The sequence below is a fragment of the Streptomyces sp. NPDC029152 genome (genome assembly GCF_055564355.1).
The window spans coordinates 389,404-447,074 of record NZ_JBVHWR010000004.1 but is presented as its reverse complement, the minus strand read 5'-3'; the positions used below and the strand labels follow the sequence as shown (position 1 = coordinate 447,074).

Sequence of the window (57,671 nt, the reverse complement as noted above, 5' to 3'; positions counted from 1 at the left end):
GGGCTGCTGGAGGCCGAGGACGCGGTGGCGATGGGCGTGGCACCCGTCTCGGACGACATGCCGGCCGGGCTGCGGGCCGCCGTGGTGGAGGGCAGCGGACAGGCGTTCATGAACGGCGTCCACGCGGCCGTGATCGTCACCGGCGTGCTCTGCGTCCTCGGCGCGGCCGTCGCCGCCGTCGGCATCCGGCGCACCGCCGCGTGGCCGGCGGACCACTGAACCCCGCGCGGCGGCGCCCCTTCGGCCGGGGCACCGCCGCCGGCGTGTCTCAGAGGTCCCCGGCCGCCGATCGGGGGAGCACCGTGACGCGGCGGAAGTTGCACCCCGAGGGCGGGTCCGCGGCGGACGGCGTCTGATGGGCCTTCAGGGCGATGCTCACCAGGCTCAGCAGCAGGTCGACGTCCGTGTCGCAGTCCAGGTGCACGGTCACCCAGCGGGAGCCGGGGACGAGGTGTATGGCGCTGGAGCCGCCGAGGTCGTACCGGAAACGCTGGATGGCCCGATGGGTCAGGTGGAGGTCCACGTCCCGGTCGGAGTGGAAGTGGACGATCTCGTCACGGACGGAGCGCAGTGCCCGTCCGGTTCCGCAACTGGCCGGACCCCTGGTGAGGTCGGGCCAGGCGTGCAGCCGCTCGAAGGCGCGCTGGGCCAGAGTCATGCCCCCATCGTCGCCGGATCACCGCGCCGCAACCAGGGGTTGAGCGAATCGTCACCGGCATGTGAGGTCGGTGGGCGCGACGGGAGCCCGGGGGGGCGGGCGCCGCGCGGCGCCCGCCCCCCGGCCGTACTACGGCGCCACGCAGCCGATCGTTCCCACCGGGAAGTCGTTGCCCGTGGAGGTGGCGGTGAAGCCGAAGGTCACGCTGCCGTCCGGCGGGACGACGCGGTTGTGGTCCACGTTGCGGACCGTGACCGTGCCGTCGCCACCGCTCGAGACGGAGCCGTTCCACACGCCGCCCAGCGTGGTTCCCGACCCGGGCCGCCACCGCACGGCCCAGCCGTTCAGCGGCTGCGTCCCGTGGTTCATCACCTCGACGGAGCCCTGGAAGCCGCCGTTCCAGGAGTTCACCACGGAGTAGACGGCCATGCAGTCACCGGAGTGCGTGGGCGGCGGCGTGGTCGGGGTCGACGTGGTCGGGGTCGGGGCCGGGGTGGTCGGCGTGGGGGTCGGCGTGCCGCCCGAGCCGCGGATGCCGGTCACCTCGCCGTTGCCGCCGTCGAAGACGACGTCGGAGCAGGAGAAGAAGTTCTCCTGACTGTCCGAACGCACCCACTGGATGAAGATCAGCGCATCACCCGAACGGCCCGAGGGCAGCGCCAGGTCCCAGTAGTAGTGGCCTCCCGAGGCGCCGGGCGAGCCCTGCTGGGGCGGGTCGGTCACCGTCTGGATCAGCTGGAGGTCGTCCCAGCCCAGCTCGGACGTGGGCGACCACCCCGGCTTGGTCAGATAGACCCGGAAGGCGCCCGGGTGGGCCGCCCAGTTGCTGTACCGCACCTTCATCGTCGCGCCCGACGTCAGGTGCGTCCGGGGCCAGTCCGCGCGGGCGGCGTTGTAGGCGGAGAAGTCGTACGGGGAACGGTCGCCGGCGCTGCACAGCGTGCCGTCCGGCACGTAACCGGCGCCGCGCCCGCCCGCGCGGGAGTCGAGCACGGCGAACCAGTTGTACAGCGCCGTCGCCCCGCTTTGGGCGAGCGCGTCCCGGCACGCCGGGTTGGTCGGGTCCAGGGCGCCGGTGCCGGTGACGGCGTCCAGTTGGCACAGGTACGTGCGCGAGCCGGGCATCATCGCCACGCCGTGCGCCTCGGCCCGCTCCTGCCCGAGGAGGACGGTCACGCCGAGCGCGCCGAGCAGGGTGGCCAGTACCGCCGCCAGGGACAGATATCTGCTGCGTCGAACCATGGGGGGGGCTCCTGTTTCGCTCGGTGGATGCTGCTGATGATCCGCACATGGCAACCAGGAGGTGTGTGCCGTGTGCTGGAGCCCCCGCCCGGCCGGGGGAGGAATTCGACCGGACGGGCGGGGGAGTGGGGGGATGAGGGAAGCGGAGGAACGGGGCCGCGCGGCCGGCGGCCGCGGTGTGCTGCGTTACGCGGTCGCGCAGGCGGTGCCGTTGAGGCGGAAGGAGTCCGGCGCGGAGAACGAGCCGCCGTAGGTCCCCTGGAAGCCGAACGTCAGGCTGCCGCCCGGCGCGATCCGGGCGTTGTGGGCCAGGCCGCTCGCCGTGACCGCACCCGCGGACGGGGTCACGGAGGCGTTCCAGGAGTTCGTGACGCGTTGCCCGGAGGGCAGCGCGAAGGCGAGCCGCCAGCCGTCGACGGGGGAGGCGGCGGTGTTGGTGACGGTGACGTTCGCGGTGAAGCCGCCCGGCCAGACGCTCGTGGCGTACGCGACCTCGCACGCCGCCGGGCCGCCCGGGTCGCCGGGCCCGCCGGGGGTGCCGTCCGTGTCGACGGCCGACGAGAAGGAGGTCACTGCCAGGCCGGCGCCGCCCTGCCAGGGCTCGAAGCCCGCCTGGACGCTCGTCAGGTACCAGTCGCCCGCGGCGAGTCCGCGCGAGATCGCCTGCCGGGCGAAGTCCATGACGTCGAAGCTCCAGCTGTCGATCGCCGAAGGGGCGACGAAGGACAGTACGTCGTTGGAGCCGTTGTTGCCCGACCACACCTCCCAGGAGCGGCCCGCCACGGTGGCCGTGCCCACCCGGGAGCCCACCGGCTGGACCGGACCCGTGTGGTGGAACCAGACCATGATCTCGGTCCGGTTCACGCCGTCGGTCCGGGGCGTCGGGTCGAGCCAGATGTCGTAGGCGGCGTCGTAGACCGCGTTGGCGGCATAGCCGAAGGACACGCTGGTGGGCGCCTCGGCGATGTCGCTCAGCCGGGCCGGAAGGCGCGTGCCCGGCGCGCAGACGGTGTAGTGGCAGCCGTCGAAGACGGACGGGTACGACTTCGGGGCGCCGTTGGTGGGTACGGAGCCGTCGGCCCGGTCGACCCGGAACCCCGAGTCGGTGACGGTGATGCACTGCTCCGCGCTGGTGCCCCAGCGGTTGTTCTGGACGACGTAGCGGCCCTGGATCGTCGCCGTGCCGAACGCCTCGCAGATCGCGGTGTCCGCCTGGGCCGGCGTCGCCGCGGTGACGAGTGACGCCACCAGGGCGAAAGGCGCGAGCAACGCGCCCAGGAGGCCCCGTAAGGGGCGGGTGTGGTGCCGTGACGGTCGCATGTGGGGGCCTCTCTCGGGGAGGGCGTGGGGGAAAGGGAGAGCCGGGGTGGGAGCGCCCCCGTCTCCCCACGGATGGGAGCGCTCCCACCTACCGGTGTGCTGAGGACTGTAGAAGTCACTCATGTCCCTGACAAGACTCTGTGCGTCGACGGTGTCGAACGAATCTCGAAGCACCAGGTCAGGAGGTTTCCCACCGACCCGGGTCCACTCCCCACGCGGCGGCGCACAGGGCGCGGTCGAGCTCCTCCGCGCAGACGGCGGCGGCGAGCCAGGCGCGGGCGAAGCGGCCGGTGTCCGCCGGGAGGAGCCGGCCGAAGGGGTCCCGGGCGCGGTCCGCGGCGGCGGCGTGCAGCTCGTCGAGGAGTTCGCCCGCGGTGACCAGGCCGTTCCGGCGCAGTCGCGGGCCGTCCGCGTCCCGGCCGCCGGGGAACGCCAGCACGCGGCGCCCGCCGGAGACGGCCTGGTGGACCCGGCGGCGCAGCAGGTGCACCGGGGCCTCGTCGGTGTCGGGCGCGGGCACGGCGGCCGGCGTCACGGGCGCGGGCAGATCCGCGCGGCGGAGCCGGTCCAGGCCCAGGTCGACCCGGATGCCGGGGTCGGTGGGGTGGCTGACGGCCAGGAGCAGCGCGCGGGGGAACGGGGCCGGCGTGAGACGGGCGACGACCCGCAGGCGGCACCCCCGGGCGGACGCCAGGAGGCGGAGGTTGTCGCGGTGGGGCAGCGCGGGGTCGTCGTGGGCGGCGGCGAGACGCAGCGTCAGTCCGGCGCAGTCGGCGATCAGGCACTCGCCCGCCGCCTCGCGCACCGTGCCGGTGAGCGTGACGTCCAGGAACAGCAGGTCCTGGTCGGTCGTCAGCGCACGGGAGACCTGCTCGGCCACCGGGACCGCCCACAGGCGGTCGAGCGGCTCGGCGTGCCACGCGGCACCGGACGCGCGGACCGCCCGGACGCCCGCCCCCGCACCCAGGCGTCCCGTCGGGGAGACGGTCGCGCCGGACACGACGAGTCCGGCGCGCGAGAGTTCACGGTGGGTCAGGGTCGTGTCGCCGATGCGTACGCCGCGGTCGGCGGCGCCCGTGGCCCGGCCGGCGCCGCCCGGCGCGACGTCCGGGACGGTGTGGAGCCTGCCCGAGGCGTCGGCGGTCCAGGTGACGGCGCCCGCGTATCCGGTTGCCGTGAGCACGGGCTCGGAGAACAGCCCGTACAGCCGCAGCGAACCCTTCGGAACGTACGGCTGCCGGACGCTGCCGCGCAACGCGGAGAGTTCCCGCCCGCAGGCGGCGGGGAGGCGGTGGGCCAGCCGCAGGACGTCGCGGAGCGCGGCGGCGAGGTCGGCGAGGCGGTAGGCGGCGTCGGCGCTCCGGGCGGCCCGCAACGCCGTGACGACGGAGACCGCGCGGCCCGCCGCCCGGGGGAGCCCCGCGAGCCGCGCGGTGTGTGCCGCGTGCAGCAACTCGGCCTGGACCACGGCCCCGGCGCCGTCCGTACCGGCCTCCAGCACCGCGGCGGCGGCGCTCCACAGGTCCGCCGCGGCGGCGCGCTGCTCGGGGGTGGCCGTGTCGGAGGCCGGGGCGGGTGCTGTCGGCGGGGGATTCGTGTCCGAGGGGGCCGCGGGGCCGTCGTCCGGCCGTCGTGCCGGGTCCGTGCCCGTGGTCCGGGACGGGCCGTCGGCCGCAGGCCGGGCCGGGACCGTGACCGGTGGGTCTGCCGGGCCGGCGGCCGGTGGACGCGCCGGGTCCGGGTCCGTGGCCGGAGGGGCCGCCGGGTCGGTGGCCGCCGGCCGCGTCGGGTCCGAGTCTGTTGGGCCTGCCGGGCCGGCGGCCGGCGGCGGGGCCGGGTCGGCGACGGGTGCGGCCGAGGCCGCGGCGGCGCGGTGCAGGCAGCCGGGCGCGAGCAGGCAACCGCAGCGGATCGCCTCCGCGCTGGTCACCACGCCACCGGGGGCGTGCAGTTCGAGGTCGGTGTCGTCGTCCACGGCGATGCGCACCACGTCGCCCTCGCGGACCGCCGGCCGTCCCGCCACCTTGGTGACGCCCGCGTCCAGCCGCTTGCGGAGCCGGGGCGTCAGCGCCGCGACGAGTTCGGCGGTCACCGCCGGTTCGACCGGCGGGAGCTGCGGGTTCATGCGATCTTCTCCCCTACCCAGCGGGCGAGTTCGAGCGGACTGAGCGCGGCGACCGGCATGCCCGCCGCGACGAGTTGCCCCGCGACGCCGGTGGAGTACCGGGGCCGCCCCGCGTCGTCGAGGCTCGCGCACCCCAGGACGTGGCAGCCCGCCCCGGCCAGGGCACGGACCTCGGCGAGCAGGCCGCCCACGGGATAGCCCTCCTCGAAGTCGCTGACGACCACGACGAGGGTGCGCGAGGGCACGGTGACGAGCTCGCGGGCGTGCCGCAGGCCCGCGGCGATGTGGGTGCCGCCGCCCACGCTGACCTCGAGCAGCAGGGACAGCGGGTCGTCGACGTGGTCCGTGAGGTCGACGACCTTCGTGGAGAACGCCAGGAAGTGCGTGGACAGGGTGGGCACCCCCGCCAGCACCGAGGCCGTGAGCGCGGACCAGACGGTGGACGCCTCCATGGACCCCGACACGTCCGTCACCAGGATCAGCCGCCAGTCGGCGGCGCGCCGGGCGCGGGTGCGGAAGACGGGGTGCTCGGGGACGACCCGGACGGTGCCGTCCGGGCCGCGGCGCGCGGAGGCCAGGTTGGCCCGCAGCGTACGGGCCAGGTCCAGGCCGCCGCCCGGCCGGCGGCTCGGGCGGGGCAGGACCGTGCCGTGCAGCGCGGGACGCAGCCGGGTGGCCAGCTGCCGGGTCAGCGCGTCGACCAGACTCCGCACGAGGGGCCGGAGCGCGGCCAGACGTGACTCGGGCAGGCCGCCCGCGTGCCGGAGCACGGTCCGCAGCAGGTCGACCGAGGGCCGGGCGCTGTCCGGGTGGAGCTCGGCCAGTACGTCCGGCCGGCCCGAGGCGGCCGCGGCCGCCAGCACCTCCTCGCGGATGCCCGGACCGAACAGCGCCGCCAGGTCCTGGGACCACTCCCGCACGCCGGGGTAGGGGGCCTCCCGGCCGCCGCCACGGCCGGGGCCGGTCAGGTCGCCCCGGCTGCCCTCGCCCCGTCCGCTGCCGTACAGCTCGTCCAGTGCCGTGGCCAGTGCGGCCGCCGACGGGGGCAGCCGGTCGGTCCGGCGGCCCAGCACGAGCCGCCAGCGGTCGGCGGGGGCCGGCCGGCGTTCCCCGGCGGCGACGGACGGCGCGTCCCCGTGCGCGGCGGCGGGCCCGGGTGTTCCGGCCTCGCCGGCCGGCGGCGGGGGCAGCAGACCGAGGGCGCCGAGGGTGGCGCGGGCCGCGAGGTCCGCGCCGGTCCACCGGGCGAGGGCGACGGGATCCACGGTGCCGGTGTCGGCCAGGTGACCGACCGCCAGCCGCTCCTCGACGGTCGACAGGAGCCGGTCGCGGGCGGCCGGGCTGAGGGCGTCGAAACCGCCGCGCAGAGCGGGCAGGCGGTCGAGGAAGTCCCGGTCGGGCAGCTCGGACACCCGGTTCAGGAGCGGCTCCAGCGCCGGGGCGGCCGATTCCAGCAACGGGCCGGCGGCCGTCAGCAGCCCGGTCAGCCGCGCGGTGAGCGCCGCCCGGGACGCGGGGTCGTTCGCCGTGTCGACCCACGCGGCGACCCGCTCGCCGAGCACCTGCGCGTCCTCGTGCCCGAGGAGCACCCGGACGGCTCCCGCGGCACCGCGCATCAGGGGCGAGCCGTCCTCGGCCAGCCGGGCCAGGGCGTCGGTCAGCCGGACGCCGCCGAGGAGGTCCGCCCGGTGGGCGAGCTCCAGCAGGGCGTGCGCGTCCGCCGGGTCCTCCGTGCCGGCCAGGCCGTCCACCTGGCGCACCGCCGCGGCGGTGAGCAGCTCGGCCACGGCGGCGGCCCGGGCGGTACGGTCCTCGTCGGCGCCGAGTCCGGCGAAGTGCCCCGCCCGCAACCGGTCCAGCAGGCCCAGACCGGTCAGCAGCTCGGACAGTGCCGCGGCGCCGGGCAGCACCTCGGCGGCCTCCGCCAGCCGCGCGTCCGCCGGCTCCGGCAGACCGCACTCCGCCGCCTGCCGCAGTCCCTCCAGCGTCTGTGCGGGCGTGGGCCCTCCCTCGTCCCGCTCGGCCCGCCACCGCTCCCGCAGCACCCCTTCGGCGGCCTGGGCGGGCGTGACACCGCGGACGCCGGCCGCGGACAGCATGGCCTCGGTGGCCGGTGTCCAGCGCACCTCCCACCGGGTGGTCAGCGCCTCGGCGCCCCCCGCGCCGACGACCTCCCGCGGCTCCGCGTACGGCACCCCGCACACCGTCAGCCGGCGCAGCAGCAGGTCGCGCCGGCGGTCGAGGCCGGAGCGCTGGGGGTCGAGGCGCAGATCCCGGGCCTTCGAGCCGCCGGGCCCGTCGGCCGCGGGGCCCGGCAGTCCGAGGGCGGACAGCTCCGCCTCCACGGCCGGGGCGAGGCCGCTGCGCGGTGCGCCCGGGGCGGGGCGGCCGCCGCGCGTCCCGACGAGCACCTGTTCCATCGCCCGGGCGACGGCCCGTCCCCTGCCGTACGGCTCACCCTGCGCGAGCACCGTCTGCACCGCCTCGACCAGTTCCCCCCGGCCCGCCGCCGGCAGCCCCCGCAGCCGTGCGAGGTCCGAGGCGAACCGGGTGATCTCCCGTGCGTCGGCGGGTCCCGACGGATGACCGAGGGCGCGCAGCCGCGCGCACACCCGCACGGCCGTCCCGGTCAGTGCCTCCTCCAGCGCGACCGGATCGCCCGCCGCGTCCAGGACCAGGTGCTGCCACTCCGGGTCCCGGATGCCGGCCGGATAGCCCGACCGCTCGTCCAGGAGCGCGTAGGTGTACGGGACGAGCGAGGTCGTCCACACCGGCCGTCCGGCACCGGCACCGGCACCGGCACCGGCCCCGGTCGCGCGTGCGGTCCCCGCGTCCGCACCGGCCCCCTCGTCCCCTTTCCCGGCTTCCCCTGCGGGGAACGCCAGCGCCGGGGCGTGGAAGGCGCCGACGACCACGGCGGCCCGCTCCCCGTGCGCGGTGGCGGCGGCCAGCCGGTCCCGCATCCACTGCTCGCGGCGCAGGTCCACCTCGGGCACCCCGCCCGAGGCGGCCGCCTCCTCGCGCAGCGCCCATCCGGTCAGCAGCGCGGCCCGCCGCAGTGCCTCGGGCGCCGAGCCGGGGGCCGACGCCTCGACGAGACGGTCCCAGAGGTCCTCGCCGGGGCGGCCGGTCAGCCGGGCCCGCAGCGCGCGGGTGAGATCGCGCCCGCCGGCGTCCGGCGCGGAGCCCCGGCCGCCGCTCCACGCCCGGTCGGCCAGCGGCAGGTCGCACGCGACGACCGGGATCCCGTGCCGGACCGCCCAGCGCACGGCGACGAGTTCGGGGGAGAAGTCGGCGAAGGGATAGAACGCCGGCCCCCCGCCCCCCTCGGTGGGCGCCGCGGCCAGCGCGACCGGCGCCCGCGTCTCCTCGTGGCCGAGCCAGGGCAGCCACTCCTGCATCTCGGCGGGGAGCTCGACCAGCAGGACGTCCGGAGCCGCCCCGTCTAGCAGCGCGGGCACGGCCGCGGCCAGGGACGGCGCGTGATGCCGTACGCCGATGAGGTAGGGCGCCGCCGGATCGGTGAGGGCGTCGGCCGCCTCGCCGGGCGGGAGGGACGGTACGGGGGAGGAGGACGGGGAGAGGGACACGGCCGTCAGGCCTCCAGGACCGTGCGCAGGTCCCACAGGGTGCGCCAGGTGGCCGAACCCTGCTCCGCCCGGCGCCGCACCGGACCGTCCCAGTAGCCCCGCAGCCGGGCCGCGTCGGCGGGATCGTCCTTGCGCACGACACCGAGCAGATGCCCGGGCAGCAGCCCCAGCACGTCGCGGTCGCCGGGGAAGTAGGCCGCGGCCAGCCCGAGCGCACCCGCCACGGACACGGCTTCCGCGGTGCTCATCACGGTGGACGGCCGCTCGACCTCCCAGCCCTCGGCCGACCGCCCCTCGCGCAGGTCGCGGAACGCGGTGACCAGAGCCTCCAGCACGGCGTCGTCGACCCGGAAGGGCGCCCCCGCCCGCTCGACCGAGGTCCGCGCCTGGCTGCGCACCAGCGCCGTCTCCGCGTCGAGATCGGGGATGGGGCCGACCGTCTCGAAGTTGAAGCGGCGCTTGAGCGCGGCGGACATCTCGGAGACGCCCTTGTCGCGCAGGTTGGCGGTGGCGATGAGGTTGAACCCCGGTGCCGCGTGGGCCAGGGCGTCGTCGGTGCTCGCGAGCTCGGGCACGGCGATGCGCCGCTCGGAGAGCAGGGAGACCAGGGAGTCCTGCACCTCCGGCAGACAGCGGGTGACCTCCTCCACCCGGGCGATGCCGCCGCGGGCCATCGCGGTCAGGACGGGCGAGGGCACGAGCGCCCGCCGGCTGGGTCCCTGGGCCAGCAGCAGCGAGTAGTTCCAGCCGTACTTCAGCTGGTCCTCGGTCGTGCCGGCCGTGCCCTGCACGACCAGGCCGCTGGTGCCGCACACGGCGGCGGACAACAGCTCGGACAGCATGGACTTGGCGGTGCCCGGCTCGCCCACGAGCAGCAGGCCGCGCTCCCCGGCGAGGGTGACGACACACCGCTCGACCAGCGCCCGGTCGCCGACGAACTTGCCCTCCACCGTCAGCCGGCGCGGCACCCCCTCGGGCACCTCGGCGTCGTCGGGCAGGCGCAGCGCCCGGCCGTCGCTGCCCATGACGAAGGTGACGACGGCCCGCGGCGTGAGCCGCCAGGCGGGCGGGCGCGGTCCCGCGTCGTACGCGGCGAGGAAGGCCAGTTCGGTGGCGTACCGGTCCTCGGGCGGCACGATCTGGCGGGCGGTGTCGGGGGGCGGGGCGGTGGTCATCGACGGGTCTTCCAGGGGGCTCGGGGCGGTGGTCATCGGCGGCGGCCCTTCCGTGCGGGCCGGGTGACGAGTTCCTCGTAGGCGGGCGCGTCGCCGGAGCGGACGCGGTCCCAGGCCCGGGCGAACAGCTCGGGCACCGGCAGCGCCGGCACGGCCCGCAGTCCTTCGCGCACCGGGTACAGACCCTCCTTCCACGTCTCCACCGGCAGCGCGGGGGCCCTGAGGTCGAGCCAGCCGCAGGGCAGGAACAGCGAGCGCCCGGCACGAGACCGCTTGGCCTCCACGACCAGGTCCGTCGCGGCGAGTTCGGCGCGGGCCTTCTTCAGACGGGCGGGCTTCCAGCCGGTCCAGCGGGCCACGTTGCGGTCCGTCGGATCGGGCAGGGCGAGCAGCTGGAGGTAGAGCGCCGTGGCGTCCTCGCCCAGGCCGAGCGCCGCGGCGGCCTCGGCGACCACCTCGGGCGCGCCGACCAGCGGGTCCTGGGCGTAGCCGACGGGCCCTCCGGGGTCCCGGCCGGCGGCGAGGGCCCGGGCCGGCTCGTCGTCGAGGAGGGTCCGCAGCGCCCGCAGGCCCGTCCCGCGGGCGGGGCCCACGAGTCCTTCGAGCAGTCCGAGGACGGCGTCGTCCGGGCCGGTGAGGCCGGCCGGGCGGATCAGGACCGTCTCCGCGTCGCCGTGCCAGGGGCGCAGCGCGAGCGCCTCCCCGACCCAGGTCGTGCCGTCCTCGTCGGCGCCGCCGGCGGCGGGCAGCCCGTACGCCTTGCGCAGCTCGCCGGCGGTGTACCCGCCCTTCTCGGTCCATCCGACGTTCAGGTCGAGCAGCAGCGCGGGATCGGTCATGCGGCGCCGCAGCGCGGCCAGGCCGTCCGGCAGGGCGGCGCGCAGGTGATGGCCGTGGGGCAGGGCGTAGGCGAGGGAGGTGAGGGCGGCGACGGCGCCGGTCAGGTGGTGGCTTCCGGGCAGCGCGGCGGGGTCCTCCGCGACCAGCCGGCCCTCCTTGTCCGGCCGCTGCACGGTCGTGCGGCTGATCCACGCGGTGCGCGACGGGTTGAGCACGGCCTCGGCGTATCCGGTCGGCAGCCCGTCGAGGCAGGCGGCCATGTCCTCGGGCACGCGGACCAGGGAACCGAGGCGCTCGGCCCACACCCGGCCCGCCGCCCGGACGTCGGGTCCGGACGTCCACAGCTCGGCGGGGTCCTCGGGCAGCAGGGCGCCGATGAGCGCCACCCGGTCCTCCTGCGTGAGCGAGCTCAGCATGCCTCTGCCCGCGTCGAACCGACGCGGCTTCAGGCCGGTCACGGCCAGCGCGTCGGCGCCGGCGTTCGCCGGGTGTCCCGCCAGCAGCACCGCGGCCTGGAGGGGGCCCACGGCCCCGCCCGTCGCCTCGGCGAGCGCGGCGGGCGCCCCGGCCTGCCAGGGGGCGGCGTCCTTCTCCCGGACCAGCCGGGCGACGGCGGTGAGCTCGTCGGCCGTGAGTGCCGGGGAGTACCGGGTCTCCCGCTCCAGGGCGAAGTGGGCGACGGCCCCGAACCGGCCCGTCGGATCGTGGTCGAGGGCGAGCCAGTGGACACGGCCGCGGGCGTAGTCGGTGCTCTGGCAGCCGAGGACGACGACGGTACGGCCGTCGCGGCGCATCACCTGCCCGACGCGCTGCCGGTTGTCGCGGGGCTCGCTCAGCACGACCTCGCGCAGGGCGTTCCCGAAGGTGGTGAGGGGGCCCTCGGCGAGCGCTTCGAACAGCAGCAGCAGGGCTTCGCGTTCGGCGGCGGGCAGGGTCGGCGCGGCGGCGCGGTAGGCGAGCGGGCGCAGCGCGGCCAGCAGCGGCGGCCAGACCAGGCCGATGCCGGGGACCGTGTGCTCCTCGCTGCGCCACCCGTCGCCGAGGGCGGCGAGGCGGGCGTGGTCGGGCAGCTTCCTGCCGTCGGCGGGCCTCCCCGACAGCACGTGGTTCACCGCGCGGATCTGACGGAGCGTGTGCCACTGGTCCCTGCCGCCGTAGCCTCCCCACAGCCCGGTCAGGCCGGAGGTGGCCTCGCGCAGGATCTCGTCGGTGCCGTGCTCGGGGCGGTGGTCGGCGAACATGCCCTCGAGCAGCCGGCGGTCCGGCTTCGGCTTCTCCACGGGCGGCGCCGTGAACGCGGTGGCCTGGTCGGCGACCTGGAGCGCCGTCCGCACCAGGCCCGCCACGCCGGCCAGCATCCGCTCGTCGGTGAGGTCGGGCAGCGACCGGGACACGGCGCGGCGCACGACGTCGTCGGCGCTCGGCACGACGGGCCTGCCGTCGGCTCCGACCGCCGTACCGGAGCCTCCCGGGCCACCGGTGCCCCGGGCGCCGGCCGTGCCGCCGGCCGACCCGGCGGGGCCGTTCGCCGCCCCGCCGGCGCGGGCGGCCGCGGCCACCCGCGCCTCGCGTTCGGCCAGCGCCCGTGCCGCCGCCCGCAGCACCTCGGCCGCACGCTCGTCGGTGAGGGACCGCAGGACGGCCGACGCGGCCTCGTCCCGGGGACGCAGCGCGTGCCAGAAGGCCACCGGCGGCACGAACGGCGTGCCCGCGGCGAACGTGCCGCCCCGTTCGTTCGGCGTGACGTGGCCGAGCTCGCCGCCGGCGGTGGGGTCGTCCGGCGCGAACAGGAAGATCCGCCGGTGCGTCCGGGCCACGACCGGTCCGGCGCCCCCGGGCAGCCGCAGCGCGCCGAGCGGCACGGCGCGCGCCCCGCGCCGCGACGTGTGCAGCGTGACGGTGCGCCCGTCGGGCGTACCGGTGGTGGTGCGCAGTTCCTCGCCCTCGTCCTCGGCCCGCACCCAACGGCCGACGACGGTCCCGTCGGTGCCGAACGGGGTTCCCTCCAGGCCGGGTTGCAGGGGCAGCGTCTCGCACTCGTCCTGCAGTAGCGTCGCGCCGTCCCGGATGCCGGAGCGCAGGAAGGCGGGCAGGGAGGCGCGTCCGTGGGTGCCCGTCTCCGGGTCGTACTCCAGCCACACCCGCTGCCGTCCCTGCCGGCCCTGGCGCCACAGCAGGGTGCCGTCGCCGATGACGGGCCGGCCGGCGGGCAGGACGGTGTCACCGGCGTGCAGGGTGCGGCCGCCGGTGGCCCGGCCGCCGCCGGGCAGCGGGACCGACGGGGCGCCGGTGCTGTCGCCGTGCCACCTGTGGACCACCTGCTCACCGGTGAGCGTGATCACCTCGGCCGGCCGGGCGGACCAGTAGCCGCGCTGCTTGCCCTCGTGCCACCACATCACCAGCAGTTCGCCGTCGGTGTAGCGGAACTGCGGGCGTTCCCAGCGCCCCAGATCGACCGGTATCCGCAGTTCGTGTTCGAGCACGATGCCGTCCGGCCCCACGACGAGCACCTTGTTCCCGCGGCTCAGGATCAGACAGGGCCAGGCCTCGTTCACGGTCAGCGCGTTGTCGCGGTCCTTGCGTATCTCGGCGTCGAGCAGCCGCAGCGCCTCGTCGAGCGCGGGCCAGCCCAGCTCGTCCAGGATGCCGGCCCGCAGGGTGCGCCCGAGCAGGGGAGCCGTCGCGTGCCCCGCGACCCGGGCGACGGCCTCGGGAGCGACGCGCGGAGCCACGGCACGGAAGGGGCTCAGCCGGTTCAGCGCGGCGCGGGCCCCGGGCAGGCCCGTCGCACCGGTGAGTTCACCGACCGCGCCGTCCAGCCACTCGCGCAGCACGTCGCCGAGGACGGGGTGCGCGGCGAGGTGTTCCAGCGCCCGGGACCCGTTCCGGTCGCCGCCCACCGAGCCGACGGCGTGCAGCAGCAGGGGACGCAGCCGCGGGTCCGCCGCGGCGGCGGCCAGGTCCCGTCGTCCGGGCCGGTCGGAGAGCGCCCAGTCGTTCAGCCGCATATGGACCTCGGTGCCGGGGTCCGGGAGGGCCAGGGGGATGTCCTCGGCGGCGCACAGGTCGAGCAGGTCGACGTCGACGCCCGTGTGCCGGCGCCCGGTGAACAGGTCGACGGGCCGTTCGCCGGCGCGCAGTCGTGACGCCATCCGGGCGACGAGGTCCAAGGTGGCCGGGGAGCGTTCGGCGACCGTGCCGCCGTGCTTGCGGTGGGCGGCCCAGCGGCTCAGCCAGTCGGCCGCGTCCACGCTCCCGGCCGCGTCGGCGCCGTCCGCCCCGTCACCACCGGCCTCGCCGGTGAGCAGCCGGTCGGCGCCGCACTCGCTCAGCAGCTCCAGCCAGAACTCGTCGGCCTCGGTCGTGCGGTCCAGCCCGGCCGGCATGATCTCCAGCAGCCGGGCCCGCACCGTCGGCCGCTGTCCGGCGAGGGCGGCCAGGGTGGCCCGGTAGGCGGTCCAGAAGGAGGCGGGCGCCCGTACGGCGGCGGGCGAGGCGATCAGGTCGGCGACGAGGGCGCACTCGGCCTCGGCCCGGGGCAGACCCGCGGCCTTGACGAGGGTGCGCGCGTCCTGCGGCAGCGACGCGTACGGCGGCATGCCCGCCGCGCAGCGCTCGACGGTCAACTGCCGGAACTGGTCCCACGCGTGAGCGCCGTCGAGCCGCGCGGCGAGGTCCTTCACGTGCTGCTTGAGCGCCTTGACCGTCAGGGCCCCGGCGAAGGCGAACTCCAGGAAGACGGCCCGCTGCCGCTCCTCGTCGACGGCGAGCGCGTGCACCCGCTCGGCGTCGCGGGCCTTGCCGAAGAAGGCGGCGGCGTAGGTGGTGTTGTCGTGCCGGAGGAAGACGCGGGCGGCCTGCTCGTAGAAGGTGGGCAGGAAGTGCGGCACGGCCCGGCCGAGCCGTTCGCCGAGTTCCTCGAAGCCCTCCTTGGCGGTGCCGGGACGGGACTTGGCCTGTCGGGCGAGCCGCTCGACGTCCTTGACGAGGGCCAGGGCGTGGTGCCCGTTCGCCGGGTCGTTGACCAGGGCCCAGGCCGGGAAACCGAGGGTCTCCCGCCGCACCTGCCCGACCTCGGGCGTCTCCGTCTCCCTGGCCAGCCCGAGGAAGTCCAGCGCGAGGTCCTCGGCGTCGCCGAGGGTGCCCGGCACGAGCCGGACGACGCTGCGGTCGTCGAGGGCGGGGTGCGTGTAGGTGCGGACGGTGAGGGTGTCGGCGTCCTCGCGGCCGGTGCTCCCCGACGGCAGGATCGCGCCGGCCTCCAGCAGGGCGGCGGCGGTGGCGTCGTCGTACACGGCGCCGGCGGTGTTCGTCCCGTGCGTGCTGTTCATGCCGCCCGCTCCTCGTCCTCGACGTCGCGCCCGGCGTACAGCGCCGCGGCCATGCGCATGCCCTCCGACCAGGCCACGGGCCCGATCCGGCCGAGCTTCAGCACCTGCCCGGCGGTGTCGGTCCACACCAGGGGGCCGGTCTCCGTCTCCTCGTAGCCCTCGTAGTCGCCGACCCAGACCCGGGCCTCGACACCGAGCCCCTCCTCGCGCACGGAGCAGACGGCGTACCCGCCGCGCACGCGGTAGCCGAGCTGGGTGACCCGGCCGTGCAGGAAGCGCAGTTCCCTGAACGCGCCGCCCGCGTACTCCTCGACGGAAGCGGCCTCGGCGTCGAGTCCGGCGGGCCGGTGCCACACCTCGCGGAAGAGCTGCTGGGCCCGCTGTTCGACGCCGAGTTCGACGGCGAACTCCCGCAGCTCCTCCAGGTCCTCCAGGAGCACCGGGTGCGGGAGGCGGACGAGGGCGGGGGCGATGCGCACGGTGTCGCCGTCGAGGTCGACGAGGCCGAGCCCGCGCTCGGGGTCGGCGTCCCGCAGGAACCCGGCGACCTCGCCGCCCGCCCCGGTGACCACGAGGTCGCGCAGGGCGGACCGCCAGGCGGGGTCGGGCCAGACCCGGGTGAGGACGTCGAGGGGGACGGGCAGCGACCGCACCATCCACCGCTCCACGTCGGTCAGGCACTGGCGTTCGTGCCGCTCCAGCCACTCGGCGAGCTGTCGCAGCCCGACCACGGCCGGGTCGTCCGAGAGCTTGGCGGGCACCGACTTCAGCCGTCGCCCGGCCGCGTTGCGGCACACCACCTTCCCGTCGTCCAGGGCGACCTCGTAGTCCCCGGCCGTCACCCACCCCATACGTGCCTCCCCGCACCGCTGTGATCAAGTGCTGGGAACTCTAGGACAGGCCACTGACAACGCCGTTCGCAGGTCAGTTCTCCAGGCGGACCGGCATCAGCAGCGAGAACGTGTCCTCGTCGTCGGTCCGGCGGACCGCGAGGGGCGCGGTGGGGGCGCCGAACTCCAGGACCAGCCGGTCCCGGGCGCCGGCGTCGAGCGCGTGCAGCAGGAACGCACGGTTCACGGCCACGCGGTCCGGGGCGTCGTCGCCGTCCTCGCAGACGGCCACCGCGCCGTCGTCCGCGACGCGCAGCACGCTGACGTCGTACGGAACGCCGTCCTGTTCGTCCGGCCGGACGGGGCCGGCCTCCAGGGCCCGCCGGAGGGCAGGCACGTCGACGACGGCCCGCCGTCCGGACGGCAGCCGGACCAGGCGGCGGTAGTCGGGGAAGTCGTGCGCGAGGCACTGGCCGGCCGCCTGCCGGTCTCCGCTGTCGAGCGTCACGCGGTCACCGTCCACCGTGAGCCGGACGGGTCCCCCGCCGGTCAGCAGCGCCCGCATCGCGTCGGCGAGCGGGGCGGGCACGACGGCCTGCACGCGGGGCCCGTCGTGCCCGGCGGCACCCAGGCGCGCCACGGCGAGCCGGTACCGGTCGGTGGCCACCACGCGCAGCGCACCGTCCTCCAGGTCGAACAGGATCCCGCCGAGCACCGGCAGTCCGGGGTCGGTGCCGGCCGCGAAACGGACCGCGTCCAGCGCGGCGGCCAGTTCGGGCGCGGGGACGGAAAGCCGGACGGTGCCGGTACGGAGCGACGTCATGGGGTTCTCCCTGTGGTCGAGTAGGGCGCTGAGCGTGGAGAACTCGTCGCGGGCCTCGGACAGCCCCTGTTCGAGACGGCGAAGGTGCGCCCGGAGGAGGGTCCGCACGAGGTCCGGGTCCGCGCCGGACCAGCCGGCCAGCACCAGCCGGATGTCCGCCAGCGGCATCCCGGTCCGCCGCAGCCGGGCCAGCACCCGGGCCTCCTCCACCTGTTCCGGCGCGTACCAGCGGTAGCCGCTGACCGGGTCCACCCGGGCGGGGACCAGCACACCGGCACGGTCGTAGAACCGCAGGGCGCTCACGCCCAGGCCGCTGTCGCGGGCCGTCTCCCCGATGCTGCGCATCTCGCTCTCCACGCCGACGACTCTGGGCCCTCGACCAGGTCGAGGGTCAATCCCGCCCCTCCGCCCCGTGCCCGGCCGGCGTCGGCCGGGCACGAACGGCAGGCGCGCGGCGAGTCCGCCGAGCGCGGTCTCCTCCGCGCCGGCCGGTGCCGACGAGCAGCGCGTCCGCGTCGGTGAACGACGCCGGGAACGCGGTGCCGGCGATCTTCTCCAGCGACGCGCGGGAGTGGGCCGGGGCCTGCGCCGGCGGTCCCGCCGCGCCCGGGAGGTGCGCGATCAGGTCGAGGTGGTGCGGGGTCCACTCCAGGACGTACGCGGTGAGGACCTCGCCCCGGGTGCTCACCCGGGGCGCCGGTGCCGGCGAGTCCGGCGGCGCGGCCCGCGGCGGAACCGACGTCGTCGAGGTGGAACGCGAGCAGCCCCGGGTCCTCGTACGCGGCGGCCGGCCGGACGATCAGCGCGTCGAGGGGGTCCTCACCGGTCGGCGGCCGGTCCCCGGCCTTCCAGGAGGACACCGCGTCGACGGCCGGTTCCGTCCCGGCGGGGGTGACGGGGTGATCAGGACGTCCTGCGCGTCGATGACCAGATGGCGCACGAGGTCCCGGACGAGCCGGCCGGCGCAGCCGGAGGGCTTCGCGAAATCCTCGTCCGGCAGCCCGGCGACAGCGGCGCGCAGCGCCGTCCAGGAGCGGGAGAGGAGATCCACGCCGGCAACGCGGTGCGGCGCCCGGGGGCGGACACGTCGCGCCCGGAACGCCTACAGGAACCGCCGGACGGGCAGCACGGCGGCTTCCCTCACCCGCTGCCAGGCGTGCCGCCGCCGCCAGCGGGCCCGGTCGATCGCGACGCTGCGCTCGACGTCCGCGTCGTAGTCCCGGTCGAGACCGGCGGTGAACTCCTCGTCGAGGACGGCGAGCATGACCTCTTCGTCGTGGTCCATGGACCGCCGGTTGAAGTTGGTGGAACCGATGAGCGAGGCCACGCCGTCCACCGTGACGATCTTGGCGTGCATCATGGTCGGCTGGTACTGGCGGATCGTCACACCCGCGTCCAGCAGCCGCGCGTAGTGGTACTGGCCGGCCAGTTGGCAGGCGCGCTGGTCGGTGTGCGGGCCGGGCAGGAGGATCTCCACCGTCACCCCGCGCCGTGCGGTCGCGCACAGCAGGTCGATGAAGTAGGTGTCGGGGGCGAAGTAGGCGGTGGCCAGGCGGAAGCGGTGTTCGGCGGAGGTGAGCATGACCCGGATCAGGGTCTGCATGTCCTGCCAGCCGAAGCTGGCCGAACCGCGCACCACCTGGACGACGGAGGAACCGGGCTGGGTGTGCTCGGTGAAGCGGTCCCGGTCGTCGTAGAGGTCGTCGTGGCACTCCGCCCAGTTCTGGGCGAACGCCGCGGCTATGCCGTCCACGGCCGGACCGCGCACCTTGACGTGCGTGTCGCGCCACTCGTCCGGGTTGCGGGCGTCGCCGCACCACTCCTGTGCGATGCCGACACCGCCGGTGAACGCCGTGTGCTCGTCGACCACCAGTGCCTTGCGGTGGCAGCGGTGGTTCTGCTTGAACGGCGACAGCCACAGCGGCTTGCGGAACCAGGCCACCTGCACACCGGCGGCGTCCATGGCGTCGAGCAGTTCCGGCTCTATCTCCTTGGCGCCGAACCCGTCCAGCAGCAGCCGCACCCGGACCCCGGCCCGGGCCCGTTCCGCGAGGGCGGTGGCGAAGTCGTGGGCGATGCTGCCCCGCCAGTACACGAACGTCATCATGTCGACCGTGTGCCGCGCCGACCGGATCGCCTCCAGCATGGCCGGGAAGATCTCGTCGCCGTTGCGCAGGGCGGTGAGTTCGTTCCCCTCGGTGGCGGCCACGCCGATGAGCCGCTCCAGACGGCGCCGCAGACGCTGGACACCGGCCGGTGCGGCGTCGTCCGGCCGTTCCGCCGCGGTCGTGCGCGCGGGCGCTGAAGCCTGCTCTGGCATCGGTCCTCCACCTGCCTGTTCCGCGGCCGTCCTCGTGCTGCCGGGGCCCCGGAAGCTTAATCCGCCCCTCGGACCGCTGGCCACCGGCCTCACGGAGGGCGGCCTCGGCTAGCCTGCGAGCTCGGGTTGCCGCGGGCGCCGGGGGCGTCCGGCCGAGACGGAGGGGACGACATGGACTCTGCGGAGCTTCCACGGGTGCGGTGCGAGGTGCGGGTCCGGGCGGCCGTGGGGCGCGTCTGGGACCTGGTGACCGACATCCACCTGCCGGCCCGGCTCAGCCCGGAGCTCCAGCGGGTGGCCTGGCTCGACGGCGCGCCGCGTCCCGCGGTCGGCGCGCGCTTCGAGGGACACAACAGCCACCGTCTGCTGGGGCGGTGGCGCACCGTCTCCCAGGTGGTGAGGCTGGAGGAGCACAGGGTGTTCGCCTGGGCCGTCCTGGACGAGGACGGCCGCTTCGGGGAACCGGCACGCGACCCCGCCGAGGCGCTGGCCTCCTGGTGCTACGAACTCGACGCCGACGGCGACGGCACCCGGCTGAGCCAGACAGCCGTCCTCGGGCCGGGACGCAACGGCGTCACTCTCGCCGTCGAGCGCCGGCCGGACCGGAAGGAGGAGATCGTCGCCCTCCGCCTGCAGGAGCTCCGCTCCGGGATCGAGGGCACGCTGCGCGGCATCAAGGAACTGGCGGAGCGGGCCGGCTGACAGGAGCGCGCGGCAGCCGGCCCCGGCCTCCCCGAACGCTCAGGTCCGCGTCCGGCCGCCCTGCGCCACCCGGTCCGTCATGTCGGTCACCTGGCCGGCCGGCGGGGCCTCGGCGTCGACCTCCGTGCCGAAGTCGGAGAACTCCATCAGCGTGCTGACCTTCACCCGCTGGGGCGCGGCACCGCCCTCCGGCCGGGCGGAGGCGGGCGCCTGGAGCGTCATGTCGATCTGCTGACGGCGGATGCGGCCCTCGTCGTCGAGCCAGATCCGCATGGGCAGCGTCGGGCCGATCTGCTTGCCGAGCCGGGCGCCGCCGGGAAGCTTCGCGACGTCGATCGAGACCTTGTAGTGGGTGGTGTCGACGCCGTCGATCTTCTCGGTGCCGACCTCGGAGACGTCCTCGTCGGTGATCGCCCTGGCGTAGGCGGCGGACTGGGCGGGGTCGCCGATCTGCTGCGGGTCCACGCCCTGCCGACCGGCCACCCGCTTCAGGTCGATCCTGGTCCAGGGCTTGCCGCCGGCTTCCTGGCCGGGGACCTTCTGGTAGAGGACCTGGTCGACCACGCGCTGCTCGACGCTCCGGCCCCCGGCGGTGATGGTCATGGTGCTGTCGCCCTCGGCCAGGTCGAGGGCGCCCCGGCCGTCGGCGGTGACCGACCTGCCGTTCGCGTCGGCCTTCACCTTGACCGTCAGCTTCGCCGTCTCGGCCTCGGCCGTCCTGTCGTAGGCGTCGCGGACGGCCGTGGTGCCCTGCTCCCGGGCTCCGGCGGAGCTGCTCGCGCTCGCCGCGGCGGTGGTGGTCCCGCGGGCCTCCGCCTCGCTGTCGCCCCCGCAGCCCGTCAAGGCGACGCTCCCCATGACGACGGCCGCCGCGACCGCGCCCGCCTTCATCCCCCTGCTGCCCATGCGTGTTCCTCTCTCCTCGCGGTGGCCGACCGTGCCGGAAGTGCCGTCGGCTGCCGCCGCGAGTGCCCGGCGCGATCACGAACACGCCCGGGGGGCAGAGGTTGGCTCGTTTTCGAGATCTCCGCACAATCGGTGCAGAAAAACCGCTTCAGGGGGTAATCGAGCCACGGAAAGGGTTGCCGAGCAGCATTGTTGCCGTTTGACAACAGTGGTCGTAAGGCAACAGAGTGGCCGTGTCGGACCGCGGGGAAGGATCAGGAATGCTCCGGTGGACGGAGACCGCTCCGTGTGCTGGTCACGATCGCCCGGGGGTGGCGGTGACCCCGGTGCCGCGAACGGCGGTTCAGGCGGTCCGGCTGCCGGAGTCCGAGACGCCGTCCTCGTGCGTCTGCGCGGCCGCGGCGGCGCAGAACGCCTCCAGTCCCTCCAGCAGGGCGACCCGCTTGCCGGCGGGCATGTCCGCGAGCACCTTCCGCAACTCCCTCTCCCTGCGGGCGCGCAGGTCGGCGAGGAACGCGCGGCCCCGGCCGCTGAGGTGCAGCCGCACCTCGCGCCGGTCCTCCGGGCTCGCCACCCGTTCGACGAATCCCGCCGCGTGCAGCCGGTCGCACAGCCTGCTGGTGGACGGCGGCGTGGAGGCGAGGGACTCGGCGAGGGTGCGCAGGTTGATGCCGTCGTGGTGCTCGAGGATATGCAGCACGCGCAGCTGGGACGCGGAAGTGGGCGCCGTGGAAGCCCGGCCCCACACGACTTCCAGCAGCTCGGCGGCCGTGGTGGTCACACGAGCGACCTCGTCGGACTCCGGGCGGCGGCGGAAGGCAGTCACGATCACACTCTCGCAGGCACTGGGGTGCCTGCCAGCGTACTAGGCGCACGCGCTGGTCACGGATGACTCGGAGCGGCCGACGTGGCTCCGCGAGCGGAGCGCGTCCGGCGCCCGGCGAAAGATTGGTGTATCTACCGTCATGGACAGATTTGTGGCCGCTGAACGCGCTCTGCGCACAGCGGCTCCCCACGAGTTGCTCGACGCCATCCGTGCCGTACTGATCGACCAGTACGGCGCGGAGGACGTCGAGCTCTTCATGGCCGACTACGGCCTGACCGTGCTGCAGCCGGTCTCCGTGCTGCCGCACATCCTGGAGCCGGTGCCGGTGCACAACAGCCCGGCGGGCCGGGCCTTCGGCTCGCAGGAGCCGTACTGCGAGGAGACCCGGGACGGGCGGGCACGCCTGCACCTGCCGGTCAGCGTGCGCGGCGACCGGCTGGGCGTGCTGTCCCTCACTCTGCCCGAGGCCGGCGCCGCGCGGCGGTGGGAGTCCGAACTCGCCGAGATCGCCGAGGTGCTGGGGCACGAGGTGACGGTGGCGGAACGCGACACGGACCTGTACCTGCAGGCGCGCCGCAAGGACCGGCTGACCCTGGCCGCAGAGATGCAGTGGCAGCTGCTGCCCGGACGCTCCTGCTCCCGCCCCGAGTACGAGCTGGCGGCCCAGCTGGAGCCCGCCTACGCCATCTTCGGCGACAACTTCGACTGGTCCGCCACCGCCGACCACCTGATGCTGTACGTGACCAACGGCATGGGCGAGGGCATAGAGGCGTCCCTGCTGACGAACCTGGCCATCAACGCCCTGCGCAACGCCCGGCGCGCCGGCATCTCCATCGCCGATCAGGCGGCCCTGGCCGACCAGGCCGTCTACGCCCACTACCGGGGGCGCTGCTACCTGTCGGTCCTCATGTTCGACTTCGACCTGGCCGCCGGCCGGGCGAGCGTCGTGGACGCGGGCTCCCCGCGGCTGCTGCGGCTGCGGGGCGGCACCGTGGAGCGCGTCTCCTTCGACGCCCAGCTGCCGCTGGGCATGTTCGAGGAGACCGACTACGTGGCGCAGGACTTCGACGTCGAGCCCGGTGACCGGCTCGTCTTCGTCAGTGACGGCGTGCACGCGGTGGCGTCCCCGAAGGGGGAGGAGTACGGGGACGCGGCCCTCGCCCGGGCCATCCACTCGACCCGTCTGCTGCCCGCCGCGGAGGTGCCGCGCGCGATCCTGCGGGAGCTGACCGGCCACCGCGGCGAGGCCGTACCGGACGACGACGCGCTGGTCGTGTGCCTGGACTGGCACGGACGGCCGCCGGCCGGCTGACGGCCGGGGCGCCGGGACGTGACGATCGCGTGGAGGTTGACACACCCCGGCACGCCGATATTTGCCATGAGGCAATAATTGCCGCATGGCCCGCCGTACGGCCGGCCGTGGGACCCAGCAGGGAGACGATGCAGATGGTGGAGCACGACAAGGCCCTCGACGTGGCGCGGGACGTGGCCGGTTTCCTCGAACGGCGCCGGGAACAGATTGCCCAGCGATGGGCCGACGCCGCGCTGTTCCGCGCGGTGTTCACCGTCTCGAGGGACGAAGCGGTCGAGGCGTGCAAGGCCGTGGTGGACGCCCTGGCCGACGTGGCCCGCTCCGGGCGCCTGGAGGATGCCGAAGCGCCCGGGTTCGGGGCCGTGCGGGACCAGCTCGGCCGGATGTCCGCCTCCCGCAGCCGGGCCGGAGCCGGCCGGTCGCAGATCGCCGACGAGGTCGCCGGCCTGCGCGAGCCGGTCGGCGCGCTGCTGCGGGCCGAGTACGAGGACCCGTCGAGCGAGCGGGCGCACGCGGGCGTGCTGGCGCTGACGGTCCTGATGGGCACGCTCCGCACGGTGGTCGTGCAGACGACGGTCAGCGCGGGCGAGGAACTGATCGCCCGTCAGCGCGAGCAGCTGCTGGAGGTCGCCACCCCGGTCATCAAACTGTGGGAGGGCATCGTCGCCGTGCCGCTGATCGGCACGCTGGACAGCGCCCGCAGCCAGGTCGTCATGGAGAACCTGCTGGAAGCGATCGTCGCCGAGCGGTCCCAGTACGCCATCCTCGACATCACCGGTGTGCCGACCGTCGACTCGCTCGTCGCCCAGCACCTGATGAAGACGGTCGCCGCGGCCGGTCTGATGGGCGCGGAGTGCATCGTCTCCGGGATCCGGCCCGCCATCGCCCAGACCATCGTCCACCTCGGCATCGACCTCGGCACCGTCGTCACGCGGGCCACCCTGGCCGACGCCCTGGCCTACGCGCTCGACCGGCAGGGCATCGTCGTCCCCTCGCGCCCGGTTTCCGGAGCGAACCCGCGGTGACCGACCTCTTCGCCGCGCCTTCGGCGTCCGTCCCGGTGCTCACCCTGGGAGACGTGCTGCTGGTCACGCTCCAGGGGGAACCGCACGACAGCGCGGCCGAACAGCTGCAGCACGACATCGCCCGGCGCATCGCCTCCGCCCCGGCGCCGGTGGGCGGCCTCGTGATCGACATCTCCGGAGTGGACATCGTCGACTCCTTCCTCGCCCGCGTCCTGGCCGAGACGGCGGCGAGCGCCGGCCTGCTGGCCACGCGCACCGTCCTGGTCGGCATGCGCCCCGCCGTGGCCGTCACCCTCGTCGAGCTGGGCCTCGTCCTCCCCGGCCTGGAGACGGCCCTGGACGTCGACAGGGCCCTGTTCCTGCTGGACCGGTCCCCTTCGCCGGTCCCGCCCGCTCACCCGGAAGAGGGTGCGTGATGCATGCCCCACCCGCCTCGACGACCCGACTGCCCATCGGCTCCGACGTGGACCTGGGCCGGGTGCGTCAGTACGTGCGCCAGGCCGCCGCGAGCCTCGGTTACGGCCTGGTGCAGCAGACGAAGCTGGTGACCGCGGTCAGCGAGCTCGCCCGCAACACCCTCGTGCACGGCGGCGGCGGACACCTGGAGGTGACACGGCTGGAGGACGGTGCCGGACGCGGACTGCGGCTGTCCTTCGTCGACGCCGGCCCCGGCATCCGCGACGTCGAGCAGGCCATGACCGAGGGCTACACCTCCGGCGGCGGCCTGGGACTGGGGCTGAGCGGGGCCAGGCGACTGGTCCAGGAGTTCACCCTCGACAGCCGCCCCGGCCGGGGCACCACCGTCACCATCACCGACTGGGTCACCGGCTTCCCCCCGGCCCGCACGGAGACGCCGTGAGCGGGTCCCGGACACCCCGGTGAGGGCCGTCACGGCCTCTTCGCGCCGGGGACCGCTCAGGGCCCGGAGGCGTCCGCGTCCGGAGTGCCGCGGTCGCGTGCGGCCAGGAAGCCGAGCATGCCGTGGTGCAGCGACTCACGGGCGCGCGGGTCCATGGCCGCGAGCACGGCGGCCAGCGCGTGTGCGCGGTGCGATGCGACCTCGTCCAGCATCTGCCGGCCGTGTCCGGTGAGACGCAGTTGCACCTCACGCCGCTTGCGTGGATGCAGTACCCGCTCCATGAGACCGGCCGCCTCGACCCTGTCGCACAGCCGGCTGGCGGTCGGCAGTCCCATCTCCATGCGTTCCGCCAGAGCGGTGAGGTTGAGCCCCGGTTCCTCCTCCAGGACACGCAGGGCCCGCAACTGGTGCGCGGACAGGCGCAGGCTCGTTCCCTGAGCGGCCACGGTCCACAGGTGCGTCAGGAACTCCACCGCATCGGCGATCTCCAGCGCGACAGCCATGGGATCGTCGGCCGGCCCGATCGCCGAGTCCTCCCCGAAGCCACCGAGGCGCGTCACGAGCGCATCACTTCAACAACCACCTGCCGGTACGAACACCGTCCTCACCCCCACGCGGTACCCGAAGAGTCCCCGGGCACGCGCCACGGGCCCCGTCGAGTGCGTGACGCGGCCGGACGACGGCGCCCTCCGGCTCGGCACGGTACGCGGCGGGCCGCACGAGTGACCAGGCCCACCGGTCGCCGCGCCACCTGCTCCGGTTCCAGCGGCGGGAGGTCCGCGAACAGCCGCGTGCCGGCGCCGATCCCGGCCGGACCGGCCGGGGGGCCGCGCGGGCCGCGGCGGGGTGTCGCTGCCGACGGCGCCGATCCACCTCGCCGGGGGCTGCCGGCGGACACCGCGGTCGGCGGCCGGCCCGGAAGGGGCGCTCCGCCTCGGAGTGTGACGTGAATCGCACGGAAGACTTCGAGGGGCGTAAATCGGACAGCGGTGCGGTTACCGAATATCGGACACCTGCCACTCGCCCTTTGGAACAGGTGCCCTGGGTACCGGATGAGCCTTCGAAAGTTAGGGAAACTGATCGTTTCTCTATGTGATTCCCTGGCTCTTTGCGCGCCTATTACCTCACTTCGAGCAACCACACCACGAAATACGCAGGATTTAACGTCTTGTTCATGACTCAGCTGGACACGCGTTCTCCGGCCACCGCCAAAGACGACGGGGCCCCTGCCGACGGCATGCGCAGCAAGGGACTGGGCGGCAATTCCGTGGGCCTGTTGGGCAGCGCGGTCATCGGAGTCTCCACCGTGGCACCGGTGTACTGCCTCACCTCGACGCTCGGCTCCACCGCCGGCGAGGTCGGCGTGCAGATGCCCGCCGTGTTCCTCGCCGGCTTCCTGCCGATGCTGCTCGTCGCCTTCGCCTACCGCGAGCTGAACAAGGCCATGCCCGACTGCGGCACCTCGTTCACCTGGACGGTCAAGGCGTTCGGTCCGCGCGTGGGGTGGATGTGCGGCTGGGGCCTGGTCATCGCCACGATCATCGTGCTGTCGAACCTGGCCGGCGTCGCCACCTCCTACTTCTGGCTGCTCGCCGGCGAGGTCACCGGCAGCGACTCGGTGGCGGCGCTCGACGGGAACAAGGCCGTGCACATCGTGACCTGCCTGGCGCTCATCGCCGTCGCCACCGTGATCAGCTACCGCGGCATGACGGCGACCAAGGGCCTGCAGTACACCCTGGTGGCGCTGCAACTGCTGGTCCTGGCCGTCTTCGTGATCATGGCCTTCACCAAGGCCGGAAGCGCCGACTTCCCGACCTCGGCCGACTTCTCCTGGGCGTGGCTGAACCCCTTCGCCGTCCAGTCGTTCGCCGCGTTCACGGCCGGTCTGTCACTGTCGATCTTCATGTACTGGGGCTGGGACGCGTGTCTCACCGCCAACGAGGAGACCAGCGGCAGCAGCAGCACGCCGGGCCGTGCGGCGCTCGTCGCCATGGTCGTGCTCGTCGGCTCCTACCTGGCCACGGGCGTCGCGGCGCAGATGATCGTGGGCTCCGGCGACCGGGGCCTGGGCCTCGCGAACCCCGACACCTCGGACAACGTCTTCGCCGCCCTCGCCGGCCCCGTCATGGGTTCCGTGCTGGGCGTCGCGCTGTTCGTCGCGGTCCTCGCGTCGGCCGCGGCCAGCCTCCAGACGACGTTCATCCCCGTGGCCCGCACGGTCCTCGCCATGGCGACCTACGAGGCGCTGCCCGCCTCCTACGCCGAGGTCCACCCGCGCTATCGCACCCCGGGCCGGGCCACGGTCACCGCGGGCGTCGCGACCGGCGTCTTCTACACGGTGATGACGCTGGTCAGCGAGCACGTGCTGGTCGACACGATCTACGCGCTGGGCCTGATGATCTGCTTCTACTACGCGCTGACGGCCTTCGCCTGCGCCTGGTACTTCCGTGCCGACCTCCTGAGGTCCGGACGCGATCTCGTGTTCAAGGGAGTCTTCCCCGTCCTCGGCGGAGTGCTGCTCTCGGCGGTCTTCGCCAAGACGCTCGCCGACATGTGGGACCCCGCCTACGGGAGCGGGTCGTCCGTGTTCGGCGTCGGCTCGGTGTTCGTGATCGGCGTGGGCCTGCTCGCCCTCGGCGTGGTGATCATGAGTGTGATGCGCCGGCGGAGCCCCGCGTTCTTCCGCGGCGAGGTGCTCACGAAGTCGACGCCCGCACTGGTCGCCGAGGACTGAGCCGGCTCGCGGCGGCCGGGCCCCCGGGCAGGAGACACGGCCCGGTCGACGGGTGCCGCAGCGCGTCCGGGGCCGGACCGCTCCTGGGCGAGCCGCCGGGCGGCCCTGCGGAGAACGCCGCCGCCCCGGACGAGCGGACCGCCGCCCGGCGCCGCTCCCGGGGCCGGCTCCCTCGCCCCTGCCCGACCCCTCTGCCCGGCCTGCCCGACGACGGCCGCCGGCAAGGCGCCCGACGGGGCGCGAACGGCCCTGGCCGGTCACTGCGGCTGCACCGCGTGAAGATAGGGTGATCGGGCTCCGGGGAGCCGGAGCCCGATCTTCATGGGGTGGGAAAATGCCGAAGCACCGGCTGTCCAGAAAAGGCCGCTACATCGCCCTGGCGACGACCGGCGCCGTCGTCGTGGCAGGCGCCGGGATCGTGGCGCAGACCTCGATGGCCGCTACGGCGTGGCCGGCGCAGAAGACCTACACCGGCCGGGCGTTCGACGCCTGCACGGCGCCTTCGCTCGCCGCGATGAAGGCGTGGAAGAAGGACGCCTACTACGGCGGCGTCGCCGTCTACATCGGCGGCAAGAACCGCGGCTGCGCCCAGCCCAACCTCACCAAACCCTGGGTGAAGTCGGTCGACACCCTCGGCTGGCGGATCATCCCCCTGTACGTCGGCGCCCAGCCCCCCTGCCAGAAGAGCCGGAACAAGGAGAGGTTCACCGCGGCCACCGCGGCCTCGGTCGGGGCCGCCAACGCCAAGGACGCGGTCGCCAAGGCGTCGGCGCTCGGCATGAAGGCCGGCAGCCCGATCTACCTCAACATGGAGTCGTACGACATCGCCGACAAGGCGTGCAACGACGCCACCCTCGCCTACGTGCGCTCCTTCACCAAGACCCTGCGCGCCAAGACCTACCGCGCGGGCCTCTACGGTTTCAGCAGCTCCAGCGCCAAGGCGATCGCCACGGCCACGAACCGCACGGACCTGCCGGGCAACCTCTGGTACGCCCTGTGGAACGGCCAGGAGACCACCACCAAGGACTGGCCCTGGAACCCGAAGCTGTACACCGACCACAGCCGCGGCCACCAGTACAAGGCCAACAGCAAGGAGACCCGCGGCGGTCACACCATCAACGTCGACCGCAACGCCTGGGACGCCCCGGTCGCCATCATCGGCTGACCGGCTCGCCGTGGGGCGCTGCCGCAGGTGTCCGCCGGTTCCCGGCGCCGGACCTGCCGGCCGGCCTTCTCGCATCCCGTGAGATCGGCCGGCTCGGCCTGGAGCGTCGCGGGGCGACGCCGTGACGATCGCGCAGCAGGTCGCGGGCGTGGTCCAGGACCGCGTGCCCCTCGGCGGGGCCGGCGGTGACCAGGTGGGCCGTGGCCACGTGCGTCCCCAGGACGAGGGCCCACAGGTGCGGGTCGTGGACGTCCTCGACGCCGGTGACGGCCGCCGGGTCCACATCCGCCGGGGCGTGCTGTCCGGGCACGGCCAAGACCTCGCGGCCCGGCGCGACGGCGCGCACGGCGACGAAGCCGCCGATGGCGAGGGCGACCGGTGTCCCCGGCGCTGCCGGGAACGTCGTTGTCGGAAGGATGTCCGACGACGGCTTGTCCGTCGACTGCCGGCGCAACGTCTCCCGGCGAGGCGGCCCGCCGTACCGGGTATCAGGCCGCGACGAGCTCCTGCTCGCGGGCCGGCGTCTGGACCGTGGGCTTCTTCCTGTTCGGCAACGAGAGCCGGAAAACCTTGCGCCACGCGGAGAACACCTGCTGGGGCAGCGGCCCGGTGACGTACTCCAGCTCGTACTTCTCGAACAGCGCGCGCACCTTCACCGCGACCTCGGCGTAGCGGTTGCTCGGCAGGTCCGGGAACAGGTGGTGCTCGATCTGGTGCGACAGGTTGCCGGTCATGAAGTGCATGGCCTTGCTGCCGCTGATGTTCGCCGAGCCCATCATCTGGCGCAGGTACCACTGGCCGCGCGTCTCGCCCTCGATCGACCGGCGCTCGAAGACCTGCACGCCCTCGGGGAAGTGCCCGCACATGATCACCGAGTGGGACCAGAGGTTGCGGACCAGGTTCGCGGTGAACGTGGCGCCGAGCGTCGTGAGGAACGACGGGCCCGACAGCAGCGGGTGGACCACGTAGTCCTTGAGCACCTGCTTGCGGATCTTCCGGCCCACGGCCTTGGCCCGCGCGCGGAACTCCGGGTTCTTGCGGCGGCGCTTGCTCAGGTTCTTGCCGAGCTCCAGGTCGTACGCTGCGATGCCGTACTCGAAGAAACAGGCGTTGATGAAGTTCCACAGCGGCTGGCCGAGGTGGAAGGGGTGCCACTTCTGGTCCTCGTCGACGCGCATGATGCCGTAACCGAGGTCGTTGTCCTTGCCGATCACGTTGGTGTACGTGTGGTGCAGCTCGTTGTGCGAGTGCTTCCACTGGTCGGACGGCGAGACGTGGTCCCACTCCCAGGTGGTGGAGTGGATCTTCGGGTCCCGCATCCAGTCCCACTGGCCGTGCAGGATGTTGTGGCCGATCTCCATGTTGTCCATGATCTTCGCCACGGAGAGACCGGCGGTGCCGAGCAGCCACGCGGGCGGGAAGAACGAGAACAGCAGCACGCCCCTGCTGACCAGTTCGAGCTTGCGCTGCGCCGCGATGACCTTACGAATGTAGGCGGCGTCCTTCTCGCCACGGCTGGCGATCACCTCGTCGCGGATCGCGTCCAGCTCGCGGCCGAGCTCCTCGATCTGCTCCGCGGTCAGGTGGGCGGTGGGGTCGATGGCGGTCAAGGTGTTCCTACCGTTCGATGTCGCAGGGGCCCGCCGCGGCGGACACGCAGGTCTGGATGAGGACGCCCGGCTCGGCCTCGGTGATCTCGCCGGTGCGCAGGTCGCGGACGGCGCCCGCCTTGAGCGGCGAGACGCAGCCGAAGCAGATGCCCATACGGCACCCGGAGGGCATGAGCACGCCGGCCTCCTCGCCGACGTCCAGCAACGGCGTGGCGCCGTCCGCGTCGACGGTCCTGCCGGTGGCGCTGAACGTGACCTCGCCGCCGTCACCGGCGACGACGATGCCCGGACGGAAGCGTTCGGTGTGCAGGCGCTCCGGGACGCCGTGCTCGCTCCAGTGCTTTTCGGCGGCGTCGAGCAGGCCCGCGGGCCCGCAGGCCCAGGTCTCGCGCTCTGCCCAGTCCGGCACGAGTTCGTCGAGACGTGCGATGTCGAGCACGCCGTCCGTGTCGGTGTGCACCTCGGTGAGCCGCAGCTTCTTCTCCGCGACCAGGTCGTGCAGTTCGGAGCGGAAGATCACGTCCTGCGGCCGTGGCGCGCAGTGGACCATGACGACGTCGTCGAGCTCGATGTCGCGCAGCATGCCCATCACGGGCGTGATGCCGCTGCCGGCCGTCAGGTAGAGCACCTTGGCGGGCTTGGCCCCGGGCAGCACGAAGTCACCTGTCGGCTGGTCGAGCTGGATCAGCGTGCCCGGTTTCGCCCTGCGGACCAGGTGGTTGCTGACCTTGCCGTCCGGGATCGCCTTCACGGTGATCGTGACGCGGCCGTCCTGACGGTGCGTCGGCGAGGTGAGGGAGTAGGCACGCCACAGGCGCACCCCGTCGACGTCGACCCCGATCCGCACGTACTGGCCGGCTGTGTGCCCGCGCCAGCCCCGTCCCGGCCTGATCACGACAGTCGCCGCGTCACCCGTCTCGGGGTGCACGGCCTCGATGCGTCCCCGCAGGTCAGCGCCCGCGCGCAGCGGGCTGACCAGATCGAGGTAGTCCGACGGCAGCAGCGGCGTCGTGACCATCTCCAGTAGTTTCCACGCCCTGCTGCGAAGGGCTGCACTCGTCATGACTCCAGCTTGCTGCGCCTCAGGGCGTAAAGTCCTGACCGCAGGACGTGAATCTGGTGGGCGGAATTGTTCGCAGGGAATAAAAACATGAGTCGTGTAACCCAGAGGGCCAGTGAACTGGCCCTGGATGAGACGACGGTCACCGCACTGCGGGCCGCACTGAAGACCACCGCCGACGAGGTCGTCCAGGCGATCATCGACGAGGTCCCTCCCTACGCCAACGCCCTTTCGGGCAGCATGGGCGGCACCATCCGCCGAGCCGTCCGCACCGCCCTGGGGCACTACCTGGACCTCGCGAGCGGGAACGCCACCGGCGGCGACGGCGGTGACGCCGCCTACGAGCTGGGCAGGGGCGAGGTGCGCGACGGCCGTTCGATGGACGCCCTGCTCAGCGCCTACCGCGTCGGCGCCCGCGTGGCCTGGCGATGCCTGGCAGCAGGTGCGGTACCCGCAGGTCTGCCCGCCGCCGAGGTCGCCAAGTTCGCCGAGCTGACCTTCGCCTACATCGACGAGCTCTCCGCCGCGAGCGCCGCGGGCCACGCCGACGAACTGGCCGCCCAGGGCCGGGCCCAGGAGCGCCACCTGGAACAACTGGCCCGCGACCTCCTCGCCGGCGCGAGCCCGGACGTACTGCTCGTGTCAGCTCAACGGGCCGGGTGGCAGCCTCCGGTTTCGCTGACCGCGGTCCTGCTGCCCGCCGCCCAGGCCCGGCCTGCCTACCGCGTGCTCGACCCGAGCACCCTCGTCCTCGACGATCTGCCGGACACCACCGGTGTGCTGCTCGTCCCCGATGCCGACCGATCACATCTCATGCGACAGCTGACCGACCGCACCGCCGTGGTGGGCCCGGCCCGGCCGTGGACGCGTGTGTCGGCCTCGTACGCACGAGCCGTACGCGCGCGCTCCCTCTCCTCCGACGTCCGCGACACCGAGGAGCACCTGTCCGAGCTGGTGCTGAGCGCCGACATGGACGCTTTCGTGGACCTGCGCGCCCGAGCCCTCGCACCGCTCAGGACCTTGTCCGACGCGACCGCGCGGCGGCTGGAGGAGACGTTGCGGGCGTGGCTGCTGCACCAGGGCAGGCGGGACGAGGTGGCGGCGGCGTTGTTCGTCCATCCCCAGACCGTCCGGTACCGGATGTCGCAGGTGCGGGAGCTGTTCCCGGATCTCGCATCACCGCACCGGGTCCTCGAACTGACGCTGGCGGTCGGTCTTCGGGGCAGGTGACGCGTTCCCCGACCGTCCACGGCCACATCCGGGGGCGGTCCGGGGACCGTGCCCCAGCCGTGTCCGTCCCCGGAGGTGCCCGACTGCCGCTACCGACGCGCGCGCCGAACACGTACGGGCCCGCGCGTCTGCGTCTCCACGACGGGCCGGCCGCCCTGCGTCACCTCGACCTCGCCGTCGTCCACCGGACGCCATGCCGCGCGGCGGGCCGGTTCCATCAGGGCCCGCCGGCCGTCGTCGTCACCCTCGTAGACCGCGCGCGCCGCGTCGGACGGACAGACCGACGCGGTGTCGGCACGGCGCTCCAGCAGGCTCATGATGGTCTTCTCCAGCCGTTGGCCGAGCTGCCGGTCCGTCCCCTCCATGCGATCCGGTGTGCCGCAGGGCCTGTACGGACGGCAGGACGAGTCGCCGTCCGCACCGTGGCGGCCCGGCTCGACCGAAGCGCTTCCGGATCCGCTCCGCGCGATCCACTGGAGGCTGAGCGCTCACCCGCACGCCCGCGGTCCCGTCGTGCCCGCGCCCGCGCGTGGGCGGCTCTCCGGCCGGTCAGTGGCCGCTCGGCGCGCGGCCCAGGCCCTTCGCGCCGGTGGGCCGTCGCGCCGTCGTCACGGCTTCCCTCTGCTTTCTGCGAGGCCGTCCGCCCCGTCGGCGCGCGTGCCCAGCCGGCTGACGGACCGCGGTCCGCCCGACCGGCCGGGGCGAGTTCGGCAGGGGACCGCGCCGGAGGGGTGGACGCAGGCGGCCAGGGCGGTGGCCAGCGCTTGCCAGACGTGGGCGGCGAGGCCGGCGTACCTGGACTGCGTGGCCTGTCGTGCGAGCTGTTGGAGCGCGGCGACGCCCTCCTCGACCCGGCCCGCGTGGATCGCCAGCCGGCCGTCGAGGACCGACAGCCGTACCCGGTCACGGTAGGGGAGACGCAGGTCCTCCTCGGACAGCACGGTCCGGCTGAGCAGGGCGGCGTCCTCCAACCGGCCCTGTGCGAAGGCGAGGTGAGCCTGGAGGGCGTGCAGTTCCTGGAGCTGTGCGGGCGTGCCGGTCAGATCGAGGACGGAGGCGGCCTCTGTCAGCCACTCCTCCGCGGCGGCCACCCGAGGCGGTGACATCTGCAGGGCCGCCGCGGCGGCGGCGGTCCGCAGCCGGGCCCACGCGGTCAGGTCCTCCCGTCCGTCCTTGAGCAGATCCAGGGCCTTGTTCAGCCGGGCCATGGCGGCCGCGTCGTCGCCCTTGCGGCTGCTGACCACGGCGGCCGTCCACAGGGCCTCGGCCGCCTGTACGGCAGAGGCCCGGGGCAGCAGATCGCGGTCCAACTCGTCGACGTGCCGCGAGGCGGCCTCCCACCGGCCGAGTTCCGTCTCACTGCTGATCAGCTCCAGCAGGGCGGCCAGGGTGTCGGGCACGCACAGGTGCGCGGTGCGGGCGAGGGAGAGCGCCTCCGCCGCCGCCGATTCCGCCGTGTCCAGGTCGCCGATGGCCCGTGTGCAGCGCGCATAGCGGACGAGGGAGCGGGTGTGGAGGTCAGGGGCGTCCAACGAGCGGCTCAGCGTCAGGAGTTCCAGCAGGCGTGTGCGCTCCGATCGGTGGTCGCCGGCGCGGTCGGCGGCTTGGCTGAGCAGCCACAGGGCCTGCCAGCGGGCGGCGGGGTCCTCGCCGGGGTCCTCCTCGACCGCGCGGCTGAGCGCCGCGGTGCTGTCCGTCCCGGGCGGCGCCGAGGCCACGGCGGCCAGCACTCCGCTCAGGGACCTGTCGTCCTGCGGGCCGGTCAGGGCCGAAGCGTCGACGCCGAGTCGCTGGGCGAGGTAGGCCACGGTGCGCTCGGTGGGCCGCCGGTCGCCGGACTCCAGGCGTGACAGGTGTCCCGTCGACATGCCGTCGCCGACGACGTCGGCCTGGCTCAGGCCGCGTGCGGTCCGGAGTCTTTTGAGCCGACGGCCGAACTGCGGCTGGTCGAGCATCTCCCTCCTCGGGTCAGGTGGCCCGGTCGGCGCGGTATCCGTGGTTCCGCTTGCCCGATCGGGCATGTGGGTTGTCAGCACTTTAAGGAGTGCGGCAAGGGGCGACAAGCCGTTTGACGTGGCGGGTGAGCGCATTCCGGTGGGCAGTGTCCCGGACAGGCGGGATTGTTGGCGAAGGGGGTTCGCGGGGCCCGAATGCGGCCCATTCGCAGAAGAGTTGACGCGTCGCCCAGGTCACCTGGCAAACTCTTGTCCCAAGGGTTGTCTCCCTTTAATCTCGAAGGAGGCTTCCCCCAAACGATCCCCTCTTCGTCTCGTGGAGGTTCTCGTGCTCCCCATGGCCGAACGCGCTTCTCGTCCCGGCAGGGCATACGTGTCGCCCGCCCGGCCCTCGGGCGGCCCGTCGGCGGGACCGCACCTCGGGCTCGAACAGCAGTGATGACAACGTTGCCCAGCAGACCCGGATGACGGTCGCCTCGGCACCGCTCCCTCCGCTCACCTGACCCGATCCCGGTTCCGGGGCCCGCCGCCGGCCGGGAACGACGCGGAACTCCGGCCCCGGCCACCGACGAGGTGGCGCGTGCCGTCACCGGGCGCTCGTCGACACCCAGGTACAGCGCATCGGTCCGCTCCGCGTCCGTGACACCCTTCCCAGCCCCCCACGTGCAGGAAGAAGGACGGTACGTCCGTGGCCACCACGAGTTTCCCCGACGCCTCGCCCGGCAAGAAGAAGACCGCAGCCACAGCTGTTCCCGCCCGCCGCGGCCTGATCGCCGCGCAGGACCACGTGATCCCGGCGGCCACCTGTACGGCCCACCTCTCCCCGCGGGACCTCGCGGTCACGGCCGCGGAACCCGAATTCGCCCGCCAATTCGGCCTGAGTGCCGAAGAGATCTGCGGACGCGGACTCCTCGAACTGCTCCGTTCCCCGACCCCGGGACATTTGCGGGAACAGTGTGCCGCGCTTTCCTCGGGGCGTAGCCGGAGATTCAAGCAGAAGGTGACGGGCCGGGAGGGCGACGGCCGCAGTTTCCATGCAGATATCACCGCCATCGCCGTCAGGCAGCCCTCGGGCGAGATGGTCGGCGTCGTCGTCCTTCTGCGCCGGACGGCGGAGGCGGTAGCCGGCGGGCCCGTGCTCAGCGCCCTCGACGCGCAGGTTCTGGAGGGTGTGGCGAGTGGCGATTCCACGGTGCAGTTGGCTTCCCGTCTGTATCTGAGCCGCCAGGGCGTCGAGTACCGCGTCGGACAGATGCTGCGTCGTTTTGACGCGCCCAACCGGCCCGCCCTCGTGGCGCGGGCACACGCCCTCGGGATGTTCGCCGCGGGGCAGTGGCCCCCGCGTGTCCTCCCGGAATGCGTGCGGTAGTGCGGAACGGGGCCTGTCGGGCCCCGCACGGCGGCCGTGGCGGGAACACCGCCACGGCCGCCGTCGTAACGGTCCGGCCCCCGCAGGGGCCGGACCGGCCTCACGCTGCCGAGGGCTGCCAGGCTTCCTGGAACCGGCGGCGGGCACGGAAGAGACGGGAGCGGACGGTGCCCACGGGCAGGGCGAGCACCTCGGCCATCTCCTCCTCGTTGAGTCCGTAGGCACGCAGGGTGAGGACCTGCCGGTGCGCCTGCGACAGGCGTTCCAGCACGTCGCTGATGTACACCGCGTCCATGGGATTGGTCTCCTGCTGAGCCTCCACCTCAAAGCAGCAGCTCTCCGTGCCGTAGCGCTTGGCGGTGCGGACGGCCTCCCGCACCGCCACCGAGCGCACCCAGCCGTAGAACGCCGCCGGCTCGCGCAGGGATCCCAGGCCGCGGTAGACGGCGAGCAGTGCCTCCTGCGTGGCGTCGGCGCCGTCGTCATGGGTGATGGACCGGCAGATACGCGCCACGTAGGGCGTGATGGCGGTCAGCAGGTGGTTCATCGCGTGCTCGTCGCCCGCCTGGGCTCGGGGGAGCAGCGTGAGGGGGGAGGGGAGTTCACTGACGGTCGTCATGACGGACAGAGGTTCCTTACGGCCGGGCGGGCGGGGGCGGAAGGGGCGGACGGGCGGACGTACTCAGCCGGTGGCGGCCAGGGCGTGCCCGGGCTCGGCCGCGTCCGTGAAGGCCAGGAGTCCGGCGCGCACGTCGTCGCGGAATGCCCTCATGAAGTCAGGGCTGTAGCAGGCGGTGAAGTGCGGGAACTCGATGCCGAGCCGGCCCTCGAAGGAGACGACGCAGGCCATGACGGGGCTGCGACCGGCCTGCGGGAAGTAGTGCTCGCGGCCCGGGACCAGCCGTACGTCGACGGCCCGCAGCCCGCCGGGCAGGCGCGGGCCCGGGACCACGCCCATGTTGGTGGCGATCACCGTGGCCAGTTGCAGGGCGGGGTTGCGGCGGATCTCCGGCGTGATGCGCATCTCGTGCACGTGGTCGCCTCGGGAGAGGAAGTCGCCGAGACGGGCGTGCACGGCACGGGCCACCTCCGACGGCTCGGAGCTCGTGGACACCTGAAGGGTCTGCAGGTGGGTGGTGACCGCGGGGACCGGGGCGGAGGCGGGCAGCGGCGGGGACAGCCGCGAGCGCAGGTCGACGGGGGAGAGACAGCCGAGCGTGCGGGCTCCGTCGTCCCCCGGCAGCCGCCGTCTCGCCGTCACCAGAAGGGTCGCGGAGACCAGAGCGTGCACCGAGACGCCCGAGGCGCGCGCCGTCCGGCGCAGCCGTGAGGTGAGGTCCGCGTCCAGGGTCATCCTGCGGACCTCGATGTGTCCGCCGGCGCCGGTCCCCTCGCCGGGGGCGGCGTCGTAGGGGACCAGTTCGACCGGGTGGCGCCGTATCTCCTCCAGGCGGCCGTCCAGGTACTTCGCCGTGTCGGCGTCGTCGACGGCAGGCAGCAGCCGGCTCACCGGCTCCGGCCAGCGGGGGCCCTCCGGATCGGCGCTCCCGCCGGTGTTCCCCTCGACCAACAGCCGGTAGCGGTCCCACAGGGCGTTGTGCAGCGCGATGCTGCTGTGGCCGTCGGTGATGGTGTGGTCGATCACCAGCACGAAGAGGTGGCGGTCCCCGCCCGGTGCGCTGACCAGGACGGCGCGGCTGAGGGGACCTCCGAGCGGCAGTGGCCTGTTCAGCTCCGCCGCGTAGGCCTCGGCCTCGTCGCCGGTCCGGGTGACCAGCCGGGGCCGCTCGTCGGCACCGAGGACGCGCAACAGGTGCCCCGCCCCGTCCTGTTCGATGCGGGAGCGCAGTGGCGGGTTCGCCTCGGTCGTGGCGTCGAAGGCGGCCGACAGCGCCGCGACGTCCACCGGTCCACGCAGGGTGCAGGACAGCACGGCCCTGCTTCTCTGGCCCACGTAGAGCGTCTCGACCGGACACAGCGCACGGTGCATGCCGTCAGCCTTCTTTCCGTCGTTCGTTCCGGAAGTCCACGGCCCCGGGACGGGTCTGCCACCGCGGTGGTCCGCGGCGAGGTCGGGGGCTTTTCGAGGGTGCACGGCGGAGCGCGGCGGAATCCAGCCCAGCGGCCCCCGGACTGGTAAGTCGCGTGATTTCCCTAGAAGTTGAGCAGCGGTCCACACTCCCTGGCCCGGCGGATTCCAGGGGAATCCCTGAATCGCCGGCCGGCGGGCCGGTTCGCCTTGACCCGGCCTGTGCGGGTGCCTCAACGTGCTGTGACGTGAGACCGGGGCAGACGGCGTGATCGCCCTGACCCCGGTGTGCGGCCTTTGTATCCCCCTGTGGGCCGCGCCCGGTGTGCGGCCGTACGCCGCGCGTGGGCGGCACGGGGGCGGCCGCACCCGTCCGATCCGGCCGGGCCTCGCCGTCCGGGACATCTTCGGTTTGCCACGTGAGGTTTGCGCTATGTCACTCCAGGACGACGCACGTCGACCGCTGTCCGGAGCCCAGGAGGGCCTCTGGTACGCCGGACGGCTCGCACCGGACAGCGCCGCGTACAACACCGCGGAGGCCGTGGAGATCCACGGCCCCCTCGACAGCGCCCTGTTCGAGACCGCGTTGCGGCGCGTCGTGGCCGAGGCCGACACCTTCGCCCTGCGGTTCGCCGACACCGACGAGGGCCCGCGCTGCCACCCGGCTCCGGACGCGGACGACTGGAGTCTGAACCGGGCCGACGTCAGCGGCGCCGCCGATCCGGAGGCCACCGCATGGGAGTACGTCCGCGCCGACCTCGCGACCCCGGTGGACCCGGAGAAGGGCCCCCTGTTCGCGCACACCCTGCTCACCCTCGCCGAGGACCGGCACCTGTGGCTGCTGAGGGCCCATCACCTGCTCCTGGACGGCTACAGCTACAAGCTCCTCGGGCGCCGCCTGGCCGAGACGTACAACGCGCTGGCCGAGGGCCGCGAACCGGAGCCGTGCGCCTTCGCGCCGGTGCGCCGGCTCCAGGAGGAGGAGGCGGCCTACCTCGCCTCCGAGCGCTTCGCCCGCGACCGTGACCACTGGGCGCAGCGTCTGGCCGGCCTGCCCGAACCCGCCCGGCTCACTGCCCGCACGGCGCCGCCCACCGCGCCCTTCCCGCGCCGCACCGCCGAACTGACGCCCGCCGAGACCGATGCCCTGGACACGGCGGCCGCCCGCCTCGGTGTCCGGCGCACCGACCTGCTGACCGCCGCGACCGTCGTCTACCTGCACCGGATGACCGGCGCCCACGACCTGGTGCTGGGCATGGCCACGATGAGTCGGCTGGGCAGCGCCGCCCTGCGCACCCCCGGTACCGCCTCGGACGTCCTGCCGCTGCGCGTGGCCGCCGCCCCCACGACGAGCGTCGCGGAACTCGCCCGGGCCGTCGCCGACGAACTGCAGGCCCTGCGCCGCCACCAGCGCTACCGCGGCGAGTTCCTCCGCCGCGACCTGGGCCTGCTGGGCACCGGACGCCGACTGTACGGGCCGGTGCTGAACATCGTCCCGTTCGACGAGTCCCCGGTCTTCGGCGGTCACCCCACCACCTGGCACCACCTGTCCGGCGGAGCCGTCGACGACTTGCAGATCTCGGTGCGTCCCGGACAGCGCGGCGGCGGACTGTGGCTGGCCCTCGACGCCAACCCCGCCCTGTACGGCGAGGACGAACTCGCGCTGCACCGCGACCGGTTCTGCACGCTGCTGCGCCTGCTGGGCGAGGCCGACCCGGCGACGCCGCTGGGTGACCTGGACATCCTGCTGCCGGGCGAACACCCCCGCGACACACCCGCGCACACGTATCCGGTCGGGCGGACCCTGACGCAGCTGTTCGAGGAGTGGGCCGCGGCCGGGCCCGAGCGCACGGCCGTCAGCCACGGGAACGAGCGGCTCACCTACGCCGGTCTCAACGCCGAGGCGAACCGGATCGCCCGGCTGCTGACCGAGCACGGCGCGGGCCCCGGCCGGGTCGTGGCGCTCGCCCTTGAGCGCGGCATCCGGCTGCTGCCCGCCCTGCTGGCCGTCCTGAAGACCGGCGCCGCCTACCTGCCCCTGGACCCGGGTCAGCCGGCCGGGCGGCTGCGGCTGGTCGTCGAGGACGCAGCCCCCGTCGTCCTCGTCACCGAACACGCCCACGCCCACCTCGTCCAGGACGCCGTCCCCACCCTGCTGCTGGACGACCCCCAGGTGGCCGCAGATCTCGCCCGCCGCTCCGGCACCGACCTGACCGACACCGAACGGCACGGCCCGCTCAGCCCGTCCGACACCGCGTACATCATCCACACCTCCGGCTCCACCGGCCGCCCCAAGGGCGTACCCGTGCCGCACGCCAACGTCGTACGCCTCTTCGCCGCCGCGGCCGAGCACTTCGACTTCCGGGCCGACGACGTGTGGACGCTGTTCCACTCCTACGCCTTCGACTTCTCCGTGTGGGAGATCTGGGGCGCCCTGCTGCACGGTGGCCGGATCGTCGTCGTGCCCTACGCCGTCAGCCGCTCGCCGCGCGACTTCCTCGACCTGCTGCACCGCGAGGGCGTGACCGTCCTCAACCAGACACCGTCCGCGTTCGAGCAGCTCATCGACGCCGACCTCGAACACGGCCGCGGTAGCGGGGCGTTGCGCCATGTCATCTTCGGCGGGGAGGCCCTGCGCCCGGCACGGCTGCGCCCCTGGGCCGACCGGCACGGCCTCGACCGACCGGCGCTGGTGAACATGTACGGCATCACCGAGACCACCGTGCACGTCACCCACCACCGCCTCACCGAAGCCGACCTGGACGACCCGCGCCGCGTCAGCGTCATCGGCCGGCCGCTCGCCGACCTGCGGGTGTACCTGCTGGACCCCGAGGGACGGCCGGTACCGCCCGGCGCGACAGGGGAGATGTACGTCTCCGGCGCCGGCGTCGCCCCCGGCTACCTCAACCGCCCCGAGCAGACCGCGGAACGTTTCCTCGACGACCCCTACGGCCCGCCCGGCACCCGCATGTACCGCTCGGGCGACCTGGCCCGGCGCCGCCCCGACGGCACCCTCGACTACATCGGCCGCGCCGACGCCCAGATACAGCTGCGCGGCTTCCGCGTCGAGCCCGGCGAGATCGAGGCCGTCCTCACCGCCCACCCGGGCGTCGCCCGCGCCGCCGTCGTGCCCCGCCGCACCGGCAACGGCGCCCTGCGCCTCATCGCCTACACCGTCCCCTCCGGTGACGCCCCTGCGGACCCCGCCGACCTGCGCACCCACGCGGCCACGCACCTGCCCGAGCACATGGTCCCGGCCGCCTGCGTCCCCGTGGACGCCCTGCCGCTGACCGCGAACGGCAAACTCGACGTGCAGGTTCTGCCCGATCCCGACTTCACCGCCGCCGCGTCCGGCACCCGGCCGGCGACTGCGCACCAGCGCCTGGTGTGCGCCCTGTTCGAGGACGTGCTGGACCTGCCACGCGAGTCCGTGGGCGTGGACGCCCGCTTCTTCGACCTGGGCGGCGACTCCCTGCTCGCCACCCGGCTGCTGGCCCGGCTGCGGCAGCGGACCGGTGCGGAGATCCCCATCACCGCCCTGTTCGAGGCGCCGACCCCGGCGGCGCTCGCCGAACGGCTCGCCGCGGGCACGCAGGGCGCCCCGCCCCGGCCCGTCCTCGGCGCCGCCGTTCGCCCGCAGCGGGTGCCGCTGTCCTTCGCCCAGGAACGCATGTGGTTCCTGAACCGGCTCGACGAGGGCGCGGCCACCTACCACATCCCGCTCCTGGTTCCCGTCGGATCAGGCCTGGACACCGGGGCGCTCCAGGCCGCGCTCGGGGACCTGGCCGACCGGCACGAGAGCCTGCGCACGGTGATCGCCGAACAGGACGGGACGGCCTTCCAGCGCATCCTGGCGCCCGGAGAGCTGCGCACGGTGCTGCGGCGCGTCGACTGCCCCGCCGCGGAGATCGCCGCCCACGTCCACGCCGCCTCGCGCCGTCCCTTCGACCTGACGGCGGAAAGCCCCCTGGCGGCCTGGCTGTTGGGCACCGGCAGCGACCGGGTCCTGCTGTTCGTACTGCACCACAGCGCCGCCGACGGCTGGTCGCTCGCCCCCTTCGCCGCCGACCTGTCCGTCGCCTACGCCGCCCGCCGGGCGGGCCGGGCACCGGAGTGGTCCCCGCTGACGGTGCAGTACGCCGACTACGCGCTGTGGCAGCGCGCCCTGCTCGCGCCCGGTCCGGACGGCCCCGGCCGCCTGGAGCGGCTCATCACCCACTGGCGCGGCGCGCTGGACGGTCTGCCCGAGGAGTGCACCCTGCCCGGCGACCGGCCCCGGCCCACCGCCGCGCGGGGCGCGGGCGCGCACGTCGAAGTCGCCGTCGACGCCGGCCTGCACCGTGCGCTGCTGCGTCTGGCCGACCGCGAGGGCGCCAGCCTGTTCATGGTGCTGCACGCCGCCGTCAGCGCCCTGCTCACCCGCTGCGGCGCCGGCGAGGACATCGTCCTCGGCACCCCCGTCGCCGGTCGCACCGAACCCGGCCTCGACCCCCTGATCGGCCTGATCACCAACACCCTCGTACTGCGCGCCGACACCTCCGGCGACCCCGCCTTCCTCGACCTCCTCGCCCGGCTGCGCACCGCCGACCTGGCCGCCCTGGACCACCAGGACCTGCCCTTCGACCGGCTGGTGGAGGACCTCAACCCGCCCCGCACGCCCGGCCGGCACCCCCTGTTCCAGGTGATGCTGGCCCTGCAGAACAACGCACCCGCCGTCCTCGAACTCGACGGCCGCCGCACCCGGTTGCGGCCCACCGCCACCGGCACCGCCAAGTTCGACCTGTTCGTCGACGTCCTTCAGCGCCACGATGCCGCGGGCGCCCCCGACGGCCTGACCCTGCAAGTCGAGTACGCCACCGACCTCTACGACGCCCGGACCGCCGAGGCGTTCGCCCGCGCCCTGCACGACGTCCTGCGCACGGTGGGCACCGACCCCGCCGTCCACCTCGGGCAGCTGCCCGCGCTTCCCGAGCGCACCGCCGTCCCGGCCGCGATCGACACGGCCGGGCTCGCGGACGCGGCCCGGTCCGTGCCCGGCATCCGCGAGGCCCACGTACTGCCCGGCCACGGCGACGCCCCGGCCCGCCTGTACGTGGTGCCCGGGCGGACCGACGCCGCCGAACGCGTCGAGGAGCTCCTGGCCCGCGCGGGCAACGGCACGGTCCGTGTCACGGCGGTGAACGCCCTGCCCCGAACCGAGGACGGCGGCGTCGACAGCGCGGCACTGCGGGCCCTGCCCGCCGTCGACACGACCGCGGCCAGGACCTGGCGGCAGCGGCTGGCCGAGCTGCCCGGCGTCACGGCCGTCGACGTGGCGGTGGAGAACGCCCCCGAGGAACTGGAACGCCGCCACACCGGCCTGCCCGACCGCCCCGCCCAGGCCGCCCCCACCACCCGCCCCGAGCCGGCCCGCGCCGTCCCCGCCGTCAGCGAGGGCCCCGCCCTGACCGAACCGTCCGTGCCGAGCTGGGCCGAGGCCCTGCGCCGCGCCGCCGCACGCGAGAAGGGCGACATCGTCCACGTCCACGACGACGGCGGCGAGCACCGGCGCACCTACGCATCCCTGATCCCCGAAGCGTCCCGCGTCCTGGCCGGGCTGCGCCGGGCCGGCCTGCGCCCGGGCGACCGGGTCATCCTCCAGTGCGACGTCACCGAGGACTTCCTCGCCGTGCTGTGGGGCTGCGTCCTCGGCGGCTTCGTCGCCGTCCCGCTGACCGTCCCCGCCTCCTACGAGACCCCCTCCGCGGCGCTGACCAAGCTGGAGGGCATCTGGCGGATGCTCGGCCGGCCCTGGATCGTCTGCTCCGCCGGGCGCGAGGCCGGGCTGCGTGCGGTCGCAGCCCGGCAGGACGGGCCCGGGCCGCGCATCACCACGGCCGACGCCCTGCGCGCCGCGCCCGAGGACCACGACTGGTACCCCGCCCGGCCCGACGACCTGATGCTGATGCTGATGACGTCCGGCAGCACCGGCCTGCCCAAGGCGGTACGGCTCACCCACCGCAACGTGCTGACCCGCTCGGCCGCCACCGAGCAGCTCAACGGCCTCGGCGCCGACGACGTCTCCCTGAACTGGATCCCGCTCGACCACGTCACCGGCGTCGTCATGTTCCACCTGCGCGACGTGTACCTGGGCTGCCGCCAGATCCACGCCCCCACCCCCTGGATCCTGCAGGACCCGCTGCGCTGGATGGACCTCGCCGACCGGCACGGGGTCACCGTCACCTGGGCGCCCAACTTCGCCTTCGGGCTCCTGGCCGAACAGTCCCACCGCTTCACCGGCCGTGACTGGGACCTGTCGCCGATGCGGCTGGTGATGAACGCAGGCGAGGTCGTCGTCGCGTCCGCGGCCCGAGGCTTCCTGCGCGCGCTGAGGCCCTTCGGCCTGCCGCAGGACGTGATGCACCCCGGCTGGGGCATGTCCGAGACCTGCTCGGTGGTCACCGACGCCGTCCTGCCCGCCGAACCGGTCCCGGGCGAGGGCACGTTCGTGAGCTGCGGCCGCCCCTACCCGGGCTTCGCCATGCGGGTCGTCGACGAACAGGGCACCGTCCTGCCCGAGGGCGAGGCGGGCCGCTTCCAGGTCCGCGGCACCTCGGTGACCGGCGGCTACCACGACAATCCGGCCGCGAACGCGGAGGCGTTCACCGACGACGGCTGGTTCGACACCGGCGACCTGGCGTTCCTGCGTGACGGCGAGCTCTACATCACCGGCCGCGCCAAGGACGTCATCATCGTCAACGGCGTCAACCACTACAGCCACGAGATCGAAGCCTGCGTAGAGGAACTCCCTTACGCGGAAAGGAGTTTCACCGCCGCGGTCGCGGTACGCACCGACCCCGCCTCGCCCACCGACGAACTCGCCCTGTTCCTGCACCTCACCCCCGAGGCCGGCGCCGACCCGGCCCGCGCCCTGCGTGAGATCGCCGGCAAGGTCACCCGGGAGATCGGCGTCAGCCCGGCCTTCCTCGTCCCGGTGGCGCGGGACGCCGTCCCCAAGACGGAGATCGGCAAGATCCAGCGCACCAAGCTGCGCAAGAGCTTCGAGGCGGGCGACTTCGACGACGAGGTGCGCCGCACCCAGGTGCTGCTGGGCACCGCGGCCACCGTCCCCGACTGGTTCCTGCGCCCGGTGTGGCAGCGGACGCAACGCCCCGGCGCCCCCGCCGTGGCGCCGGGCCGGCACACCCTCGTCCTGGCGGGCGGCGACCCTCGGGCCGGCGCACTCGCCAAGCGGCTCGCCGACGCGCTGCGCTCGGCGGGCGGCCTGTGCACGGTGGTCGAGGAGGCGGCCGCGTACGAGCGGGTGGACGCCGCCCACTACCGGGTCCGGTCCCTGGAGACCGCCGACTACGCCACACTGCTGGGCCAGTTGGCGGATGACGAGCGGCCCGTCGACGCCGTCCTGTACCTCGACGGGCTCCGCGGCACGGGAGAGCCGCCGGTGGCGCCGGACGACACGACGGGCGTGGAGCGGCTGCTGGCGTTCGCCCGGGCCCTCGCCGGCCGGTCCGGCCCGCAGCGTCCCGTGGACCTGGTGTACGTCTCGGCGGGCGCCCAGGCCGTGCGCCCCGGTGACCGGCCCTCACCGGCGCACGCCATGGCCGGGGCCCTGCTGAAGTCGCTCGCCGAGGAGTCCGCCGCACTGCGGGCCCGCCACCTCGACCTGCCCGCCGACGACACCGCGGACCCGTTGACCGTCCTCGCGGCCGAGGCGGCGCACACCGACGGCGGCGTGGACGTCGCCCACCGCGACGGACACCGCTACGTACGCCGCCTCGCCCCCCTGCCCGAAACCCCCTCCCGCGCCGAACCCCCCGCGCACGGTGGCTTCACCCTGATCACCGGCGGCCTCGGTGGTGTCGGGGCCGAGATCGCCGCCCACCTGCTGCGCACCCCCGGCACCCGGCTGCTCGTCCTCGGCCGCACCCCCGAGGACGAGGCCCGCGCCCTGCCGGGGCTGCGTGAGCGGGGAGAGGTCCGCTACGCCCGCGCCGACGTCACCGACGAACACCAGGTGCGGGCCGCCGTCGAGGCCGCCGCCGGGACCTGGGGCGTGCCCTTGACGTCAGTGCTGCACCTGGCGGGCACGCTCGTGGAACGCCCCGTGGGCGACCTGGACACCACCACCTGGCGCCGGGCGCTGGAGGCGAAGGTGCGCGGCGCGTGGACGCTGCACCGGCTCACCGCCGACCACCCGCACGTCTCGTTCGTCACCTTCTCCACGGTCAACGGCTTCTTCGGCGGCGCCATGAACGCCGCCTACGCCGCCGCCAACGCCTACCTGGACGCCCTCGCCGAGTACCGCCGCAGCCTCGGCCTGCCCGCGCAGTCGCTGGCCTGGAGCATGTGGCGCAACCGCGGCCTGAGCCGCGGCTACGGTCTCACCGCCCTCACCGAGGCCCGGGGCTACCGGCTGCTCGACCCGCCCGCCGCGCTGCGCTCGTTCGACTTCGCCCGCACCCTGGACGAACCGCACCTGCTGATCGGCGCCGACCGCACCGCCCCCTGGGTGGGCAGCCACGTCGTGGCACCCGTGCGCCAGACCCGGCGCCTGGCCGCCCGCGTCGGCCTGGAGGACGGCACCGACCTGGCAGCCCTGTACCGCACCGCGGCAGCCGGCGCCCAGGCGGCCGGCCTGTCCGACGACGCGTGGACGCTGCGCTCGGCGGGCACCGGCGCCCGCCCGAACGAGCCCGGGACGGAAGAGGACCTGCGGCGCCTGGAGGGCCGGCTGGCCCAGGTGTGGCGCGAGGTCCTGGACCGCGACCGGGTGGGCCTGGACGACAACTTCTTCGACCTGGGCGGCAACTCGCTGCTCCTGGTCACCGCGCAGAGCGCCGTCAACCGCGCCGTCGGCAGCGAGCTGTCCGTCGTCGACCTCTTCGCGCACCCCACGGTCCGGGACCTGGCCCGCCACCTGTCGGCCACCGGTGCGGGCCCGGTGGCCGACGCTGAAGCGGCCTCCCGGCCGGAGAGCGGCGACGGCCTGGACCGCGCCAGGGAACAGGCCCGCCGGCAACGCGCGGCCCGCGCCCGCCGCTCCGCCCGCCAGGGCAAGGACCGCGGCCGTGTCTGAGCGGACCGACCGCACCGCGTACACCACCGAACCGGGAGAGGACGAGGCACCGGCCGTGCACAACACCACCGCACCCCACGACGACGACCTGCCCGCCGTCGCCGTCATCGGCCTGGCGGGCCGCTTCCCCGGCGCCGACGATCTCGACGCCTTCTGGGACAACCTCGCGGCCGGCCGGGAGTCCGTACGGCCCGTCACCGACGAGGAGTTCCTCGCCGCCGGCGGCGACCCGCGCGACCTCGACGACCCGGCCCTGATCCGCATGGCGTCGGTGGTCGAGGGCATCGACCGCTTCGACTCCGGCTTCTTCGGCTACAGCCCCGCCGAGGCCGCCGTCGTCGACCCCCAGCAGCGGCTGCTGCTGGAGACGGCCTACCACGCCCTGGAGGACGCCGGCTGCCTCGGCGGCGACCGTGCGGGGGAGGCGTTCGGCGTGTACGCGGGGGCCGGCGACAGCCGCTACTACCCCGCCCACGTCCACCCCCGCTACGCCGGACAGCCCGGCTCGGTGGCGCTCGTCCACGCCGCCACCGCCAACTCCCTCGGCACGCTCGCCACCCGCGTCTCCTACGAACTGGGCCTCACCGGGCCCAGCGTGTCCCTGCAGACCGCCTGCTCCACCGCGCTGGTCGCCGTGCACACCGCCTGCCAGGACCTGCTCGACCACCGCTGCGACACCGCGCTCGCCGCCGCCGTCTCCCTCAACCCCTCCGCAGTACTGGGCTACCGCCACGTACCCGACGGGCCCTTCTCGCCCGACGGGCACTGCCGCGCCTTCGCCGCGGACGCCGCCGGCACCTCCTCCGGCGACGGTGTGGGCGCCGTCGTGCTCAAGCGGCTCGAGGACGCCCTCGCCGACGGCGACCGCATCCGCGCCGTCATCCGCGGCAGCGCCGTCAACAACGACGGCCGGCGCAAGGTGGGCTTCAGCGCGCCCAGCGCCGCCGGACAGACCGAGGTCATCCTCGCCGCGCAGGCCCAGGCCGAGGTCGACGCCGCCACCATCGGCCTGATCGAGGCGCACGGCACCGCCACCAAACTGGGCGACCCCATCGAGGTGTCCGCCCTGACGGAAGCCTTCCGGCACAGCACGGATCGCACCGGGTTCTGCGCGCTCGGCTCGGTCAAGACCAACATCGGCCACCTCGGAGCCGCCGCCGGCATCGCCGGACTCATCAAGGCGGTCCTGGCCCTGGAGCACCGGCAGATCCCGCCGAGCCTGCACTTCGACCGGCCCAACCCGCTCATCGACTTCGACGCGAGCCCCTTCCGCGTGCCGACCGCGCTGGAGGAGTGGCCCGAGGGCGACCACCCCCGCCGGGCGGCCGTCAGCGCCTTCGGTATCGGCGGCACCAACGCCCACGTCGTCCTGGAGGAAGCCCCCCGCACGCCCCCCGCCCCGCCCCGCCCGCCCCACGACGGCCGCCGCCTGGTGCTGCCGCTGTCGGCGCGCACCGCCGGCGCCCTGCGCGGCCAGGCCACCGCACTCGCCCGGCACCTCGAACGCCGGCCCGACCTGCGCCTGGACGACGTGGCCCACTCCCTGCGCACCGACCGGCCCGCACTGCGCCACCGGCTCACCGTCACGGCGGCCACCCGCGAGGAGGCCCTGGACGCACTGCGCTCCGCGACCCCGGCCCTCCCTCCGCTCGCCGACGACCCGGCCCGCGTGGCGTTCCTGCTGCCCGGCGGCGGCACCCAGTACCCGGGCATGGGCAAGGAGCTGTACCGCGACCAGGCCGTCTACCGCGACACCGTCGACGAGTGCGCCCGCATCCTGCGGCCCGTCCTCGACGCCGACCTGCGCACCGCCCTCTTCGAGGAGCAGCGGCCCGACGACACCTCCGCCTTCCTCGGGCTCGTCGTCACCGAGTACGCCCTGGCCCGTACGCTCATGGAGTCGGGCGTGCGCCCCGACGCGCTGATCGGCCACTCGCTCGGCGAGTACACGGCCGCCTGCCTGGCCGGCGTCATCGACCTCGCCGACATGCTGCCCCTGGTCACCGAACGCATCCGGCTCATCAGCTCCGCCGGCGGAGCCACCGTCGGCGTCGCCGCTCCGGCCGAACGGATCCGGCCGCTGCTCGACGCCGGCCTGTCCCTCGCCGCTGTCAACGGCCCCACCGCCTGCACGGTCGCCGGTCACCTCGGCGCCGTCACCCGCTTCGAGGCCGGACTCACCCGGCGCGGCATCCCCTTCCGCCGCCTGCGCATCCCCGTCGCGGCCCACTCGCACGTCCTGGACCCGGTCCTGCCGGCCTACGAGACCCACCTGCGCCAGGTCACCCTGCGCCCGCCGCGCATCCCGTACGTCACCAACGTCACCGGCACCTGGGTCACCGACGCCCAGGCCACCTCCGTCCAGCACTGGCTCGCCCACACCCGCGACACCGTGCGGTTCGCCGACGGCATCGCCGCCCTGTGGGACCGGCTGCACCCCGTCCTCGTGGAGATCGGGCCGGGCGACACCCTGAGCAAGCTCGCCGCCGGCCGCCTCACCGACCGGACGCCGGTGACGGTGACCACCATGCGCCACGCCAAGGCCGAGGCGTCCGACGGTTTCGTCCTCGCCGAAGCGCTGGGACGGCTGTGGAGCGCGGGCGTGGACCGCGCGCTGCCCCCGGTGCCGGGCGCGCCCCGGCGGGTGCCGCTGCCCCCGTACGCCTTCGAGCGCCACCGTCACTGGATCGACGCGCCCGGCGCCCGGACGGAGCCCGCCCCCTCCGACGACACCACGACAGCGGCAGGCCCCGGTCTCGCCCCCCGGCCCCGGCTGACGACCGCACACGTACCGCCCCGCGACGACCGCGAACGGGAGGTCACCCGGCTCTGGGAGGAGACCCTCGGCATCGGCGGCATCGGGGTGCACGACAACTTCTTCGACCTCGGTGGCGACTCGATGCGCGCCGTGCTGCTGGCGGGACGGCTGCGCCAGACCGGCGTCCTCCACGTCCCGGCGGCGACCCTGCTGGCCGCGCCCACCGTGGCCGGAGTCCTCGCCGCGGCCGGCCGGCCGGACGGGCCGACCCCGGAGATCACCTCTTCCGCACTCGGCCCGCTGCTGCCGCTGCGTGCCGAGGGCAGCGCCGCCCCCCTGTTCTGCGTCCACCCCGGCGCGGGCGTCGCCTGGCGCTACACGGGCCTGCTGCCCCACCTCGGCGGCGATCAGCCCGTCTACGGCATCCAGGCCGCCGGCCTCGACGGCACCCGGCCGCCCGCCCCGGACGCCGCCGCCATGGTCGCCCACTACCTCGACCTGGTACGCCGGGTGCAACCCCGCGGCCCCTACCGGCTGCTGGGCTGGTCCTACGGCGGATTCGTCGCCCACGCCATGGCCTGCGCCCTGCAACGCGACGGCGAGCAGGTCGAACTCCTCGCCATGCTCGACGCGCCCCAGCCGCACGGCACGGCACACGACGCCGACGCCACAGAACGTCAGGTCGCCGCCCTGCTGTCCAGGGTGGCCGGCCTCCCCGTCGACGCACAGGCCTCCGTGGAGGCGGTCCTGGACCAGATCGACGCCCGCGTCGCGGCCGACCCGGCGAGCGTCCCCGTCACCGGCGCCGAGGCCGCCGCCATCGCCGCCGTCATGCGCAACAACCTGCGCATCGCGCCCCAGTTCACCCCTGGCACCTACCGCGGTGACGTGCTGTTCTTCAGCGCCGCCGAGGAGCAGCACACCGAACGTCCGGCGGATTTGGCGGTGCTGCCCGGCAAGGCCGACAGCTGGCGGCCGCACGTCGACGGAACCCTCCACGACCACCGCGTGTCCTGCGGCCACTACGAGATGACCGAACCCGAACCCATCGCCCGCATCGGCGAAGCGGTGACGAAGGCGCTGCGCGCCCTCGACGACCGCGCCTGCGCACCCCTTCCCCGTGAAACCCGCGACGAGGAGAACCAGCGTGCAAGCGACCCAGGACCTCTACGAACTCGGTGACGCCCCCGAGATCGGCACCGCCCCGAAGAAGATGTACGCCTCGCTCATCCGCCGTGAGCGCTACGGACAGCCCGTCGACGCCTTCCGTACCGAGGTGGTCGACGTGCCGCCCGTGGGGCGCGGCCAGGTCCTGGTGAAGGTGATGGCGGCCGGCATCAACTACAACAACGTCTGGGCGGCGCTCGGTTCGCCGCTCGACGTGATCGCCGCACGGCAGAAGGCGGGCGCCACCGAGGACTTCCACATCGGCGGCTCCGACCTGTCCGGGATCGTGTGGGCGGTCGGCGAGGACGTCCGCGGGGTGGAGCTCGGCGACGAGGTCGTCGTCCTCGCCAACCGCTGGGACGAGAAGGCCGAGGACATCCGTCTCGGCGGCGACCCCACGTGGTCCGCCACCCAGCGGGTGTGGGGCTACGAGGAGAACTACGGCTCGTTCGCCCAGTTCGCCGTCGTCGACGACTACATGTGCCACCCCAAGCCCACACGGCTGCCCTGGGCGGAGGCCGCCTGCTACATGGCGACCGCCGCCACCGCCTACCGCCAGCTCTTCGGCTGGCCGCCGCACACGGTCCGCCCCGGCGACCCGGTACTGATCTGGGGTGGCGCGGGCGGACTGGGCTGCATCGCCATCCAGCTCGTCCGGCACGTCGGCGGCATCCCCGTCGCGGTCGTCTCCGGCGAGGAACGGGGCGAGTTCTGCCTCAAGCTGGGCGCCGAGGGCTTCATCGACCGGCGGAGGTTCGACCACTGGGGGAGGCTCCCGGACACCTCCGACGAAGCGGCGATGGCACGCTGGCTGTCGGGAGCCAGGGCCTTCGGACGGGCCTTCTGGGAGGTGCTGGGCGAGCGCCGCAGCCCGCGCATCGTGCTGGAACACTCCGGCGCCGACACCATCCCCACCTCCCTGTACCTGTGCGACAACGGCGGCATGGTCGTGCTGTGCGGCGGCACCACCGGCTACAACGGCGACGTCGACCTGCGGTTCCTGTGGATGCGGCAGAAGCGGCTGCAGGGCTCGCACGTCGCCACGGCACGAGAGGCACGTGAGGTCACCCGGCTGATCGACCAGGGGATCATCGATCCATGCCTGTCCCGGACCTTCGACTTCGACGAGATCGGCCTCGCCCACCAGCTCATCCACGACAACCGGCACCCGGCGGGCAACATGGCGGCCCGGGTGGGCGACCTGGGGTGATTCGCCCGCGGCCTGAGGGGTACCTGCGGCGGGGTACGACGCACGCGCACCTCTCGGAGGTACCCCCCATGGGCAAGCTGGGCGACATGATGAACAAGGCCAAGGAGATGGCCAAGGGCCACCCCGACCAGGCGGACAAGGGCGTCTCGGGCGCCGAGCGCATGGTCGACGAGCGCACGGGCGACAAGTACGACGCCCAGACCGACAAGGCGGCCGACGCGGTGCGGCGTTCCTACCGGGACGGCGGCACGACGCCGGAGCGCTGACCCGTCGCCCCGCCCGCCCCCGGCGCACCCGGGGGCGGGCGGCTTCTGTCAGCCGGGGACGGCATCCCAGCCGGTCACGTAGCTGAAGACTCCCGCCGCCCCGACGTGCACGACCCGCACCCGCACGGCACGCGCGGGCTCCACGCGAAGGCAGACACGCAGTTCGTCCCCGCAGGGCGAGGCCCGCAAGTCCCGCAGGCCCCCGTCCGCCACGGCGAGGGCCTTCCACGCAGATTCCTTGGCGGAGAACAATGCGGTCACCGACCGGACCACGAGCAGCGGCTCCTCATCCGCACGCAGCACCAGACGGGCCGCTGCGCGGGGGAGGGGCCGCAGCTCCAGGTCACAGCCGAGGGGCGATCCCCCGTCGGCGCCGCGCGTCACGGCGACGGCGATCCCCGCACTGTGCGAGATCGACGCGGCCCGGCCCGGCGGGAACACCGGCAGGCGCCCCGACCGGGGGATCTCACCGCAGTCCAGCCCCACCGCCCACAGGGCCCGGCGGGCGGCCCGCCGGCCGGCCAGGAACTCCCGCCGCCGCTGCTCCGGCATCGAGGCCGCGGCAGCCGCCTCGGCGGGCCCGGCCGGTTCCGCACCCGGTTCGGATGCGGCCGCGACACCGAGCCCGAGTCCGGCGGCGAGAAGGAGCGGACGCAGCGCGGCCAGGTCATCGCGCACCCACGGCGACGGCTTGCCACGGTGCGGCACCTCTTCAGCCCGGCCCCACCACAGGGGTCTCCCGCAGCCCCGAACCGCCGGCACGAGCTCCGCACCGGCTCGGGCCGGCCACGGCGTCCGCGTCGTGGCCGGCCCGGGGCGCGTCGGGCGTTCACTCATCGCCGTCCGCCCTCGCGCGCCCTCATACCCGCAGCAGCTTCTTGATGATCTTGCCGGCGGGATTGCGCGGCACCTGTTCGAGGAACTCCACCCGTCGCGGCCGCTTGTACGGCGCGAGCAGCCCCGTCACGTGTGCGAGCAACTCCGCGGTGCTCGGCTCCGCGCCCGCCTCCAGGGCCACGTAGGCCAGCGGCACCTCGCCGTAGTCCTCGTCGGGCATGCCGACGACCGCCGCGTCCCGGACCGCCGGGTGGGTCATCAGGGCGCGCTCGATCTCGGAGGGGTAGACGTTCTGACCCGCGCGGATGATCACGTCCTTGGTGCGGTCCACCAGGCTGATGCGGCCCTCGTCGTCGATGAAGCCGAGGTCACCTGTCCTGATCCAGCCGTCGCGGGTGATCTCGCGGGTGGCCTCCGGGTCGTTCCAGTAGCCCTGCATGACGCCCGGCCCGCGCACCACGATCTCGCCGGTCTCGCCGGGCGGCAGTTCCCGGCCCGCCTCGTCGACAGCGCGGGCGGACATGCCCGGCACGACCCGTCCGCACGGGATGCGGGCGGTCACGTCCCCGGGCGCGGGGTGCTCGTCGGGACCGAGCGTGACGAACGGGCCCCCCACCTCGGTCATGCCGTACACCTGCCGGAAGCCGCACCCGAGCCGTTCGACCGCGTCGGCGTAGACGTCGAGCGGCATGGGGGCGGCCCCGTACAGCACCTCCCGCAGGGAGGACAGGTCGGTGTGCCCGGACGCCTTCGCCTGGAGCATGAAGCGCAGCATCTGAGGCACCAGCCACATGTGCGTGGCGCGGTGCCGCCCCACCGCCGACAGCGCCCGCTGCGGAGTGAATCCGGGCATCAGCACGATCGTCGCTCCGGCCGCCAGGTAGGTGAGGGAAACGACCATGCTGCCGTGGTACAGCGGGCAGCAGTTGACCATGACGATGTCGTCGGTAGGGCGGGCCATCACCAGCCAGCCGAGGGCGATCGCGCGGAAGGACGCGCTGTCGACCGTCACCCCCTTGGCCTGCCCGGTGGTCGCCGAGGTGTGCAGTACGGCGATGGGGTCGGTGTCGGCGACCTCCGGCAGCTCCCGCTCCTCGGCCAGGGTGCCCAGCGCCGCGAAGGCGGGCTTGTCGAAGGCGACCCGAAGACGCACCGACTTCGGCAGTTCGGCGTGGCGGTCGAGCAGTTCGGACTCGCCGAGGACGGCCACCGCGCCGACGCGCTCGACGATCCCGGCGACCTCGGGCTCGGCCAGGCTGTGATTGAGCGGCACGAACAGCGCGCCGAGGCGGGCCAGCGCGAAGTAGCTCTCCAGGACCTCGATCCGGTCCTTGGAGAGCACGGCCACCCGGTCACCCCGCCCGATACCCGACTCCGCGAGGCCGTGGGCCAGTTGCCGCGTACGGTCGTGCAGCTCGGCCCAGGTGACGCTGCGTTCGTCGTCCACCAGCGCGATCCGGCCGGGCCGGCACTGGCGGTTGCGCTCCAGCAGCTGCGTCAGCCACATCACGCACCGCCGCTCGCGCCGGCGCCCGCGCGCTCGGCCACAAAACGCTCGTAGTCACCGATCGTGCGCAGCTCCTCCATGTCCTCGGCGGTGATCTCGACCCCGAGCCGCTGCTCGACCAGCAGGACCAGGCGCACCAGGTCCCCGGAGTCGATGCCGCTGGCGGCCAGGTCGGCGTCGTCGCCGATCCGGTCGGCGTACTCGACGGTGCCGGTGAGTTCGACCAGCAACTCCCTGATGGTGCTCATGGTTTCCCCTTTCGCCTCGGCGTGCCGGCCGCCGCGGTCCACGACTGTCATCTCCTCAAGAGGCCGCCGCGCCCGGCCGCACTCCCCGGACCGCCCCGTGAGCTTTGTCACGCACCCGAACCCCGCGGGCCGGGGATAGCCGGGCCGCACGCCCGGCCTCTTATCGCAACGAAGCAACCCGCTCCGCCCGGCATCCCGCGCGGGCGGTCGCCGAACCGAAGGAGTGATGTGCGTGCCCAGGCAGCCGGTACGGGTCCGGTCCCCGCGAAGGTGCCCGCAGCACGGCACCGCCGCGACGGTCGCCGCACGTCCGGGCGGTGACCGGGAGCACGGCAGCGTGACGATGGCCGCCGCACGTCCCGCGGATGTCCGGGAGCACGGCACCGCCGCGACGGTCGCGGCACGTCCGGGCGGTGACCGGTGACCGCGTCGACCACCGCCACCACCACGGCCTCCGCCACCGCGGACGAGGCCGGCCTGCTCGCCCACTTCGACGCGCTCATCGCCGACGGCGAGACGATCGAACCGCGCGACTGGATGCCCGACGGCTACCGCCGCATGCTGGTCCGCCAGATCGCCCAGCACGCCCACTCCGAGATCATCGGCATGCAGCCCGAGGGCGCCTGGCTCACCCGAGCCCCGTCCCTGCACCGCAAGTCGGTCCTGCTCGCCAAGGTGCAGGACGAGGCGGGCCACGGCCTGTACCTGTACTCCGCGGCCGAGACACTCGGCGTGGACCGCGCCGACCTGCTGGACGCCCTGCACCACGGTCGGCAGCGCGCCTCGGCCACCTTCAACCATCCCGCGCTGACCTGGGCGGACACCGGCGCCATCGCCTGGCTGACGGACGGCGCCGCCGTCATCAACCAGGCACCCCTGTGCCGTACGTCCTACGGGCCCTACGCCCGGGCGATGCGCCGCGTCTGCCAGGAGGAGGCCTTCCACGTGCGTCAGGGCTACGACCTGATGCGCACCCTGTGCGAGGGGACCCCGGAGCAGAAGGAGATGGCGCAGGACGCGGTGAACCGCTGGTGGCTGCCGGCGGTGGCGCTGATGTTCGGACCGCCCGACACGGAGGCGGGCGGCGCCGACGCGCGGACCGCCGCGCTGGGGGCCGCGGTCTCCCGCCGCGCGATGGCCTGGGGCATCAAGCGCCACACCAACGACGAGCTGCGCCAGCGTTTCGTCGACACCTGCGTCCCGCAGGCCGAGCGCCTCGGCCTGACGCTGCCCGACCCGGCGATCCGCTGGAACGAGGAGCGCGGGCACTACGACTTCACGCCCGTCGACTGGGACACCTACCGCACGGCCCTGGGCGACGACACCCACTGGGCGCGACAGCGCATCGCGAGCCGCCTGGCCGCGCACGAGGACGGCGCCTGGGTCAGGGAGGCCGCCGTCGCGTACGCCGCGAGGACGGACGGGCCGCGGGGAGCGGCCGCGTGAGCGCGGCACGACAGGGCGCGCCGGCGTCCTGGGAGGTGTTCCTGCGCGCCCGCAGGGGCCTGGCGCACCAGCACGTGGGGTCGGTGCGTGCCGCCGGCCCGGACGCGGCACTGGCCGCCGCCCGCGACCTGTACACGCGCCGGGGCGAACCCCTGTCGCTGTGGGTGGTCCGCTCCGACGCCGTGCACACGGCCTCCCCGGACGAACGCGACCCGTACTTCGCGGGCGCCCGCCACAAGCCGTACCGCTACCCCGAGCACTACGCGCCGCTGACCGAGAAAGGCCCCGAAGGTGAGCACGACGAGTGACGTTGTGGCAGTGCGCCCCGGCACCCTGCCGGACGTGCCGCCGTCCGCCGCCCACCCCGATCTGGCCCGGTACGCGACGCGCCTCGGCGACGACGCGCTCATCCTCGGACAGCGGCTGTGCCAGTGGATCACCCGTGCGCCGACCGTCGACGAGGACCTGGCCCTGTCCAACATCGCCCTCGACCTGATCGGCCACGCCCGCGCGCTGCTCACCCGCGCCGGCCGCCTCGACGGAACCGGCCGCACCGAGGACGACCTCGCCTACACCCGCTCGGAGCGCGAGTTCACCAACGCCCTGCTGACCGAGCTGCCCAACGGCGACTTCGCCGTGACCGTGGCCCGGCAACTCGCCTACACCCACTACGCCGTCCTCCACTACGAGAACCTCGCGCACTGCGCCGACCCCGAGCTCGCCGCGTTCGGGGCCCGGGCCGCCAAGGAGGTCGCCTTCCACCGGCTGCACGCCGACCGCTGGACGGAGACGCTGGGACGAGGCACCGCCGAGAGCGCGCGCCGCATGCGACACGCCCTGGAGCGGGTGTGGCCCTACACCGGCGAACTTTTCGAGGAGGACGACCTCCTGCGCCGCCTGGCCGCGTCCGGCACCGTGCCCTCCCCGGCACCCCTGCGTGACACGTGGCTCGGGCGGGTCACTGGCGTCGTCACCGGGGCGGGCCTCGCCGTGCCCGCTCCCACCTGGTCGGCCACCGGCGGCCGCGCGGGCCTGCACACCGAGGAGTTCGGGCCACTGATCGCCGAACTGCAGTCCGTGCGGCGGCAGTTCCCCGGGGGTACCTGGTGAACGCACCCAC

The 57,671-nt window shown here is 74.3% G+C and carries 42 protein-coding genes and 1 pseudogene (2 of these 43 only partly in view); 19 read left to right on the top strand and 24 right to left on the bottom strand.

The window, feature by feature from the left end; all coding sequences use genetic code 11:
- Positions 1-219: the end of an MFS transporter gene (locus tag ACZ4V6_RS11470; RefSeq protein WP_467825253.1), read on the top strand. Its footprint begins 1,377 nt before the window's first position; the window shows 219 of its 1,596 coding nt (coding positions 1,378-1,596); its start codon lies beyond the left edge, outside the window; the stop codon is at positions 217-219.
- 49 nt (positions 220-268) lie between these two features.
- Here the strand turns inward: ACZ4V6_RS11470 and ACZ4V6_RS11465 are convergent, their stop codons facing one another.
- The 11 genes and pseudogenes from ACZ4V6_RS11465 to ACZ4V6_RS11415 form a co-directional block, all read right to left on the bottom strand.
- Positions 269-658, bottom strand: coding sequence for a luciferase domain-containing protein (locus ACZ4V6_RS11465; protein WP_467825251.1), 390 nt, complete (start codon positions 656-658; stop codon positions 269-271).
- Between the two features lie 129 nt (positions 659-787).
- The gene (locus ACZ4V6_RS11460; protein WP_467825249.1) at positions 788-1,900 is read right to left on the bottom strand and encodes a lytic polysaccharide monooxygenase; all 1,113 of its coding nucleotides are present in this window, start codon (positions 1,898-1,900) and stop codon (positions 788-790) included.
- A gap of 186 nt (positions 1,901-2,086) precedes the next feature.
- Positions 2,087-3,220 (bottom strand): glycoside hydrolase family 12 protein, encoded by a 1,134-nt coding sequence (locus ACZ4V6_RS11455; protein ID WP_467825246.1) that lies wholly within the window; start codon positions 3,218-3,220, stop codon positions 2,087-2,089.
- A gap of 178 nt (positions 3,221-3,398) precedes the next feature.
- The gene (locus ACZ4V6_RS11450; protein ID WP_467825243.1) at positions 3,399-5,345 is read right to left on the bottom strand and encodes a hypothetical protein; all 1,947 of its coding nucleotides are present in this window, start codon (positions 5,343-5,345) and stop codon (positions 3,399-3,401) included.
- Complete coding sequence (locus ACZ4V6_RS11445) at positions 5,342-8,935, bottom strand: vWA domain-containing protein (RefSeq protein ID WP_467825241.1); 3,594 nt, start codon at positions 8,933-8,935, stop codon at positions 5,342-5,344. The genes ACZ4V6_RS11450 and ACZ4V6_RS11445 overlap by 4 nt, the downstream gene beginning before the upstream one ends.
- A 5-nt stretch (positions 8,936-8,940) precedes the next feature.
- Entirely contained in the window at positions 8,941-10,110 is a 1,170-nt protein-coding gene (locus ACZ4V6_RS11440; RefSeq protein WP_467825638.1) for an ATP-binding protein, read from the bottom strand.
- 32 nt (positions 10,111-10,142) lie between these two features.
- The gene (locus ACZ4V6_RS11435; protein ID WP_467825239.1) at positions 10,143-15,281 is read right to left on the bottom strand and encodes a hypothetical protein; all 5,139 of its coding nucleotides are present in this window, start codon (positions 15,279-15,281) and stop codon (positions 10,143-10,145) included.
- Positions 15,278-16,132 carry a DUF4132 domain-containing protein gene (locus tag ACZ4V6_RS11430; RefSeq protein WP_467825236.1) on the bottom strand — a complete coding sequence of 285 codons (855 nt, stop codon included), beginning with the start codon at positions 16,130-16,132 and terminating at the stop codon, positions 15,278-15,280. The genes ACZ4V6_RS11435 and ACZ4V6_RS11430 overlap by 4 nt, the downstream gene beginning before the upstream one ends.
- Before the next feature lie 73 nt (positions 16,133-16,205).
- Positions 16,206-17,279, bottom strand: a complete 1,074-nt coding sequence (locus ACZ4V6_RS11425) for a DNA polymerase III subunit beta family protein (RefSeq protein ID WP_467825637.1) — start codon at positions 17,277-17,279, stop codon at positions 16,206-16,208.
- A gap of 84 nt (positions 17,280-17,363) precedes the next feature.
- Positions 17,364-17,985 (bottom strand): annotated as a pseudogene (locus tag ACZ4V6_RS11420) (maleylpyruvate isomerase N-terminal domain-containing protein); the annotation flags it as partial.
- A gap of 51 nt (positions 17,986-18,036) precedes the next feature.
- Positions 18,037-19,254, bottom strand: a complete 1,218-nt coding sequence (locus ACZ4V6_RS11415) for a phospholipase D-like domain-containing protein (protein WP_467825234.1) — start codon at positions 19,252-19,254, stop codon at positions 18,037-18,039.
- 171 nt (positions 19,255-19,425) lie between these two features.
- Here ACZ4V6_RS11415 and ACZ4V6_RS11410 point away from each other — a divergent pair, with 171 nt between their 5' ends.
- Entirely contained in the window at positions 19,426-19,956 is a 531-nt protein-coding gene (locus ACZ4V6_RS11410; protein ID WP_467825231.1) for an SRPBCC family protein, read from the top strand.
- A 39-nt stretch (positions 19,957-19,995) separates the two neighbouring features.
- On the opposite strand, the gene ACZ4V6_RS11405 is transcribed toward ACZ4V6_RS11410, so the two are convergent.
- Positions 19,996-20,862 carry an SCO4651 family lipoprotein gene (locus tag ACZ4V6_RS11405; protein ID WP_467825228.1) on the bottom strand — a complete coding sequence of 289 codons (867 nt, stop codon included), beginning with the start codon at positions 20,860-20,862 and terminating at the stop codon, positions 19,996-19,998.
- A 343-nt stretch (positions 20,863-21,205) separates the two neighbouring features.
- Positions 21,206-21,643, bottom strand: a complete 438-nt coding sequence (locus ACZ4V6_RS11400) for a MarR family transcriptional regulator (protein ID WP_467825635.1) — start codon at positions 21,641-21,643, stop codon at positions 21,206-21,208.
- A 184-nt stretch (positions 21,644-21,827) separates the two neighbouring features.
- Between ACZ4V6_RS11400 and ACZ4V6_RS11395 the strand changes: the two genes are divergently transcribed.
- The 4 genes from ACZ4V6_RS11395 to ACZ4V6_RS11380 all read left to right on the top strand — a co-directional run bounded on the left by ACZ4V6_RS11395 (position 21,828) and on the right by ACZ4V6_RS11380 (position 24,884).
- Positions 21,828-23,000: a PP2C family protein-serine/threonine phosphatase gene (locus tag ACZ4V6_RS11395; RefSeq protein WP_467825225.1), complete on the top strand. Its 1,173-nt coding sequence runs from the start codon at positions 21,828-21,830 to the stop codon at positions 22,998-23,000.
- A 128-nt stretch (positions 23,001-23,128) separates the two neighbouring features.
- On the top strand, positions 23,129-24,025 hold the full coding sequence (locus ACZ4V6_RS11390) for an STAS domain-containing protein (protein ID WP_467825222.1): 897 nt from the start codon (positions 23,129-23,131) through the stop codon (positions 24,023-24,025).
- On the top strand, positions 24,022-24,441 hold the full coding sequence (locus ACZ4V6_RS11385) for an STAS domain-containing protein (protein ID WP_467825220.1): 420 nt from the start codon (positions 24,022-24,024) through the stop codon (positions 24,439-24,441). The genes ACZ4V6_RS11390 and ACZ4V6_RS11385 overlap by 4 nt, the downstream gene beginning before the upstream one ends.
- Entirely contained in the window at positions 24,441-24,884 is a 444-nt protein-coding gene (locus ACZ4V6_RS11380) for an ATP-binding protein (protein WP_467825632.1), read from the top strand. Before ACZ4V6_RS11385 ends, ACZ4V6_RS11380 begins: the two co-directional genes overlap by 1 nt.
- Before the next feature lie 56 nt (positions 24,885-24,940).
- Here the strand turns inward: ACZ4V6_RS11380 and ACZ4V6_RS11375 are convergent, their stop codons facing one another.
- On the bottom strand, positions 24,941-25,444 hold the full coding sequence (locus ACZ4V6_RS11375; protein WP_467825217.1) for a MarR family winged helix-turn-helix transcriptional regulator: 504 nt from the start codon (positions 25,442-25,444) through the stop codon (positions 24,941-24,943).
- 614 nt (positions 25,445-26,058) lie between these two features.
- Between ACZ4V6_RS11375 and ACZ4V6_RS11370 the strand changes: the two genes are divergently transcribed.
- Together ACZ4V6_RS11370 and ACZ4V6_RS11365 are read left to right on the top strand one after the other, a co-directional pair.
- Complete coding sequence (locus ACZ4V6_RS11370) at positions 26,059-27,618, top strand: APC family permease (RefSeq protein WP_467825215.1); 1,560 nt, start codon at positions 26,059-26,061, stop codon at positions 27,616-27,618.
- 334 nt (positions 27,619-27,952) lie between these two features.
- On the top strand, positions 27,953-28,783 hold the full coding sequence (locus tag ACZ4V6_RS11365) for a glycoside hydrolase domain-containing protein (protein WP_467825213.1): 831 nt from the start codon (positions 27,953-27,955) through the stop codon (positions 28,781-28,783).
- Here ACZ4V6_RS11365 and ACZ4V6_RS11360 read toward each other — a convergent pair.
- The 3 genes from ACZ4V6_RS11360 to ACZ4V6_RS11350 are packed head-to-tail and all read right to left on the bottom strand — an operon-like array spanning position 28,773 to position 31,411.
- On the bottom strand, positions 28,773-29,237 hold the full coding sequence (locus tag ACZ4V6_RS11360) for a cation transporter dimerization domain-containing protein (RefSeq protein ID WP_467825211.1): 465 nt from the start codon (positions 29,235-29,237) through the stop codon (positions 28,773-28,775). The genes ACZ4V6_RS11365 and ACZ4V6_RS11360 overlap by 11 nt on opposite strands.
- A 34-nt stretch (positions 29,238-29,271) precedes the next feature.
- On the bottom strand, positions 29,272-30,393 hold the full coding sequence (locus tag ACZ4V6_RS11355; protein WP_467825209.1) for a fatty acid desaturase family protein: 1,122 nt from the start codon (positions 30,391-30,393) through the stop codon (positions 29,272-29,274).
- 7 nt (positions 30,394-30,400) lie between these two features.
- Positions 30,401-31,411, bottom strand: coding sequence for a ferredoxin reductase (locus tag ACZ4V6_RS11350; RefSeq protein WP_467825630.1), 1,011 nt, complete (start codon positions 31,409-31,411; stop codon positions 30,401-30,403).
- Between the two features lie 132 nt (positions 31,412-31,543).
- Between ACZ4V6_RS11350 and ACZ4V6_RS11345 the strand changes: the two genes are divergently transcribed.
- On the top strand, positions 31,544-32,683 hold the full coding sequence (locus ACZ4V6_RS11345) for a PucR family transcriptional regulator (RefSeq protein ID WP_467825206.1): 1,140 nt from the start codon (positions 31,544-31,546) through the stop codon (positions 32,681-32,683).
- Positions 32,684-32,772: 89 nt separating this feature from the next.
- On the opposite strand, the gene ACZ4V6_RS11340 is transcribed toward ACZ4V6_RS11345, so the two are convergent.
- Both ACZ4V6_RS11340 and ACZ4V6_RS11335 read right to left on the bottom strand, forming a co-directional pair.
- Positions 32,773-33,048, bottom strand: coding sequence for a DUF3253 domain-containing protein (locus tag ACZ4V6_RS11340; RefSeq protein WP_467825204.1), 276 nt, complete (start codon positions 33,046-33,048; stop codon positions 32,773-32,775).
- Positions 33,049-33,291: 243 nt separating this feature from the next.
- A complete protein-coding gene (locus tag ACZ4V6_RS11335; protein WP_467825203.1) occupies positions 33,292-34,638 on the bottom strand; it encodes a helix-turn-helix domain-containing protein in 1,347 nt (448 codons plus the stop codon).
- A 688-nt stretch (positions 34,639-35,326) separates the two neighbouring features.
- On the opposite strand from ACZ4V6_RS11335, the gene ACZ4V6_RS11330 reads away from it, so the two are divergent.
- Positions 35,327-36,007: a PAS domain-containing protein gene (locus tag ACZ4V6_RS11330; RefSeq protein ID WP_467825200.1), complete on the top strand. Its 681-nt coding sequence runs from the start codon at positions 35,327-35,329 to the stop codon at positions 36,005-36,007.
- Positions 36,008-36,107: 100 nt separating this feature from the next.
- Here the strand turns inward: ACZ4V6_RS11330 and ACZ4V6_RS11325 are convergent, their stop codons facing one another.
- Together ACZ4V6_RS11325 and ACZ4V6_RS11320 are read right to left on the bottom strand one after the other, a co-directional pair.
- A complete protein-coding gene (locus ACZ4V6_RS11325) occupies positions 36,108-36,626 on the bottom strand; it encodes an RNA polymerase sigma factor (RefSeq protein ID WP_467825198.1) in 519 nt (172 codons plus the stop codon).
- Positions 36,627-36,689: 63 nt separating this feature from the next.
- Positions 36,690-37,997, bottom strand: a complete 1,308-nt coding sequence (locus ACZ4V6_RS11320; protein ID WP_467825195.1) for a phthiocerol/phthiodiolone dimycocerosyl transferase family protein — start codon at positions 37,995-37,997, stop codon at positions 36,690-36,692.
- 472 nt (positions 37,998-38,469) lie between these two features.
- Here ACZ4V6_RS11320 and ACZ4V6_RS11315 point away from each other — a divergent pair, with 472 nt between their 5' ends.
- The 4 genes from ACZ4V6_RS11315 (at position 38,470) to ACZ4V6_RS11300 (ending at position 52,513) form a co-directional block, all read left to right on the top strand.
- Positions 38,470-47,112, top strand: coding sequence for an amino acid adenylation domain-containing protein (locus ACZ4V6_RS11315; protein ID WP_467825194.1), 8,643 nt, complete (start codon positions 38,470-38,472; stop codon positions 47,110-47,112).
- Positions 47,105-51,052 carry a type I polyketide synthase gene (locus ACZ4V6_RS11310; RefSeq protein WP_467825191.1) on the top strand — a complete coding sequence of 1,316 codons (3,948 nt, stop codon included), beginning with the start codon at positions 47,105-47,107 and terminating at the stop codon, positions 51,050-51,052. The genes ACZ4V6_RS11315 and ACZ4V6_RS11310 overlap by 8 nt, the downstream gene beginning before the upstream one ends.
- Entirely contained in the window at positions 51,018-52,247 is a 1,230-nt protein-coding gene (ccrA, locus tag ACZ4V6_RS11305; protein ID WP_467825189.1) for a crotonyl-CoA carboxylase/reductase, read from the top strand. Before ACZ4V6_RS11310 ends, ccrA begins: the two co-directional genes overlap by 35 nt.
- 68 nt (positions 52,248-52,315) lie before the next feature.
- Positions 52,316-52,513 carry an antitoxin gene (locus ACZ4V6_RS11300; RefSeq protein WP_467825186.1) on the top strand — a complete coding sequence of 66 codons (198 nt, stop codon included), beginning with the start codon at positions 52,316-52,318 and terminating at the stop codon, positions 52,511-52,513.
- A 48-nt stretch (positions 52,514-52,561) separates the two neighbouring features.
- On the opposite strand, the gene ACZ4V6_RS11295 is transcribed toward ACZ4V6_RS11300, so the two are convergent.
- The 3 genes from ACZ4V6_RS11295 to ACZ4V6_RS11285 all read right to left on the bottom strand — a co-directional run bounded on the left by ACZ4V6_RS11295 (position 52,562) and on the right by ACZ4V6_RS11285 (position 55,105).
- Positions 52,562-53,191 carry a 4'-phosphopantetheinyl transferase gene (locus ACZ4V6_RS11295; RefSeq protein ID WP_467825184.1) on the bottom strand — a complete coding sequence of 210 codons (630 nt, stop codon included), beginning with the start codon at positions 53,189-53,191 and terminating at the stop codon, positions 52,562-52,564.
- A gap of 181 nt (positions 53,192-53,372) precedes the next feature.
- Positions 53,373-54,857 carry a class I adenylate-forming enzyme family protein gene (locus ACZ4V6_RS11290; protein ID WP_467825181.1) on the bottom strand — a complete coding sequence of 495 codons (1,485 nt, stop codon included), beginning with the start codon at positions 54,855-54,857 and terminating at the stop codon, positions 53,373-53,375.
- On the bottom strand, positions 54,857-55,105 hold the full coding sequence (locus ACZ4V6_RS11285; protein ID WP_077799511.1) for an acyl carrier protein: 249 nt from the start codon (positions 55,103-55,105) through the stop codon (positions 54,857-54,859). The genes ACZ4V6_RS11290 and ACZ4V6_RS11285 overlap by 1 nt, the downstream gene beginning before the upstream one ends.
- Before the next feature lie 232 nt (positions 55,106-55,337).
- Between ACZ4V6_RS11285 and ACZ4V6_RS11280 the strand changes: the two genes are divergently transcribed.
- The 5 genes in view from ACZ4V6_RS11280 to paaD are tightly spaced (at most 10 nt apart) and all read left to right on the top strand, a layout consistent with a single transcriptional unit that may run on beyond the window.
- On the top strand, positions 55,338-55,529 hold the full coding sequence (locus ACZ4V6_RS11280; RefSeq protein WP_467825178.1) for a hypothetical protein: 192 nt from the start codon (positions 55,338-55,340) through the stop codon (positions 55,527-55,529).
- The gene (paaA, locus tag ACZ4V6_RS11275; protein ID WP_467825175.1) at positions 55,526-56,551 is read left to right on the top strand and encodes a 1,2-phenylacetyl-CoA epoxidase subunit PaaA; all 1,026 of its coding nucleotides are present in this window, start codon (positions 55,526-55,528) and stop codon (positions 56,549-56,551) included. Before ACZ4V6_RS11280 ends, paaA begins: the two co-directional genes overlap by 4 nt.
- Entirely contained in the window at positions 56,548-56,859 is a 312-nt protein-coding gene (gene paaB / locus ACZ4V6_RS11270; protein ID WP_125188764.1) for a 1,2-phenylacetyl-CoA epoxidase subunit PaaB, read from the top strand. The genes paaA and paaB overlap by 4 nt, the downstream gene beginning before the upstream one ends.
- Before the next feature lie 10 nt (positions 56,860-56,869).
- Complete coding sequence (gene paaC, locus ACZ4V6_RS11265) at positions 56,870-57,661, top strand: 1,2-phenylacetyl-CoA epoxidase subunit PaaC (protein ID WP_467825627.1); 792 nt, start codon at positions 56,870-56,872, stop codon at positions 57,659-57,661.
- Positions 57,655-57,671, top strand: the 5' portion of a protein-coding gene (gene paaD, locus ACZ4V6_RS11260) for a 1,2-phenylacetyl-CoA epoxidase subunit PaaD (RefSeq protein WP_467825625.1). Its footprint extends 505 nt past the window's final position; 17 of the gene's 522 nt are visible here — the first part of the coding sequence; its start codon is at positions 57,655-57,657; its stop codon lies beyond the right edge, outside the window. Before paaC ends, paaD begins: the two co-directional genes overlap by 7 nt.

Bases quoted from the DNA above. Each gene is read 5' to 3' on its own strand.
- ACZ4V6_RS11465 (WP_467825251.1), bottom strand. From the start codon at position 658: ATGACTCTGGCCCAGCGCGCCTTCGAGCGGCTGCACGCCTGGCCCGAC.
- ACZ4V6_RS11460 (WP_467825249.1), bottom strand. From the start codon at position 1,900: ATGGTTCGACGCAGCAGATATCTGTCCCTGGCGGCGGTACTGGCCACC.
- ACZ4V6_RS11455 (WP_467825246.1), bottom strand. From the start codon at position 3,220: ATGCGACCGTCACGGCACCACACCCGCCCCTTACGGGGCCTCCTGGGC.
- ACZ4V6_RS11450 (WP_467825243.1), bottom strand. From the start codon at position 5,345: ATGAACCCGCAGCTCCCGCCGGTCGAACCGGCGGTGACCGCCGAACTC.
- ACZ4V6_RS11440 (WP_467825638.1), bottom strand. From the start codon at position 10,110: ATGACCACCGCCCCGCCCCCCGACACCGCCCGCCAGATCGTGCCGCCC.
- ACZ4V6_RS11435 (WP_467825239.1), bottom strand. From the start codon at position 15,281: ATGAACAGCACGCACGGGACGAACACCGCCGGCGCCGTGTACGACGAC.
- ACZ4V6_RS11430 (WP_467825236.1), bottom strand. From the start codon at position 16,132: ATGGGGTGGGTGACGGCCGGGGACTACGAGGTCGCCCTGGACGACGGG.
- ACZ4V6_RS11425 (WP_467825637.1), bottom strand. From the start codon at position 17,279: ATGCGCAGCATCGGGGAGACGGCCCGCGACAGCGGCCTGGGCGTGAGC.
- ACZ4V6_RS11415 (WP_467825234.1), bottom strand. From the start codon at position 19,254: ATGCCAGAGCAGGCTTCAGCGCCCGCGCGCACGACCGCGGCGGAACGG.
- ACZ4V6_RS11410 (WP_467825231.1), top strand. From the start codon at position 19,426: ATGGACTCTGCGGAGCTTCCACGGGTGCGGTGCGAGGTGCGGGTCCGG.
- ACZ4V6_RS11405 (WP_467825228.1), bottom strand. From the start codon at position 20,862: ATGGGCAGCAGGGGGATGAAGGCGGGCGCGGTCGCGGCGGCCGTCGTC.
- ACZ4V6_RS11395 (WP_467825225.1), top strand. From the start codon at position 21,828: ATGGACAGATTTGTGGCCGCTGAACGCGCTCTGCGCACAGCGGCTCCC.
- ACZ4V6_RS11390 (WP_467825222.1), top strand. From the start codon at position 23,129: ATGCAGATGGTGGAGCACGACAAGGCCCTCGACGTGGCGCGGGACGTG.
- ACZ4V6_RS11380 (WP_467825632.1), top strand. From the start codon at position 24,441: ATGCATGCCCCACCCGCCTCGACGACCCGACTGCCCATCGGCTCCGAC.
- ACZ4V6_RS11370 (WP_467825215.1), top strand. From the start codon at position 26,059: ATGACTCAGCTGGACACGCGTTCTCCGGCCACCGCCAAAGACGACGGG.
- ACZ4V6_RS11365 (WP_467825213.1), top strand. From the start codon at position 27,953: ATGCCGAAGCACCGGCTGTCCAGAAAAGGCCGCTACATCGCCCTGGCG.
- ACZ4V6_RS11350 (WP_467825630.1), bottom strand. From the start codon at position 31,411: ATGGTCACGACGCCGCTGCTGCCGTCGGACTACCTCGATCTGGTCAGC.
- ACZ4V6_RS11345 (WP_467825206.1), top strand. From the start codon at position 31,544: ATGAGTCGTGTAACCCAGAGGGCCAGTGAACTGGCCCTGGATGAGACG.
- ACZ4V6_RS11340 (WP_467825204.1), bottom strand. From the start codon at position 33,048: ATGGAGGGGACGGACCGGCAGCTCGGCCAACGGCTGGAGAAGACCATC.
- ACZ4V6_RS11335 (WP_467825203.1), bottom strand. From the start codon at position 34,638: ATGCTCGACCAGCCGCAGTTCGGCCGTCGGCTCAAAAGACTCCGGACC.
- ACZ4V6_RS11325 (WP_467825198.1), bottom strand. From the start codon at position 36,626: ATGACGACCGTCAGTGAACTCCCCTCCCCCCTCACGCTGCTCCCCCGA.
- ACZ4V6_RS11320 (WP_467825195.1), bottom strand. From the start codon at position 37,997: ATGCACCGTGCGCTGTGTCCGGTCGAGACGCTCTACGTGGGCCAGAGA.
- ACZ4V6_RS11315 (WP_467825194.1), top strand. From the start codon at position 38,470: ATGTCACTCCAGGACGACGCACGTCGACCGCTGTCCGGAGCCCAGGAG.
- ACZ4V6_RS11300 (WP_467825186.1), top strand. From the start codon at position 52,316: ATGGGCAAGCTGGGCGACATGATGAACAAGGCCAAGGAGATGGCCAAG.
- ACZ4V6_RS11290 (WP_467825181.1), bottom strand. From the start codon at position 54,857: ATGTGGCTGACGCAGCTGCTGGAGCGCAACCGCCAGTGCCGGCCCGGC.
- ACZ4V6_RS11285 (WP_077799511.1), bottom strand. From the start codon at position 55,105: ATGAGCACCATCAGGGAGTTGCTGGTCGAACTCACCGGCACCGTCGAG.